The 41,208-nt window shown below is 60.2% G+C and carries 34 protein-coding genes; 18 read left to right on the top strand and 16 right to left on the bottom strand.

The window, feature by feature from the left end; genetic code table 11:
- The 10 genes from VL003_RS09220 to VL003_RS09265 form a co-directional block, all read left to right on the top strand.
- Positions 1 to 853 (top strand): xanthine dehydrogenase family protein molybdopterin-binding subunit (locus tag VL003_RS09220; protein WP_325441759.1); only part of this gene is annotated, 853 nt, incomplete at its 5' end.
- A 4-nt stretch (positions 854 to 857) separates the two neighbouring features.
- Positions 858 to 1,688 carry an FAD binding domain-containing protein gene (locus VL003_RS09225; RefSeq protein WP_325441761.1) on the top strand — a complete coding sequence of 277 codons (831 nt, stop codon included), beginning with the start codon at positions 858 to 860 and terminating at the stop codon, positions 1,686 to 1,688.
- A gap of 10 nt (positions 1,689 to 1,698) precedes the next feature.
- Positions 1,699 to 2,916, top strand: coding sequence for a xanthine dehydrogenase family Fe-S subunit (locus tag VL003_RS09230; RefSeq protein ID WP_325441763.1), 1,218 nt, complete (start codon positions 1,699 to 1,701; stop codon positions 2,914 to 2,916).
- A 46-nt stretch (positions 2,917 to 2,962) separates the two neighbouring features.
- The gene (locus VL003_RS09235) at positions 2,963 to 3,991 is read left to right on the top strand and encodes an ABC transporter substrate-binding protein (protein ID WP_325441765.1); all 1,029 of its coding nucleotides are present in this window, start codon (positions 2,963 to 2,965) and stop codon (positions 3,989 to 3,991) included.
- The gene (locus VL003_RS09240) at positions 3,988 to 4,767 is read left to right on the top strand and encodes an ABC transporter ATP-binding protein (protein ID WP_325441767.1); all 780 of its coding nucleotides are present in this window, start codon (positions 3,988 to 3,990) and stop codon (positions 4,765 to 4,767) included. Before VL003_RS09235 ends, VL003_RS09240 begins: the two co-directional genes overlap by 4 nt.
- Positions 4,764 to 5,534: an ABC transporter permease gene (locus tag VL003_RS09245; protein WP_325441769.1), complete on the top strand. Its 771-nt coding sequence runs from the start codon at positions 4,764 to 4,766 to the stop codon at positions 5,532 to 5,534. The genes VL003_RS09240 and VL003_RS09245 overlap by 4 nt, the downstream gene beginning before the upstream one ends.
- Positions 5,535 to 5,612: 78 nt before the next feature.
- The gene (locus VL003_RS09250; RefSeq protein ID WP_325441771.1) at positions 5,613 to 6,227 is read left to right on the top strand and encodes a TRAP transporter small permease subunit; all 615 of its coding nucleotides are present in this window, start codon (positions 5,613 to 5,615) and stop codon (positions 6,225 to 6,227) included.
- 3 nt (positions 6,228 to 6,230) lie between these two features.
- Positions 6,231 to 7,895, top strand: a complete 1,665-nt coding sequence (locus VL003_RS09255; RefSeq protein ID WP_325441773.1) for a TRAP transporter large permease — start codon at positions 6,231 to 6,233, stop codon at positions 7,893 to 7,895.
- A complete protein-coding gene (locus tag VL003_RS09260) occupies positions 7,895 to 8,776 on the top strand; it encodes an EamA family transporter (protein ID WP_325441821.1) in 882 nt (293 codons plus the stop codon). The genes VL003_RS09255 and VL003_RS09260 overlap by 1 nt, the downstream gene beginning before the upstream one ends.
- Before the next feature lie 57 nt (positions 8,777 to 8,833).
- The gene (locus VL003_RS09265; RefSeq protein ID WP_325441775.1) at positions 8,834 to 10,027 is read left to right on the top strand and encodes an acetylornithine transaminase; all 1,194 of its coding nucleotides are present in this window, start codon (positions 8,834 to 8,836) and stop codon (positions 10,025 to 10,027) included.
- 110 nt (positions 10,028 to 10,137) lie between these two features.
- On the opposite strand, the gene VL003_RS09270 is transcribed toward VL003_RS09265, so the two are convergent.
- On the bottom strand, positions 10,138 to 12,297 hold the full coding sequence (locus VL003_RS09270; RefSeq protein WP_325441777.1) for a malate synthase G: 2,160 nt from the start codon (positions 12,295 to 12,297) through the stop codon (positions 10,138 to 10,140).
- 188 nt (positions 12,298 to 12,485) lie between these two features.
- Between VL003_RS09270 and VL003_RS09275 the strand changes: the two genes are divergently transcribed.
- Together VL003_RS09275 and VL003_RS09280 are read left to right on the top strand one after the other, a co-directional pair.
- The gene (locus tag VL003_RS09275; RefSeq protein WP_325441779.1) at positions 12,486 to 12,770 is read left to right on the top strand and encodes a 4a-hydroxytetrahydrobiopterin dehydratase; all 285 of its coding nucleotides are present in this window, start codon (positions 12,486 to 12,488) and stop codon (positions 12,768 to 12,770) included.
- Between the two features lie 23 nt (positions 12,771 to 12,793).
- Complete coding sequence (locus VL003_RS09280) at positions 12,794 to 14,293, top strand: AMP nucleosidase (protein WP_325441781.1); 1,500 nt, start codon at positions 12,794 to 12,796, stop codon at positions 14,291 to 14,293.
- Positions 14,294 to 14,320: 27 nt separating this feature from the next.
- On the opposite strand, the gene VL003_RS09285 is transcribed toward VL003_RS09280, so the two are convergent.
- The 6 genes from VL003_RS09285 to aceK form a co-directional block, all read right to left on the bottom strand.
- Complete coding sequence (locus VL003_RS09285) at positions 14,321 to 14,914, bottom strand: SET domain-containing protein (protein ID WP_325441783.1); 594 nt, start codon at positions 14,912 to 14,914, stop codon at positions 14,321 to 14,323.
- A gap of 8 nt (positions 14,915 to 14,922) precedes the next feature.
- The gene (locus tag VL003_RS09290; protein WP_325441785.1) at positions 14,923 to 17,589 is read right to left on the bottom strand and encodes a DNA topoisomerase III; all 2,667 of its coding nucleotides are present in this window, start codon (positions 17,587 to 17,589) and stop codon (positions 14,923 to 14,925) included.
- A gap of 89 nt (positions 17,590 to 17,678) precedes the next feature.
- On the bottom strand, positions 17,679 to 18,536 hold the full coding sequence (gene gluQRS / locus VL003_RS09295) for a tRNA glutamyl-Q(34) synthetase GluQRS (RefSeq protein WP_325441787.1): 858 nt from the start codon (positions 18,534 to 18,536) through the stop codon (positions 17,679 to 17,681).
- Between the two features lie 20 nt (positions 18,537 to 18,556).
- Complete coding sequence (locus VL003_RS09300) at positions 18,557 to 19,018, bottom strand: Smg family protein (RefSeq protein ID WP_325441788.1); 462 nt, start codon at positions 19,016 to 19,018, stop codon at positions 18,557 to 18,559.
- Between the two features lie 215 nt (positions 19,019 to 19,233).
- Entirely contained in the window at positions 19,234 to 20,415 is a 1,182-nt protein-coding gene (locus tag VL003_RS09305) for an acetyl-CoA C-acyltransferase (protein WP_325441790.1), read from the bottom strand.
- Positions 20,416 to 20,440: 25 nt separating this feature from the next.
- Positions 20,441 to 22,288, bottom strand: coding sequence for a bifunctional isocitrate dehydrogenase kinase/phosphatase (aceK, locus tag VL003_RS09310; protein WP_325441792.1), 1,848 nt, complete (start codon positions 22,286 to 22,288; stop codon positions 20,441 to 20,443).
- A gap of 122 nt (positions 22,289 to 22,410) precedes the next feature.
- Between aceK and VL003_RS09315 the strand changes: the two genes are divergently transcribed.
- On the top strand, positions 22,411 to 23,490 hold the full coding sequence (locus VL003_RS09315; protein ID WP_325441793.1) for an MBL fold metallo-hydrolase: 1,080 nt from the start codon (positions 22,411 to 22,413) through the stop codon (positions 23,488 to 23,490).
- Positions 23,491 to 24,235: 745 nt separating this feature from the next.
- Here VL003_RS09315 and VL003_RS09320 read toward each other — a convergent pair.
- Positions 24,236 to 24,868: a LysE family translocator gene (locus tag VL003_RS09320; RefSeq protein WP_325441795.1), complete on the bottom strand. Its 633-nt coding sequence runs from the start codon at positions 24,866 to 24,868 to the stop codon at positions 24,236 to 24,238.
- Between the two features lie 117 nt (positions 24,869 to 24,985).
- Between VL003_RS09320 and metC the strand changes: the two genes are divergently transcribed.
- Positions 24,986 to 26,176 (top strand): cystathionine beta-lyase, encoded by a 1,191-nt coding sequence (metC, locus tag VL003_RS09325; protein WP_325441797.1) that lies wholly within the window; start codon positions 24,986 to 24,988, stop codon positions 26,174 to 26,176.
- Between the two features lie 59 nt (positions 26,177 to 26,235).
- Here metC and VL003_RS09330 read toward each other — a convergent pair whose 3' ends face one another.
- The 4 genes from VL003_RS09330 to VL003_RS09345 form a co-directional block, all read right to left on the bottom strand.
- Positions 26,236 to 26,859, bottom strand: coding sequence for a thiol:disulfide interchange protein DsbA/DsbL (locus VL003_RS09330; protein ID WP_325441799.1), 624 nt, complete (start codon positions 26,857 to 26,859; stop codon positions 26,236 to 26,238).
- Positions 26,860 to 26,924: 65 nt separating this feature from the next.
- Positions 26,925 to 27,596 carry an SPOR domain-containing protein gene (locus VL003_RS09335; RefSeq protein WP_325441801.1) on the bottom strand — a complete coding sequence of 224 codons (672 nt, stop codon included), beginning with the start codon at positions 27,594 to 27,596 and terminating at the stop codon, positions 26,925 to 26,927.
- Positions 27,597 to 27,604: 8 nt separating this feature from the next.
- Complete coding sequence (argS, locus tag VL003_RS09340) at positions 27,605 to 29,290, bottom strand: arginine--tRNA ligase (protein ID WP_325441803.1); 1,686 nt, start codon at positions 29,288 to 29,290, stop codon at positions 27,605 to 27,607.
- 86 nt (positions 29,291 to 29,376) lie between these two features.
- A complete protein-coding gene (locus VL003_RS09345; RefSeq protein ID WP_325441805.1) occupies positions 29,377 to 33,186 on the bottom strand; it encodes a phospholipase effector Tle1 domain-containing protein in 3,810 nt (1,269 codons plus the stop codon).
- Positions 33,187 to 33,280: 94 nt separating this feature from the next.
- Between VL003_RS09345 and VL003_RS09350 the strand changes: the two genes are divergently transcribed.
- A complete protein-coding gene (locus VL003_RS09350) occupies positions 33,281 to 33,625 on the top strand; it encodes a DUF1840 domain-containing protein (protein ID WP_325441807.1) in 345 nt (114 codons plus the stop codon).
- A gap of 33 nt (positions 33,626 to 33,658) precedes the next feature.
- On the opposite strand, the gene leuA is transcribed toward VL003_RS09350, so the two are convergent.
- Both leuA and VL003_RS09360 read right to left on the bottom strand, forming a co-directional pair.
- Positions 33,659 to 35,359 carry a 2-isopropylmalate synthase gene (gene leuA, locus VL003_RS09355; RefSeq protein WP_325441808.1) on the bottom strand — a complete coding sequence of 567 codons (1,701 nt, stop codon included), beginning with the start codon at positions 35,357 to 35,359 and terminating at the stop codon, positions 33,659 to 33,661.
- Positions 35,360 to 35,654: 295 nt separating this feature from the next.
- A complete protein-coding gene (locus VL003_RS09360) occupies positions 35,655 to 36,221 on the bottom strand; it encodes a hypothetical protein (RefSeq protein ID WP_325441810.1) in 567 nt (188 codons plus the stop codon).
- Between the two features lie 16 nt (positions 36,222 to 36,237).
- Here VL003_RS09360 and rpoN point away from each other — a divergent pair, with 16 nt between their 5' ends.
- The 3 genes from rpoN (at position 36,238) to bfr (ending at position 38,803) form a co-directional block, all read left to right on the top strand.
- On the top strand, positions 36,238 to 37,638 hold the full coding sequence (gene rpoN / locus VL003_RS09365) for an RNA polymerase factor sigma-54 (protein WP_325441812.1): 1,401 nt from the start codon (positions 36,238 to 36,240) through the stop codon (positions 37,636 to 37,638).
- Positions 37,639 to 37,724: 86 nt separating this feature from the next.
- The gene (locus VL003_RS09370) at positions 37,725 to 37,991 is read left to right on the top strand and encodes a (2Fe-2S)-binding protein (protein ID WP_325441813.1); all 267 of its coding nucleotides are present in this window, start codon (positions 37,725 to 37,727) and stop codon (positions 37,989 to 37,991) included.
- Between the two features lie 341 nt (positions 37,992 to 38,332).
- On the top strand, positions 38,333 to 38,803 hold the full coding sequence (bfr, locus tag VL003_RS09375) for a bacterioferritin (RefSeq protein WP_325441815.1): 471 nt from the start codon (positions 38,333 to 38,335) through the stop codon (positions 38,801 to 38,803).
- A gap of 295 nt (positions 38,804 to 39,098) precedes the next feature.
- Here the strand turns inward: bfr and VL003_RS09380 are convergent, their stop codons facing one another.
- Positions 39,099 to 39,761 (bottom strand): hypothetical protein, encoded by a 663-nt coding sequence (locus VL003_RS09380; protein WP_325441817.1) that lies wholly within the window; start codon positions 39,759 to 39,761, stop codon positions 39,099 to 39,101.
- A gap of 75 nt (positions 39,762 to 39,836) precedes the next feature.
- Positions 39,837 to 41,208 (bottom strand): peptide chain release factor 3 (locus VL003_RS09385; protein WP_325441819.1); only part of this gene is annotated, 1,372 nt, incomplete at its 5' end.

A 41,208-nucleotide genomic window follows, 5' to 3' on the forward strand; every position in this document is an offset into this window, starting at 1 on the left:
CGCCCACGATGTATTGGGCATCGAGTTTTCCCGTATCAAGCTGGTGCACGGCGACACCGACCGTACCCCGTATTCCAGCGGCACTTATGCCTCGCGCTCGCTTGTCATGTCGGGCGGGGCGGTGGCGTCCGGTTGCAAGCAGTTGCTCCCCCGCATGCGCATTATCGCCGCCCATCTGCTCAAGGCCGACGATGCCGCTTCGCTCGAGTTCCGCGAGGGGCGCTTCCACCATGGCCAGTCCAGTGTGTCCATTGCCGACATTGCAGAGGCCTGGTATTTGAAGCCGCACTTACTGCCTAAAGACGTTCACACGGGCGGGCTCGAGATCAGCGTCGGCTACAAGACCAAGGTCGACACCGGCGCGTTTACGTATTGCAGCCAGGCCGCCGTGGTGGCGGTCGACCCTCAAACCGGCCAGATCGAAATCCTCGACTACGTGGTGGTTGAAGACTGCGGCGTCATGGTCAACCCCCTGATCGTCGAAGGCCAGTGCATCGGCGGTATCGCCCAGGGCATTGGTACGGCTTTCTACGAAGAAACACCCTACGACGAGTTCGGGCAGCCTCTGGCGTCCACGCTGGCCGACTATGTCATGCCCGGCCCCACCGAAGTGCCCAACATCCGCTTCGATCACTTCGAGACACCCTCGCCCCATACCGAATTCGGCGCCAAGGGTGTGGGCGAGGGCGGTGGCATTGCCCCACCGGCAGTTCTGTTCGGCGCGGTCAACAATGCGTTGCGGGGCCTGGGCGTCGAAATGACCCAAACCCCGCTTACACCGCACCGTCTCCTTACAGCCATAGAAGCGGCACGGCATACGGGCGAGGGCTCGTCGACAGGTACGGCAGGATAAGCAGATGAAAGCAGCTAAATTCGATTACAAACGCGCAAGCAGCGTCACTGACGCACTGGGTCTTCTGGGCGACGACAGTGTCGTGGTCAAGGCCATGGGGGGCAGCCAGTCATTGGGGCCCATGTTGAACCTGCGTCTGGCGCGCCCGGCCAAGGTGGTCGACGTCTCGGGCCTCGAAGAACTACGCACTGTCACCGAAGCCGCCGGCCGCATCCGCGTCGGCGCGTCGGTGACGCACGCCGAAATTGAAGACGGGGTGTTCCCGCTGTTGGCCGGCCACATGATGCAAGGCGTCGCCGAGCGCATCGCCTATCGCGCCGTCCGCAATCGCGGTACGGTCGGCGGCAGTCTGGCCCATGCCGACCCGGCCGCCGACTGGGTCCTGGCAGCAGCCGCGCTGGGCGCGACCGTCGAAATCGTCGGCCCCAACGGCACCCGCATGGTCGACATGCCCGAGTTCATGATCGGCGCGTACACCACCGAACTGGGCGCAGACGAACTCATCGCCGCGCTGCACGTGCCTAAAAAGAACCCGGGCGCACGCTGGGGCTATTACAAGTTTTGCAAAAAAACCGGCGAGTTCGCTGAAGCCAGCTGTGCCGCCTTTTTCGATCCTTCGGCCCAGGTGGCCCGCATTGCGGTGGGCGCCCTCGACGGCGCGCCCCAGTTGCTCGACGAACTTGGCGCCCGCGTCGCCGAACAGGGCGCGGCGGCCATCGATCGCGACGCCATCTACGCCGCAGTCAAAACCATTACGCCTGAAAAGTCCGAAGTGGATCGTGGTTTGTGTGTCACCGTAGTCGAGCGCTGCTTGCGTCAGGCGCTAGGTGCATAAAGGGTTTCATATGTCTGAATTATCAATGGAAGTAAACGGGCGCAAGGTCAAGGGCGACGTTCCCCCTCGTACCCATCTGGGCGATTTCCTGCGCGAAGAAGTGCGTCTTACCGGCACCAACCTTAGTTGCGAGCACGGTGTGTGCGGTGCTTGTACCGTACTGGTCGACGGCAAGCCGGTCCGTTCCTGCATTACCTTTGCGGTCGCATGTGAAGGCAAGCAGGTCACCACCATCGAAGGGTACGACAACGATCCCATCATGAAACGTCTGCGCGAGGCCTTTCATGCCAAGCACGCCTTGCAGTGCGGCTTCTGTACGCCGGGCATGCTGGCCACTTCGCGCGACATCGTCCTGCGTCTGCCTGAAGCCGACGAACAACGCGTTCGAATCGAGCTTTCCGGAAACATCTGCCGTTGCACGGGCTATCAGGGCATTACTGCGGCGGTTCTGTCAGTATTGACCGACCTGCGCGAACATCCCGATGACGAGGTCGAGGCGCTGCGCAGCGCGGCGGCCCAAGGCAAGGCAGCGTTGCCCGAGCAGCCCCAGGCTCAAGACTTCGCCGGCTTCAAGGCAGTTCAGCGGCCTGCCGCCAAACCTGCCGCTTCAGCTACGGCTTCGGCCGACGCAGCACCGGCGGCCCCGGCTGCGGCTGCCGCCGACAAAACCGGCAAGGGCTCCAGCATCCAGGGTGGTTTCGACGTCCCGTTCCCGGCCGCCCGGGTCTGGGAGTTCATGTCCGACCTGCCTGCAGTGGCCGGCTGCCTGCCGGGCGCCGTCATCGAAGAGCAAGTCGGTGACGAGGTCAAGGGCAAAATAGCCATCAAGTTCGGCCCCATGGCCGCAGCCTTCAAGGGCGCGGCCAATCTCGAGCGCGATGAAGCCGCCATGTCGGCCGTGCTGCGTGGCGCCGGACAAGACACCCTCAGCCAGTCGCGCGCCAAAGGCGACGTCAGCTATCGTGTCGTGGCGGTTTCCGACCAGGCGTCGCGTGTCGAAGTCGACCTGCTTTACTCCTTGCAAGGGCCGTTGGCGCAGTTTTCGCGTTCGGGCCTGGTGCAAGACTTTGTCCGCCGCATGATCGCAGAGTTTGGTCGCAATGTCTCCAAACGGCTTGATCTTCCCGAAGGCGCCGAGCCTATGGGGCAAGCCGAGTTCAGTCCGTTCAAGATGTTCATGAGTGTTCTTTGGGACCGCATTCGGCGCCTGTTCGGTGCCAAGGTCTGAAGTTGGTCAATATCACGTAACGCCTTATAAAAAACACGGAGCAAAGATGAAGAAATTTTTCGGCAAAACCCTTCTGAAGGGCGGCCTGGGCCTCATTGCACTCACCATGGCTGCTTCGGCCGTGGCCCAGCAAAAACTGGAGCCGCTTGCTGTTCGCCTTGACTGGACACCATGGGGCGTGCACGCCGGGTTCCACCTGGCCAAGAATAAAGGCTGGTACGAACAGGCAGGCCTGGATGTCCGCCTTGAAGACGGCAACGGCTCTGTTACGACGGTGCAGATTGTCGGGTCGGGCGACAGTTTCGACGTGGGTCACGCAGGCCTCGCGTCGATGATGATCGCACGCGACAAAGGCTTGCCCGTGAAGGCTGTTGCGCCGTTCGCACGCAAGAGCGACATTGGCGTTCTGGTGCCTACCGAATCCGACATCAAGGGCCCTGCCGACCTTAAAGGCAAGAAGCTTGTTTACACCGCCGGCTCGCTTGAAGCTCCTTTCATCGATTCCTTCCTGGCCGAGGGCGGCATTACACGTCGCGATCTTGAGCTGCTGAACGTTGAGGCCGCCGGCAAGGTCACCACCTATGCCGTGAATCGCGCCGATGCCGTCGTGTCGACGATTCCGTTTGTGATTGCGTTTGTCTCCGATCGTCGGCCTTCTCGCGCCATTCCCTTTGCCGACTATGGCCTGAACATGCCCAGCTTCGGCATTTTTGCCAGCGAAGAAAAGCTCAAGGCCAAGGGTGACCAGATCTCGCGCTTTGCCAGCGTAACGGCGCGTGCCTGGCAATACATTTACGACGGCCACCAAGACGAAGCAGTGCAGGCCATTATGGCCGAGCGTCCGCAAGCGCGTCTGGATGCCAAGATTTTGCGCAGCCAGATCGACGCCTTGTACGAATACTTTGGCAAACCTGCCAAAGGTGATCGCATCGGTATACCCGTAGCCGCCGATTGGGAAGAAGCGGTTAAAACCATGCGTTCCGTCGATGTCATCAGCGACAAACTCTCGGCCACCGATTTTTACGTCACCGACCTGGTTCACCCCGAGCGGTACGACAACGTGGTGGCCAAATGAGCGTAGCGGCAGTTCATGCGTCCAATGTCTCCAAACAGTATCCGGGCGCTCGCGGCGTCCAGGCACTGTCCGGAGTCAGCGCCGACATACCGGCGGGGCGCTTTGTAAGCATTTTGGGGCCCAGTGGCTGTGGCAAAAGCACATTTTTGCGTTGCGTGGCCGGGCTCGAGAACATCACGGGCGGCGAGCTTCTGGTCAATGGGGCCGCAGTTAACGGCCCACCCGATGGCATCGGCATGGTGTTTCAGCGCGATGCCTTGCTCGAGTGGCGCAATATTCGCAAGAATATTCTGTTGCCGGTCGAGTTCGCCAAGAAGCGTGCGGCTGACTACACTAAAAAAGTCGACCATCTGCTTGATCTGGTCGGGCTTGGCGATTTCAGCCAAAGCTACCCGCGCGAGCTTTCAGGCGGCATGCGCCAGCGCGCGGCTATTTGCCGTGCGCTGGTCGACGACCCCAGCCTGTTGCTCATGGACGAACCCTTTGGCGCGCTTGATGCCTTTACCCGCGACCAGATGAACGTCGAGCTGCAGCGCATCTGGATGGAAACCAAGAACACGGTGCTGTTCGTTACGCATGGTATTTCTGAAGCCGTTTACTTGGGCGACGTTGTCATGGTGTTTTCGCCGCGTCCGGGTCGCCTGATCGAGACCATCAACATCGACCTGCCACGGCCCCGACCGCTGTCGGTGCGTGAAACCCCCGAGTTTGGCCGTTACACCGCCCACATTCGCGGCTTGTTCGAAGACATGGGCATGATCAAGGAGGGCGCATGAAAGCGGCTCTCAATAATATGGGCATGGGCACCGCGGGAAGCTTGTCGCTGATCGTGGTGTTCATCATCTGGGAAATACTTTGCCGGCTGCTGAACGTGCGCGACATCATGTTGCCGCTGCCGTCACAAATTTTTGTCGAGCTCTGGAACGACCTTCCGTGGTACCTGAGCCATTCGGCGTACACCTTGTGGACTACGGTTGCAGGATTTGTTCTGTCGGTCATCGGCGGCGTGCTCATTGCCGTTTGTCTGGTCAGTTCGCGAATATTCGAACGCTTCGTCTACCCGTTGATCATCGGGTTCAACAGTGTGCCCAAGGTCGCCCTGGCCCCGTTGTTCGTCGTCTGGCTGGGCACGGGCGCCGAACCCAAAATTGCCATCGCGTTTTTAATTGCCGTGTTTGCCATTATTGTCGACACCGTGCACGGCTTGCGTTCGGTGCCTACCGACATCACTGACCTGGGCAAGGTGCTGCGTGGTTCCGCCTGGGATTTCTTCTTCAAGGTCAAGCTGCCTTGTGCCCTGCCCTCTATTGTGGCCGGCATGAAGGTCGCCATGTCCCTGGCCTTGGTGGGTGCCATTGTGGGCGAATTCGTTTCTTCGCAGCGAGGTCTGGGCTATATCATCATGAGCGCTCAGGGTACGTTCGATACGGTTCGGGTGTTTGCTGCGCTGTTCATTCTGGCAGTAATGGGTTTGGCCTTGTATGGCCTGCTTGCCTGGTTCGAGCGCAAGGCCACGCCCTGGAGACTGATCCACAGCGATTGACGTTTGATTCAACCGGAAAGGCACGGGCCTCAAGAGGGCCCGTCGCCTGATGTTTTTGTGCGCTATTAAGGGGAACTCATGCGCAGCTTGCTTGCTTTATCGTGCGCGATCGACGCGCTTAGCCGCGTGGTCGGCAGAACGGTGTCGTGGCTGATACTGGTGGTGGTCGTCATTAGCGCGACCAACGCCGTCAGCCGCAAGGCCTTCCACATAAGCTCGAACGCCTGGCTCGAGGTTCAGTGGTATTTGTTCGGCGCCATTTTCTTGTTGGCGGCCGGCTACACACTGCTGCATAACGAGCACGTGCGCGTCGACGTCCTGGCCACCAAGTTTACAGAACGCACGCAGGTCAAGATCGAGATCTTTGGCGTCTTGTTATTTTTGCTTCCCATTTGCGCATTCATATTCTGGATGGCGATTCCCATGTTCGTTGACTCGTACGTAACGGGCGAGATGTCATCCAATTCGGGTGGGCTCATACGCTGGCCGGTCAAGCTCATGGTGCCAGTGGGCTTTGGCTTACTGTTGCTGGCGGGCGTTTCGCATTTGATCAAATGCATCGGGTTCCTGAAGGGCCTGTGCCCCAACCCCCTGCAGAAACTCCAGACCAAGTCGTCCGAAGAGCTGCTGGCCGAGGAGATCGCGAGACAAGCAGCCATCCAAGCTGAAGCAAATACCAAGAAGGGCAGTTAAATCATGGAATTTCTCATCGCGAATATGGCGCCAATAATGTTCGCCACGCTGATCATTTTTCTGCTGCTGGGGTTTCCGGTTGCATTTACACTGGCGGCGCACGGCCTGCTCTTCGGCCTGATCGGTATTGAACTGGGCTTTTTCACTCCGGCGCTTTTCCAGGCCTTGCCGTTGCGCATCGTCGGCATCATCTCCAACGACACCTTGCTCGCTATTCCGTTCTTCACCTTCATGGGGTTGATACTTGAACGTTCGGGCATGGCCGAAGAGCTGCTTGAAACCATCGGCCAGCTGTTTGGCCCGATGCGCGGCGGTCTGGCCATTGCCGTTGTGGTGGTGGGCACCATGCTTGCCGCCACCACCGGCGTGGTGTCGGCCTCGGTAATTTCCATGGGCCTGATCTCGTTGCCCATCATGCTGCGCTACGGATACGACAGGCGGCTGGCGTCGGGCGTCATTGCGGCCTCGGGTACCTTGTCCCAGATCATTCCCCCCTCGCTGGTACTCATCGTGCTGGCCGACCAGCTGGGCCGTTCCATCGGCGACATGTATCGGGGCGCCATTGTTCCGGGCTTCATTCTTGTGGGCTTGTACATTACCTACATCATCGTTCTGTCGCTGGTAAAGCCCAAGGCTGCGCCGGCCATTCCCGCCAGCGCGCGTGTTTTCATCGAGCCCAACGGCAGCCATGGGACCCGGTCGTTGCTGGTGTTGATGCTGCTTGCAGTCGTGGGTGCGTACCTGCTTGACGAATGGATCATTGAAGAAGGCGCCCCCATCGACGAGGCCATTGTCATTGGTGTGCTGCTTTGGGGCGTGATCGCCTTTGTGCTGGCTGTGATTAATAAAGTGCTGCGCCTGGGCTTGCTGTCGCAGATTGCGGAACGCGTCACCTTTGCCATGATCCCCCCGCTGGTGCTGATTTTCCTGGTGCTGGGCACGATCTTCCTGGGCATTGCCACCCCCACCGAAGGCGGGGCCATGGGCGCGGTTGGCGCAATCATCATGGCGTTGGTTCGTCGCCGGCTGTCGCTGGGCCTGCTCAAACAGGCCATGGACACCACCATCAAGCTTACGTCCTTCGTCATCTTCATTCTGGTGGGCTCCACCATCTTTACCCTGACCTTCCGCGGCGTGGACGGCGACCTTTGGGTCGAGCATCTGCTCGTCGGGTTGCCCGGTGGCGAGCTGGGCTTCTTGCTGATCGTCAGTGTGTTCGTGTTTGTCATGGCCTTCTTCCTCGATTTCTTCGAGCTGGCCTTTATTATTGTTCCGCTGCTGGGGCCGGTGGCCGAGACCATGGGCATTGACCTGATCTGGTTCGGGGTCTTGCTGGCGGTCAACATGCAAACCTCGTTCATGCACCCGCCTTTCGGTTTTGCGCTGTTCTACCTGCGCTCGGTCGCACCGAAAGAAGACTACAAAGACAAAGTCACCGGTCAGATGATCGGCAAGGTAAAAACCGTCGACATCTATTGGGGGTCGGTGCCGTTCATCTGCATCCAGTTGTTGATGGTGGCCCTTGTGCTGACGTTCCCCGGCATGGTCATGCACTACAAGGCGGGCGCAAGCACGGTTGATCCGGCCAGTGTCGAGATCAACATGCAAAGCGACTACGGCTCGGGTGGTATGTACGGTAGCGACAACGCCATGCCGACATTCAAGTGATGCCGATTCGCGACTGGGTTGCCGCCCTGACCATCATCTTGGCGTGGGGCGTCAACTTTGTCGTGATCAAATGGGGGCTGGACGAGCTCCCCCCCTTTCTCCTGGGCGGTCTGCGCTTCCTTTTGGTTGCACCGGCCGTTTTTTTTGTGCCTCGCCCGGCTGTGTCGTGGCGCGTGCTGATCATGTTTGGCATGACGCTCAGCTTCGGGCAGTTTGCCCTGCTGTTCACCGCCATGACAGTAGGCATGTCGGCCGGCCTGGCTTCGTTGGTGCTGCAGTCTCAGGCGTTTTTCACGGTACTGATCGCGGCCTTGTTCCTGGGCGAGAAAGTAAGGGCTCATCATGTGCTGGGCATGCTGGTGGCGGCGGTAGGCCTGGGCCTGATCGAACAGGGGGCCTACGCCGGAAACGTGACTCTGCTGGGATTCGCCCTGACGCTGGGCGCGGCGTTGAACTGGGCCTGCGGAAACATCATCGTCAAGACCGTGGGCAAGGTCGACATGCTGAGCCTGGTGGTTTGGGGGGCCCTGGTTCCTCCGATTCCTTTCTTCATTATGTCGTGGGTGTTCGAAGGCCCCGAGCTTATTTGGCACAGCCTGGCAAACATCAGCCTGGCGGGCATCGGTGCGCTGTTGTACCTGGCCCTGGCGGCAACGACTCTGGGCTATGTGTTATGGGGCCGCCTGCTCAGCAGGCACCCGGTCAGCAAGGTGGCTCCGCTCAGCTTGCTCGTGCCGATCGTGGGGCTGCTTTCCGCCGCTGTGTTGCTGGGCGAACGCATGCATCTGCTGCAATGGTTCGGGGGGCTTATTGTGATGACGGGGCTGGCGATCAACCTGATGGGTTCGCGTGTGCTGAACCTGCTGCGCACCTTACGCTAAAATCGTGGCTTTATCTTGTCGCCCTTCCGTAATTAGGTAAGGGCCTTCGGAGCAATCATGAAATTCGATCAGTCGGGCGTTGACGCGCTTATGGAAATTACGGCTCGGCCGGAGCTCGTGTTTGTACGAGGCGAGGGCTCGTGGCTTGAAGACCATAACGGCAAGCGCTATCTGGATATGATGCAAGGCTGGGCGGTAACCTGCCTGGGGCACTGCCCCGCGCCTCTGGTCGATGCCATTACCGCGCAGGCCAAACTGCTTATCAACCCGTCGGCGGCGTTTTATAACCAGCCCTCCATGGATCTGGCCAAGCGCCTTGTGGCCGCCTCGTGCTTTGACCGCATATTTTTCGCCAACAGCGGTGCCGAGGCCAACGAAGGCGCCATCAAGCTGGCGCGCAAATGGGGCCGGCTCAAGCGCAACGGCGCTTACAAAATCATTACCTTTCAAAACGCCTTTCATGGGCGTACCCTGGCCACCATGTCGGCGTCCGGCAAGCCTGGCTGGGACACCCTGTATGCGCCACAGGTCGAAGGCTTTCCCAAGGCGGTTCTCAATGACCTTGACTCGGTCAAGGCGCTTATCGATGACCAGACCGTAGCGGTCATGCTTGAGCCTGTGCAGGGCGAGGCAGGGGTCTTGCCGGCCACCACCGAATTTATGCAGGGGCTGCGCGAGCTGACCAAGCAGCACGGGCTGCTGTTGATTGTCGACGAGGTTCAGACCGGTATCGGTCGTACCGGCAAAATGTTCGCCTATCAACATTCGGAGATCGAGCCCGACATCATGACTCTGGCCAAGGGCATTGGTGGCGGGGTGCCGCTGGCGGCCCTTTGCGCGCGCGAAGAGGTCAGCGTGTTCCAGCATGGCGACCAGGGTGGCACATACAACGGCAACCCCCTTATGACGGCCGCCGGCATTGCGGTGTTTGACGTCATCAATGCGCCGGGCTTTCTTGATTCCGTCAACGAGCGCTCGCTGCAACTGTCGACCGGCCTGCTGGCCTTGTCGTCGAAGTGGGGCATGAAAGGCGAGCGCGGCGTGGGCATGTTGCGCGCCTTGCTTATGGACCGTGACGACGGCGCAGCCATTGTCGACGCCGCACGTAACCGCAACCCACAGGGCCTGCTGTTGAACTCGCCCCGTCCCGACGTGCTGCGCTTCATGCCGGCGCTGAACACCACCGCCGATGAAATCGACCTGATGTTGTTGTGGCTGGACGAAGTGATTGGGCAGGTGCGTTCGGCCTGATCCGCAAGCGGGGCGCAAAGCGCCCCATTTTATTGAGGCCGGATTAAAACCGAGCAGGCCGCCGTATGCGTGAACGTTAACGGCGGCCTGGCGGTTTTGTGGTCTGTGGGTTAACGTGCTTTGGCCACTTGACGCCAATGATGCAGCAACGGCTCGGTGTAGCCGTTGGGTTGATCGATGCCTTTAAAGACCAGGTCGCAGGCCGCCTTGAACGCCACCGAGGCTTCGAAGTTCTGGGCCATGGGCTGGTACAACGGGTCGCCCTGGTTTTGCTTGTCGACCACGGCCGCCATGCGTTCAAGGGTTTGCTGAACCTGTTCGCGCGTGACAATGCCGTGGTAGAGCCAGTTGGCCATATGCTGGCTGGAAATGCGCAAGGTGGCGCGGTCTTCCATAAGCCCGATGTCGTGAATGTCGGGAACCTTGGAGCACCCCACGCCTTGGTCGACCCAGCGCACGACATAGCCCAGTATGCCCTGCGCGTTGTTGTCGAGCTCTTGTTGAATTTCGCGGGCCGACCAGTTGGTGTCGCCGGCAACAGGTATGGTCAGAATCTTTTCAAGCAACGGCTCGTTCTTGCCTTCCATGCCGCGCTGAATCTCTTGTACGTCTACCTGATGGTAGTGCAGGGCGTGCAAGGTGGCCGCAGTGGGCGAAGGTACCCACGCGGTGTTGCCTCCGGCCTTGAGGTGACCAATTTTTTGCTCGAGCATGTCGGCCATGAGGTCGGGCATGGCCCACATGCCCTTGCCGATCTGGGCGCGACCCCGCAAGCCGCACTCAAGCCCGGTCTGGACGTTATTGCGCTCGTAGGCGTCTATCCAGACACTGCGCTTCATGTCGCCCTTGCGTACCATGGGGCCGGCTTGCATTGAGGTGTGGATCTCGTCGCCGGTGCGGTCGAGAAAACCGGTATTGATGAACGCCACCCGCTCGATGGCCTGGGCGATGCAGGCCTTGAGATTGACGCTGGTGCGGCGCTCTTCGTCCATGATGCCCATTTTGAGCGTGTTGGGGGCTAGGCCCAGCAGCTTTTCAACGCGCGCAAATAGCTCGGTGGCAAAGGCCACCTCGGCCGGGCCGTGCATTTTCGGCTTGACGATATAGATGGAGCCCGTGCGCGAGTTGCCTTTACGTTTAAGGTCGTGCATGGCCGCCAGTGAGGTGACCACGGCGTCGACAATACCTTCGGGGGTTTCATCGCCGTGCTCGTCGAGCACCGCGGGGTTGGTCATCAGGTGGCCGACGTTACGAATAAGCATGAGCGAGCGCGACGGCAGGGTTTGCTTTTGGCCGTTCAGGTCGGTGTAGGGCCGATCGGGGTTAAGCGAACGAGTAAAGCTTTTTCCATCCTTGCTGATCTCTTCGGAAAGCGTGCCTTGCATCAGGCCCAGCCAGTTGCGGTACGCCAGCACCTTGTCCTGGGCATCGACCGTGGCGACCGAGTCTTCGCAGTCCATGATGGTGGTTAATGCCGCTTCAAGGACAATATCTTTGATGCCTGCGTTGTCCTGGTTGCCGATGGGGTGGTTCTTGTCGATCTGGATCTCGAAGTGCAGACCGTGATGGCGAAACACCAGCGCCTCGGGCGCTTCGGGCCGGCCACGGTAGCCCAGCAGCAGGCTTGGGTCGGTCAGGCCGGTCGAGTCGCCGCCCGAGAGCTGTACCTGCAGCTTTCCGTCTATGACCTGATAGCTGTTTGCCTCGCTGTGCGAACCTTGTGCCAACGGGATGGTTTGATCGAGAAAGCGGCGAGCGTATTCAATGACTTTGGCGCCTCGCGCCGGGTTGTACCCGCCCGCGCGTGTGGCGCCGTCCGCTTCGGAGATGGCGTCGGTACCATACAGCGCGTCGTACAAGCTGCCCCAACGGGCGTTGGCTGCGTTCAACGCATATCGTGCGTTGGTAATGGGCACGACAAGCTGTGGCCCCGCCTGCTGGGTAAACTCGACGTCGAGGTGTTCGGCGCGAACCGTGACGCTGGCCGGCGCGTCTTGCAAATACCCGATTTTGCGCAGAAACGCCTGATAGCCTGCCGCATCTTTGACGGGCCCCGGATTCTTGCGGTGCCAATCGTCGATTTCGGTTTGGAGGCGATCGCGTTCGGCCAGCAAGGCGCGGTTTCTGGGCGCGAGCTCGTGCATGAGCTCGTCAAAGCCCGACCAGAACGCGGTGGAATCAAGACCGGTGCCGGGCAGGGCCTCGTTCTGGATGAAGTCGTAGAGTTCGGTGGCTACCTGTAGTCGCTCGCAACGCGTTCGGTGGGTCATGTGTGGCTCCGGAAAAGAGGGGGTTCATGTGACGGCAACAGTGTTCCGTTACGATGTTTAGCGGTAGTATGAACTGCCGGCTTGGCGGGCTCAACTGCCACCCGGTTAAAGGACTTTATACTTTTTTTGATGTAATTATTCCTCTTTACTGCACTTAACTGCCAAGATCATTCGAAGGAGCAGGCGTCATGAAACGTGTACAACGTGTCGGCGCAGCATCGGCATTACTGTTGCTGGAGGGGTGGACGGCTGCCAAAGGCCGAGACGCCCTGCAAAAAACCTATGTGTTCAAGAACTTCAACGAGGCCTTCGGGTTCATGACCTGCGTGGCGTTGCAGGCCGAGAAACTCGACCATCACCCTGAATGGTCGAACGTCTACAATCGGGTAGAGGTCACCCTGACGACTCACGATGTCAACGGCGTGACTGAACGCGACGTCGCCCTGGCTTCGTTTATGGATCAACTCGCCTGAGTGGCAGGCATGTCGGAGCAAGCATGTCCGAATCCGTCGGATTTTTAGGCCCTACGTTAACCCCCCTCTTCAAGCCGTTCAGGGGCTTTCGCGACGCCGACCAGGCGGTTGAGTGCCTGGTCGAAATATACGAGCGAAACACCGCGTTTATCAGACAGGCGTTCGACGACTACGCGCACGGGCGGGTGGTTCCGGGCCAGCGTGTCAGGGCGTGCTACCCGGCGGTGCGCATCAAGGTAAGCACCTACCAAGAGGTCGACAGTCGCTTGTCATACGGGCACGTGGTTGAGCCCGGCACCTACATCACAACCGTTACCCAACCGCGTCTGTTTGCCAGTTATTTAAAAGAGCAGATCGGCCTGCTGCTCGAGAACCATGGTGTGCCCGTGGAAATCGGCGAGTCTGATACGCCCATACCCCTGCATTTTGCCTTCAACGAAGGCGAGTACGTGGATGCGGATCATACGACTGATCTGGGCAATGTCTTGCGCGATCATTTCGATGTGCCCAACCTTAAAATAACCGACGACGCCATTGTTAACGGCACCTGGCAGGGGCGTCACGGCGAACCCGAGCCGCTGGCGCCGTTTACCGCGCCGCGCGTCGATTATTCCTTGCATCGCCTGCAGCACTACACCGCGACCGCGCCCCGGTATTTTCAAAATTTCGTCCTGTTCACCAATTACCAGTTTTACATCGATGAATTTTGTCAGTGGGCGCGCGATCAGCTTGCCCGGGGCGAAGGCGGGTATACCGCGCTGGTGGAGCCGGGCAATGTCATCACCGAAAAAGGCGCGGCAGGCAAACCGGGCGGGCCGGCGTTAAGTCGCATGCCGCAAATGCCTTCGTATCACCTGATGCGCGAGAATCACACCGGCATCACCTTGATCAATATAGGCGTTGGGCCTTCCAACGCCAAAACCATCACCGACCACGTGGCCGTGCTGCGTCCCTCGGCCTGGCTGATGCTGGGCCATTGCGCAGGCCTGCGCACCACGCAAAGGTTGGGTGATTATGTTCTGGCCCATGGCTATGTGCGTCAGGATCACGTGCTCGACGAAGACTTGCCGGTGTGGGTGCCCGTGCCACCTCTGGCCGAGATACAAGTGGCGCTTGAACAGGCCGTGGCCGAGGTCTCGGGGCTTTCGGGCTGGGAGCTCAAGCGCATCATGCGTACCGGTACGGTCGCCAGCATCGACAACCGCAACTGGGAGCTTCGCGACCATGACGGGCCGGTCAAAAGCCTGTCGCAATCGCGCGCGATCGCACTTGATATGGAGTCGGCCACTATCGCAGCTAACGGTTTTCGCTTCCGGGTGCCGTATGGAACCTTGCTGTGCGTCTCTGACAAGCCCCTGCATGGCGAGCTGAAACTGCCCGGCATGGCCAGCGATTTTTATCGCCGCCAGGTGTCGCAGCATTTACACATTGGTATTCGAGCGCTTGAAAGCCTGCGTGAAATGCCATCGGCCCGGCTGCATTCACGCAAGTTGCGCAGCTTTCTGGAAACGGCCTTTCAGTAGCGCCGCCGGCACCGGGTGCCGGCGCGCTTAGAGCTCGAGCAGCCGGCTTACTTTTTCTTCCAGCTTGCACACCCGTTTTTTGAGTTTCTTGTGCTTTTTGCGCAGCTTTGCCAGTTGCCGGCTTGTTGTGTCGGTATCGGCGGGGGCTTGGGCGTCAGGCTCGGGCAGCGCCAGCATGGTTCCCCGGCAATTATCGCTGCCGCAAAGGCAGCCATATTGAGCCTGCAGTTTTTTGGTGATTTTACCGTCCATGACCAGGCCGTAGTCGTAGAACAGCTCTTCGCCCTGGGCGATGTCGCGAAGCGCCATGACATAGACCCGGGTACCGGCGGCGTTTTCTTCGGTTTCGCAGTTGGGGTCGCACGAGTGATTGATCCAGCGCGCGTCGTTGCCCCCCTTGCCGCCGTCTATCACCTTACCGCTGCTTAACGAAAAATAAAACGTATGAAAGGGGTCGTCGGGGTTGACCGGATGCCGCTCGTCGGCTTGTTCAGGCGTGATCCGCGCACCGATATACTCGATGATGCGGGTGCCGGCGGGTATGTCACGCGCGGCAAACACACCGTTGCCGTGCAGCGGTGAGCGTTGCACGATATGCCAGGGCTGATTCTTTGTGCTCATGCTTAGGGTCAGAACGGGGGGTCGGAATCAAGGTCGTCGGGCGGTGCTTGTACTGGCTCGGCAGCCGCTTTTTTGGCTGCCGATTTACTTGCCGCCTTCTTTGCAGCGCTTTTCTTGGCCGCGGTTTTGGTCGCTTTTTTGGCGGCCTTGGCGGCCGTTTTGCTTACGGTCTTTTTGGCAGCGGCTTTAGAAGTTGCTTTCTTGGCCGTTTTCTTGCCGGCTTTCTCGGGCCGGGGTTCGAACTCGAAACTGACCTTTCCGTCGGCGCCCTTGACCAAAAAGGCTTTGAACTTGCGGTTGGTACGGCTGGAGATAAAGCCATCGAGCAGATCGGTCTTGCCATCGGTCAGCAGCTTGCTGACCTGCTCGGGCGAGATCTCTTGGCGCAGAATGATCTTGCCTGTGCGGAAATCACAGGATTTTTCAGGCCCGACCGATTTTTCGCAGACGTAGTTCATGCCGTGCTCAAAGACGCGGCTGCCGCATTTGGGGCAATTGCCCAACGACGTCTGTGCCGAGAAGTCGACTGGTTCGGCATTGTCGTCGTCGTTTTGGCCAAAGTCGAACTCGAGCTTATATTCGTCGGTAATCCGAAGCAGCGCCGAAAACGGCCGCCCCATTTTGCTGATGAAGCCGGTAAGCGGCCCCAGTGTGCGCTCTTGAAGCAGCGACTCGACTTCGGGGATCTCGAATGTGCGCCCGCCGGGGTGCTTGCCAATGGAAAAATCACACTGCGTGCAGGCGTAGCGGCGGTAGTTTTCCTTGACCACGCCCCCGCATTTGGGGCAAGGGGTTTGCAGTGTGGCGTAGTCGCCCGGAACGGTGTCGCGCTCGTATTCTTTAGCGCGCTTTACGATGATCTGTGTCATTTGCGCAATGTCGCGCATGAAGGTCTCGCGGTCGAGCTCGCGTTGCTCGATCTGCTTGAGCTGATGCTCCCATTCGCCGGTCAGTTCGGGCGAGGTCAGTTCATTGACGCCCAGGCCCGAAAGCAAAGTCATGAGCTGACGCGCCTTGGCGCTGGGTATCAGCTCGCGTCCTTCGCGACGCAGGTAACCTTCGTTGAGCAGACCCTCGATAATGGCTGCGCGTGTGGCCGGTGTGCCCAGGCCACGCTCGGACATGGCTTCGCGCAAGGCTTCGTCGTCGACGAGCTTGCCGGCGCCTTCCATGGCCGACAGCAGTGTGGCTTCGGTGTATCGCGCCGGCGGCTTGGTGGTCAGGCCTTTGGCCTCGATGTCTTCGGTGTGCACGGTTTCGCCGTCGGCCACGGCGACGAGCGTGGTGTCGTCGCCTTGTGACTCGCGGCCGTAGATGGCCAGCCAGCCGGGCGAGACCAGCACCTTGCCTTCGGTTTTGAAGTGATGGCCCGAAACCTCGGTAATGCGGGTGGTGACGCGAAACTCGGCCGCCGGAAAGAACACCGCCAGAAAGCGCCGGGCAATAAGCTCGTAGATTTTTCCTTCGGCATCGCTGAGTTCGCGCGGTACCTGCAAGGTGGGAATAATGGCGAAGTGATCGGACACCTTCTTGTCATCGAAGATGCGCTTGTTGGGCTTGATGCGGTCTGCCTTGAGCAGTTGCCCGGCGAACGGCCGAACACTGGCGGCCGCCGCCGAGCCCGCTTCAGCCAACGCCTGTACCGTGTTTTGAACGGTAGAAATGTAGTCTTCGGGCAGATAGCGTGAATCGGTACGCGGGTAGGTCAGTGCCTTGTGTCGTTCGTACAGTGTCTGGGCCAATGCCAGGGTGGTCTTGGCCGAGAACCCAAAGCGCGAGTTGGCTTCGCGTTGTAGCGATGTCAGGTCGAATAGCGCCGGCGACATCTGCGTTGAGGGCTTTGATTCTTCGGTAACCGTGCCGGGTTTGTCCCGGCATGCGGCCACAATGCTTTGGGCAGCCGCTTGCGACCACAAGCGCGAATCTCGCTGCTCGGCGTCTTCCGTTTTCTTGAACTTTGGGTCGAACCAACGACCGGTGTAAAACCCGGCTGCGGCAACGAAGTTGCCGTGTACTTCCCAGTAGTCGCGCGGGACGAAACTGCGGATGCGCTCTTCGCGCTCGGCCACGATGGCCAGGGTGGGCGTTTGCACGCGGCCTACCGGCGTTTTAAAGAAGCCGCCGTCTTTACTGTTAAAGGCTGTCATGGCGCGTGTGCCATTGATGCCCACCAGCCAGTCGGCTTCGGCGCGAGAGCGCGCGGCCGCTTCAAGCGGCTTAAGGTCGTCGTCGTCGCGCAGCGAGGCGAAGGCTTCGCGTATGGCCGTTTGCGTCATGGAACGCAGCCACAGGCGCTGAATGGGCTTTTTTACGCCTGAATACTGAACGATGTAGCGAAAGATAAGCTCGCCCTCGCGGCCCGCGTCGCAAGCGTTGATGACGCTGTCAACATCTTTGCGCTTAAGCAGTTTGACCAGCAGTTTCAGGCGCTCGGCTGATTTTTTGTCGGTAGGCCCCAGCTCGAACTGCGGTGGAATAACGGGCAGGTGGTTGAAGCTCCATTTGCCGCGCACCGGGTCGTTGGGTGCGACCAGCGTAAGCAGGTGCCCCACGCTGGAAGCAAGCACGTACTGATCGCTTTCAAAATAGTCGCCCTCGCGCGTAAACCCCCCAAGGGCGCGGGAAATATCTAGGGCGACCGAGGGTTTCTCGGCAATGATCAACGATTTAGTCATGGTGTTCCAGGCCGCAGCTTTAGCGCGGATGATACGGGGGGATAAAGGCCTAGCGCAAGCTTGCCAATATAAAACAGTGGCTCAATATATCAAATGTTGAAGCGCGCGGCCCAACGCGGTATGGCTTCGGACCAGAATTGCTTGACGGTACGGGCGGCCGGCAATGGGTCAAAGCCCAGGTGCCGCCACGATTTCTTCAGGCTGGACACCGCATCGGCGCTGTCCAGTGGTGGTGCATGATTTTGTTTCGACAGCTTGTGACCGGTTTCATCCACCACCAGAGGCACATGCATGACACGCGGTGTGCGTACGCCAAGAATGCCGGCCAGCACTTGCTGGCGTGCGGTCGAGTCCAGCAGATCGGCACCGCGAACAATGTCGGTCACCGCCTGGTCGGCGTCGTCGATCACCACCACAAACTGGTAGGCCCACAGGCCGTCGGCGCGCCTGATGATGAAATCGCCCACTTCGGCCGTCACATCTTGCTGCTGGGGGCCAAACCAGCGGTCGTGGAACTGTGTGATACCGTCGGGTACCAGCAGGCGCCAGGCCCGCAGCGGCCGGCCGTGGCCGATTCCGGAGCGGCAGGTGCCCTTGTATGGGCCCTGACCAAGTTCGCGACGCGTACATGCGCAGCCGTAAACCAGGTTTCGCCCCTGCAGCTGCTTGAAAACGGCCTGGTAGCGCGCCAGGCGCCGGGATTGCCAGATGGGTGGAGCATCCCAGTGCATGTCCAGCGCTTGCAATTGTTGCATGATGATACGGTCGGCGCCGGCTTGCGTGCGGGGTGCGTCGATGTCTTCGATACGCAACAGCCATTGCCCGCCATGTGCGCGTGCATCCAGGTAGCCGGCCATTGCAGTCGCCAGCGAGCCTTCGTGCAAGGGGCCGCTGGGGCTGGGCGCGAAGCGCCCGATATAGCCCGCCAGTGTCTTGGCCTGTGCCATTGCACGCTAGCCAGACAGGCTTAATGGAACAGGCGCTTGCGGTCGTCGGTAAGCAGCTCTTCGAGGACCAGGTGGTCGACCTCGGCTTCCTGGCTCCAGAGCACCATGAGGGCGATGATCTTGATTTTTTCCAGGGGTACGGGTGATTCGTCGGCGGCAAGCGCACGATCGATGAGGATCTCGCGCAGTGCAGCGGGCAGGGCGCCCGAGGCTTCGAGGAAGCTGATGAAACCGATGGCTTCGGTACCCAGCGATTGGTATTCGATGTCGGTGTAGATGCGCGCACTGCCGCCCTGGGGGGCGTGCGCCAGTTGCACGCATTGCTCGGTGGTTTGGGCCAGGCCGTACAGCCAGCCCAACGCTTCGTCGATGTCTTCGTGCTCGAAGCCGACGGCGGCCAACTTATGGGCCAGGGTGTCTGCATCGGGGCACGATTGAGGGGTGTAATAGTTTTCGAAAAGGTAGACGAGAATATCGAACATAAGCGTTTCGTATTGCCCTTTACAGTATCCGTGAACGGATGGATTAGCCGGTAAAGTCTATATTGACTGTACGCTGAATTTTTGGGGCAGGCAACTTGTGTTTGTCTGAATTACAACGGGCCTGCCGCAACGCGGCAGGCCCGTTCGATACCCTATTTTACCGGCATTTGACGCCCGGGGTTTTGGCCCGGGTGAGCGGGCCGGTGCCGCTGGGGTCAGACCATTTCAATGGCCATGGCCACTGCTTCGCCGCCGCCGATACATAGCGAGGCCACACCTTTTTTACCGCCGGTTTTGCGCAGCCCGCCCACTAGGGTGGCCAGCAGACGCGCGCCCGAGGCACCGATGGGGTGGCCCAGAGCCGTGGCCCCGCCGTGGATGTTGACCTTGGCATGATCGAGCTTGAGGTCATGCATGGCCGCCATGGTTACCACGGCAAAGGCCTCGTTGATTTCGTACAGGTCGACGTCGCTGGTTTTCCAGCCGGCCTTGGCCAGCAGTTTTTGCATGGCGCCTACCGGTGCGGTGGTGAACCACTCGGGCTCTTGCGAATGTTGGGCCTGGGCGACGATGCGTGCCAGGGGGGTGACACCCAATCGCTTGGCGGTGGATTCGCGCATCAGCACCATGGCGGCTGCACCGTCTGAAATGGACGATGAGTTGGCTGCGGTAACCGTGCCGTCTTTCTTGAAGGCGGGCTTCAGGGTAGGGATTTTTTCGGGCATGGCCTTGGTGGGGCTTTCGTCGGTATCGATGACCGTGTCGCCCTTGCGGCCCGCCACGGTTACGGGGGCGATTTCCCATTTGAAGCTGCCGTCTTCGGTGGCGGCGCGAGCACGGCGCAGCGACTCAAGCGAGAAGGCGTCTTGTTGCTCGCGGGTAAAGCTGTACTTGCCGGCGCAGCTTTCGGCGAACACGCCCATGGCGGTACCGCGCTGATAGGCGTCTTCCAGGCCGTCCAGCGCCATGTGGTCGTACACGGTGGAATGGCCGTAGCGGTATCCCTGGCGGCCGCGCAGCAGCAGATATGGGGCGTTACTCATGCTTTCCTGGCCGCCTGCAACAATGACTTCGGCGCTCTCAGCCTTGAGCAGGTCGTGGGCGAACATGGCGGCTTTCATGCCCGAGCCGCACACTTTGTGAATGGTGGTGCAGCCCACGCCTTGCGGCAAACCGGCGCCCAGTGCCGCCTGACGCGCGGGCGCCTGGCCTTGGCCGGCCTGCAGCACGTTGCCCATAATGACTTCGTCAATGGCATCGGCGGCAACGCCGGCGCGCTCGACAGCCGCCTTGATGGCAATTGAGCCCAGCTCGTGAGCGGCAAGGCTGGACAGGCTGCCCATCATTCCGCCCATAGGGGTGCGTGCGATGGAAACAAGTACGATGGGATCCGACATGATTTTGCTCCTGATGGATTAATGGTTATGGCTGGTTGGCTGGCTGCGTGCCTGGGCTGCCCAGGCGGCGTGTTTCGTCGTAAGGGAAGATGTCTTCGATGCGCCCTTGCATGACCCTTTCGCGGCAGGCCTGCCACCACTCGGCGTCGAGCAGGCAGGCATGGTGTCGCAGAAATGCGTCTCGCACCCGGGGGGCGCCCAATAGAAATCGCGAAAACTCTTCTGGGAAGACGTCGTTGGGTCCGACCGGATACCAGGGCTCGGCGGCCAGCTCGGCCTCTTCGTAAGGGGCCGGCGGAATACGGCGGAAATTCATTTCGTTCATGCGTTGGATTTCGTCGTAATCATAGAATACAACACGTCCAAGCCGGGTGACTCCAAAGTTCTTGAACAGCATGTCGCCTGGAAAGATATTGGCTGCGGCGAGTTCGCGTATGGCGTCGCCGTACTGGCGCACGGCGTGCTCCAGGGCGGCGTCCGAGGCCTGCATCAAATAGATGTTCAGTGGGGTCATGCGGCGTTCTATATACACATGCCGCAAAATAATGGTGTCGGCGGTTTCTTCGATCAGGCTGGGTACTTCGTTGCGCAGCTCGGCAAGCAACGGTTCAGAAAAACGCCGGCGGGGCAGCGCTACCTGCGAGTACTCCCAGGTATCGGCCATGCGGCCCACACGGTCGTGTTTCTTGACCACCAGGTACTTGCGCTTGACGGTGGCTGCGTTCATGTCGGGCTTGGCGATACGGTCGCGAATCAGCTTGAATACGTAGGGGTACGAGGGCAAGGTAAAAACCGCCATGACCAGCCCCTTGATACCCGGCGCCAGATCGAACGCGTCGTGCGAGTGCGACAGGTGGTGCAGGAAGTCGCGGTAAAAAAGGGTTTTGCCCTGTTTCTGCAAACCGATGGTGGTGTAAATTTCGGCCTTGGGCTTGCGGGGAAGCAGCGAAGTCAAAAAATTTACATAGGCGGAAGGCGCTTCCATGTCGACCAGAAAGTACGCGCGTGTGAAACTGAACAGGGTGCTCAGGTCGTCGGACGTATAAAGCAGGGCATCCAATACCACGTGCCCCGAGGGCTGTCGCAGCAGCGCAATGGCGAAAGGGTAGGTCGCCCCCTGGTTCACCAGGCGGCCCACGGCATAGGCGCCCTTGTTGCGAAAGAACAGCGAGTTCAGCACGTGTATCTGGCAATCGGGGGCGATGCGTCGACCGCCTTCGCGGTCCAGGGCGGCTCGCAACTGGCCTACAGCCTTGCGGGCCAGCGCCCGGACGTCGCGCGGCAGGTCGGTAAAGGGTGCTGCCAGACCAAAGTCGGCCATCATGCGTATCAACGATGCTTCCAGCCCTTCGGTCGCAGGGTAGTACACGCGGTACGAGGGCAGCCGGCTATCGATGTACTCGGTGGCCACAGCGGGCCGCACGAACATGAAGTCGTTGTTGAAGTATTCGCGGTGCAATATGCGGCACGAGACCGAGTTGAAGAAGGTCTCGGCGCATTCGGGTTGCCGGTGCCCGGCCAGCAGGCCTATGTAGGCGGTCTTGGCGGCCTGCCAGAACTTAAGCTGCGGCTCGGTAAGTTCGGTTTCGGCGCCGGATCCTTCGGGGCTGGCTTCACTGCCCTTCAGGGCGGCATTAAGGGTGACCGAGCATTCGCGTACCCGGGTGTCGTAGTATTCGATGCGCTCGCGCGACAATTGCTGCATGGCTCGCCAGTCGCCTGATTCGAACAGCGATTTTGCCCGCTGGGCGCCGTAACGAAACAAGGCATAGTGGCGATCAAACCCCGACAGTATCATCTGCGCCACGGTCTCGGGCGACAAATGCTGCCGCGTGGCCGGTTCAATATGCTGGTGGTCTGCGGTGCGTATCATGCCCGCCCTTGGTATGTTGCATGGAATAGTTGAAGCTTCAAGATAAAGACCGTTTATAGTACGGTAGCGGCCGCCGTTACGTAAACATCAACAACCTGCGGCCCGGAGTACGGAGATATTGGATGAACCCTAATGAACAGAAGTTGACCTACCCCTGGGGCGATACGCTGCCCGAACCCGGCCAAGCGGTGGCCATCGGAGACGGCGTGCGCTGGATCCGCATGCCGCTGCCTTTCATGCTTGATCATATCAACCTTTGGCTGCTGCGCGATGAGATCGACGGTCGTTCGGGCTGGACGGTGGTCGACTGCGGCGTGGCCCGCGATGAGGTCAAGGTTCTGTGGGAACAGATTTTTGAGAACGCGCTCGAGGGCCTGCCTGTTCTGCGTGTGCTGGTGACTCATATGCACCCGGATCATCTGGGTCTGGCCGACTGGATCTGCAAGAAGTGGGACGCTCCGTTGTGGATCAGCATGACTGAATACATGACGGGCCGGCTGTGGTCGCGTCCGCCGGTGGGCAATGTGGCGGCGGGTGGCATCAGCGGCCAGGCGGCGGTAGACCACTTTGTTCGTCACGGTCTGGTCGATGCTGATGCGAAGCAAAAGATTCTTGAGCGCGGCAAGTACTACCCCAGCCATGTTCCTGATGTGCCGGCGCGCTTTCGACGCTTGATGGACGGCGACCGTGTCTCGATCGGGGGCCGTGACTGGCGGGTTATTGTGGGTTACGGGCATTCGCCGGAACACGTGTCTTTGTATAGCGATACGCTGCAGATGCTGATCTCGGGCGATATGGTGCTGCCGCGCATTTCTACAAACGTCAGTGTGTTTGATTTCGAGCCCGAGTCGAATCCTTTGCCGCTGTATTTGAAGTCGCTGCGCGGCTACGACGGGCTACCGGTCGAAACGGTGGTGCTGCCTTCGCATGGGCGTCCCTTCCGGGGGCTGCACGAGCGCATTGCCCAGCAGCATGCGCATCATGCTGAGCGTCTTGAAGAAGTGCTTACGGCATGTGGAGCTTCGGACTGCTCGGCGGCTGACATCGTGCCGCTGATGTTCAAACGGGCGCTTGATGCGCACCAGCTGGCGTTTGCCATGGGCGAGGCGTTGGCGCACTTGCATGCGTTGTACTACGAGGGGCGCTTGAGTCGCTTGGTTGGCGACGACGGGGTGATACGTTTCAGGGCTGTGGATCGCTAGCTTTTTGTGGTGTTTTTGTGGGTTCTTAAGTGGCGTGGGGCGGGGTGGGGTATTTGGGCGCCGGCCGCTGCGGCCGGCTGCGCCGGCTTCCCTCGCCGTCTATCATTTTTGGGGCGCACGCAGAACTCGCGGCGGCGAACCAGTGGTTCGCCAAGCGTGCCGCTCAAACATGCTGCGTGCTTGCATCCCCAAAAACGACAGCCGACTCGGCTTGCAAACGTCGCCCAAATACCCCACCCCGCCCCACGCCTCGTGATTTTGATGATTGGGGCGTTATAAGGGTTTCGAGAATTGGGTCGTTAGCGTTGTTGCGTGTGATGCCTCTAATGCCAAGGTCACTGATATCACTGGTGCACTGACGTGACGATGCCATGAGATCACCACATCCCAGACGACGTCACGCCACCAAGTCCCCAGGTCATCAACGCCGGCTCGTCCCTAGCACGAAGAAGCGGCTCTTATTCCACCTGCAGTTCCTGTGATGTGGGGCAGGTCTTTTTCGGGCGTTGGCGCGAGAGCCGGGCGCCCGGAGAAGGAAGGGCGAAGGCCCGGACGATCCGGGCAGGCGGGCCGAAGGCCGAGTGCCTCCGCCCGAAAAAGACCTGCCCCACAGCGCAGGAACGTCTTAAGAACCAACAGCGCAGCGACTCACAGCGCAGGAACGTCTTAAGAACCAACAGCGCAACGACTCACAGCCCAGACCAACATCAAGAACCACCATCGCAACGACTCATAACTGACACCATCACCGCTGCGAAAACACAAGTCGCAGTGCCAGGCCGACAAACACAACACCAGCAAGCCAGTTCAGCCATTTTTGCACTCGGGGCGAGCGACGCAAAACCTCGCCGAACGCCCCGGAGAAGAACGCGATGGCGCCAAACACAAGCAGCGTGGCCAGCATGAACAAAGCGCCCAGGCTAATTGTTTGCAGCGCCACCGAGCCTCGGCCCGGTGAGGTGAATTGCGGCAGAAAAGCCAGGAAGAACAACGAGACCTTTGGGTTCGTCAGGTTCATGATGATGCCCCTGCGGTACAAAGTAGCGTAAGGCAACCGAGGCGTGGTGCCGGCTTCACTTTGCGCGCCAACCGCCGGCGCACGAAACGCCCCCCATGCCAGATACAGCAAGTACACGGCGCCCGCCAGCTTCAACATCGTAAACGCGGTTTCTGAGGTGGCAAATATTGCCGCCAGCCCCACGGCCACCGCAACGGTGTGGCCGATCAGCCCTGTGCACAAACCAAGCACCACTACCATGCCCGCCGTCTTGCCCCATAACGCCGACTGCATCAGCACGAACAGATTGTCGGGGCCGGGCGCCAGGGCCAGCAAGACGGCGATGCCGAAGAAGGAAAGGGCGATTTGGAAGGTAAGCATAAGGAGACTGGGGTGGGCTGGCGGCAAAGTGCGGTGAACGTGTGGGCGGCAAGCAGCGGTTACGAGCCGGATTATGTGTTAGTTTTAGGCGTTCAGCGCAATCACTTCGACCCAATCATGGCCACGTCGCACATAGACACCAAATTGATGCATTCGGGCATCGCCGAGTTTAATCCCAAAACGCAGTCCGCCCCCGTCGCGCTTCCGCCCATGCGGACCAGCACGGTGCGGTTCGCCAGCATGCAGGCGCTTGATCGTGCCATTGCAGATAAGTCGAGCGGCGAGCGTGCGGCCACCTATGGGCGTCCGGGCATGGACACCCACGCAGCGCTTGAACAGGTGTTCTGTGAGCTCGAGGGGGCGCAGCGGGCGTTTCTGGCGCCGTCGGGGCTGTCGGCCATTACGCTGGCCATGTTGGCCTTGCTAAGCGCCGGCGACCACGCCCTGGTGGCCGACTGTGTGTATGGTCCGGTGCGTCAGCTGCATAAGTCGGTGCTGGGGCGTATGGGTATACAGGTCAGTTACAGCCGGGCAACGCCCGAGGCGTTACAGGCACAGTTGCGCCCGAATACACGCCTGCTGTTTATCGAGTCGCCGGGCTCCTTGCTGTTCGAGATGCTCGATATCCCCGCCTTGTCGGCGTTTGCGCGCAAGCATGGGCTGATTCTGGTTACCGACAATACCTGGGGCGCGGGCTATGTGTATAGGCCATTGCAATTGGGGGTTGATGTGTCGGTAGTAGCGGGCACCAAGTACATTGGCGGGCATTCCGACCTGATGTTGGGCGCAGTCATGGTCAATTCCCCCGAGCTGATCAGTCGCATCAATGAAGCCCATTACGCCATGGGTTACGTGATCAGTGCCGATGATGCGTGGCTGGCCTTGCGAGGCGTGCGCACCCTGCCGTTGCGAATGCGCCAGCACGCGGCCAATGCGCTTGAGGTTTGCAAGTACCTTGCGCAGAGGCCCGAAACCCAGCGCGTGTTTCATCCTGCTTATCCCGATGACCCCGGCCACGCGCTATGGCAGCGTGACTGTCTGGGTTCGAACGGTATGCTGTCTGTTGAGCTGGCCTTGAACGAGGCGCAGGCGCGCCGGTTCATGGACAGCTTGCAGCTGTTCAGCATTGGGTATTCGTGGGGTGGGTTTGAGAGCCTGGCCCAACTGGTCGAGCCGTCGGCGCTGGCGCTGCATGGGTACTGGCAAGACGGTGGCCCAGACCGGCGGGTGGTGCGCTTGCATGTGGGCCTGGAAACAGCGGAAGATCTAATCGCCGATCTGGAGCAGGCGTTTCAGGCAGCACGCTAATATTTTTTATTGTAGGGCTGCGGCCGTCCCAAAGGGGCGGCCGCTTTCGTGTGCTAGATTTACTTGAGGCTGTCGAGCAGGCGTTGCGCCTCGGTGATGGTGGCTTCGTAGCTGCCGGTCATCGAGGGAGAAACGACGTACTTGCCTGCTACTGCCAGGCTGGGCGTGCTCTGCACGTTGTATGTGTCGGCCAGTTCGTTGGCGCGGTTGATCTTGGTTTGAACGCCGAATGAATTGAACACTGCTTCGAATTTGGCTTTGTCGACACCCTGCCCGACCATCCAGTCGGTGATGGCGTCTTGGGAATAGATGCGGTTGCGCTCTTGATGGATGGTCTTGAAGACCGCCGGATGCAGATCAAGGCGCCCCATGCTTTCAAGCGAGTAATACAACTTTTGCAGGTCGACCATGCTGGCGTTGAAGGCAACGGGTACACGCTTGACGATGGTGTCCTCGGGCAGTGTTTGAGACCATTTTTCGATCAGGGGCTCCATGCTGGCGCAATGGGGGCAGCTGTACGAGAAAAACTCCAGAACCTCGGTTTTTCCGGCGGTGTCAGAGGGCTGCGCGGGGTCGACCACAGTATGCGAGTTCGATTGTGCCATGGCGGTCGGCGCCATGAATGCGGCGGCGCCGATGGCGGCTGCGGCCAGAACACGAAGGAAAGAATTTTTAAATGCCATGGGTTATATCCTGAACGAAATTGAACATTAAGACCCGTGAAACGGGTTCAAGTTCAAGACGGGTTTTATGGGCGCACGACCGACGATTCGATTTTCGCTTCGCTTAACCGGACGCGAGAACGGTTCATTTCGTCTATGCCCTTGAATGGGCCGACCCGTACGCGGTGAATCGGCGAGCCGTTGAGTTGTGCCTGTTGTACCTGAACGGGTAGGCCCAGCAACAGAATCTGGGCCTTGACGGCCTCGGCGTCCTTGTTGGAACGGAATGCGCCGGCCTGCAGGTAGTACGTGGTTTGTGTGGTCGCTGCAATGTCGGCCGGCGAGGGCGTGCGAGGGCTTTCGGCCTGAGCCGCCGGAGCGGGCTTGTTGGCCGTGCCCGGCGCAGGGGCGCCAAGGGTTTCAAGCAGGGTGCCGATTTCATCTGCCATGGAACCGGGGGCCTGGCCGGGAGTGGCGCCCGGCAGAGGAGAGGGGGGCGTGGCGGTGGGCCCGTTGGCCGCGCTGCCAGCCGCGCCGCTTTTCCCGTACAGACCCAGGTTGGGGTCGGGGGCGTCGCGTACGTCGGGCAGCAAGATATTGGCTGGATCGCGGCTGGCCTTGTCGACAAAAGGCATGGGCACCTGAGTGACAAAGTAGGCGACGGCCGCCGCTGCGGCCAGGCCGATGATCAGGCCCGCCAGCAGACCGAACAGAGTGCTGCCGCCGGATTTCGAGCTGGTGGATTTGCGACGTGCCATATCAGCGATTACATCCTTTCAGGAGCCGAAACCCCAAGTAAATTAAGCCCGCTTGCCAGCACCTGACGAGTAGCCTTGGCCAGACGCAATCGGGCCAGTTTAAGCGCCTCGTCGTCGACCAGCACCCGCTCGCTGTTATACCAGGTGTGGAAGTCGGAGGCGCAATCGCGCAACCAGAAAGCCACGTGATGCGGGGCAAGCTCTTGGGCCGCCTGGGTGATTATTGCGGGAAACTCTGCCAGGCGTTGCAGAAGGGCGATTTCGCTGCTTGCGGTAAGCGCAGCGGGGTCGGCCTGGTCGATGCCGCCCTGCAGGTCGGACGATTGCGCCAGCATGGAGCAGATGCGGGCATGGGCGTATTGAATATAGTAAACCGGGTTTTCTTCGCTTTTGGACAGGGCCAGGTCAATGTCGAATACGAACTCAGAATCGGCCCGCCGTTGCGCCAGGAAGAACCGAACCGCATCTTGCCCCACCCAGTCGATCAGGTCGCGCATGGTCACGTAGCTGCCGGCCCGCTTCGAGATCTTGACCTCGGCGCCGTCGCGCACGACCTTGACCATTTTGTGCAGAATATACGCCGGATACTCTTTGGGTATGCCCAGGTTCAGGCCTTGCAGGCCGGCGCGTACGCGGGCAATGGTGCCGTGATGGTCGCTGCCCTGGATATTGACGGCATGATGAAAGCCGCGCTGCCATTTGGCCACGTGATAGGCCACGTCAGGCACAAAGTAGGTGTAACCCCCTTCTGATTTGCGCATGACGCGGTCTTTGTCGTCGCCGGTACCCAGTTCGGTGGTGCGCAGCCAAAGTGCGCCTTCGTGTTCGTAGGTGTGGCCCGCGTCCGTAAGCGCCTGAACGGTTTGCTCGACGCGACCGCTGGAGTAAAGCGAGCTTTCAAGATAGAAGTTGTCGAACTTCAGGCCGAAGGCCTGCAGGTCAAGGTCTTGTTCGCGGCGCAGATAGGCCACCGCAAAGCGGCGGATGTCGTCGAGACTGTCGATATTGCCGGTCGCGGTAACCGAATCGCCGTCGGCGGCCTGTACGGTGGCCTTGGCGGTAAAGTCGTGGGCAATATCAAGAATGTAGTCGCCTTTGTAGCCGTCGGCCGGAAACTCGGGCGCCTCGGGGGGGATGCCTTTGGCGCGGGCCTGCACACTGACGGCCAGGTTGTCGATCTGGTTGCCTGCGTCGTTGTAGTAGAACTCGCGGGTAACGTCGTAGCCCTGTGCGTCCAGCAAACGGCAAAGCGAATCGCCCAGGGCGGCCTGGCGTGCGTGGCCCACATGCAGGGGGCCGGTGGGGTTTGCCGAAACAAACTCGACCAGAATTTTTTCGTCGCGCGCAGTTTGCCGGCCGAAGCGTTCGCCCTCTTGCTGGATGGCGATCAGTACTGCCTGATGCGCCCCTGCGGTCAGGCGCAGGTTGATGAAGCCTGGGCCGGCCACTTCGGCCGAGGCGACCAGCAGGGCGGCATCGGGCTGAGCGAGCAAGCCCTGTACGATCTGCTCTGCCAGTTCGCGCGGGTTCTTGCGCGCGGGCTTTGCCAACTGCATGGCCACGTTAGTGGCGATGTCGCCATGGCTGGCGACCTTGGGCCGCTCGAGCAAAATATTGGGGGCGGCATCGGGAACAAGGGGTTCGATCGCGGCGCGAATGAAGGAGATAAGTTGCTGTTGTTGCCCTGAAAGCATAGGAAGTTCGGTGTAGGCGGCAGTGAACGTGCCGCAGAAGGGGGCCCGGCGCTGTTGAAGGGCGCCTGCATAATGGATGTAAAGACTTAAATGATAGCTTGATTTTCCGACGGTGTGGCCTGCATGGGCGCCTGGTGCCACCCCAATTCATCGTAAAGCCAGCGTGCATAAGCGTCCAGATCCACAGTTCCCACGGCGTCAGAACTGCTTCGGCGCCAGTTGTCGTAGCGCTGGATCAGCGCCTCGGTGGCATCGCGCTGCCGGCGGCCCAGTCGCTCGTGCTGGTCCTGGTAGTCCAGTGCCTTGCTTGCGTCGGGCCCGTCAACGCGTCTGTCGCTGTCTTGTACGCTTCGAGCCGTCGTTGAACGCTGGTCGTGCAAAATCGGGCTGCTGACTACAGTTTGATCATCGTCCAGCGCCTTGAGCGGCACGGCAGCGGCCTGGGCCTGCCACAGCATCCAGTTCAGGGCCACGTCAGACAGATCGCCGTGCGCAGTGCCGGGGGTGTTGGGGGGCGAGCCGCCGCCGATATCGCCGTGGGCGCCTATGAAAGGGGCTTCAATGATGTTGTCTGTCATGCCTTGGGCTGCTGCCAGCAGCGGGAACAGCCAGCGCCGCTCATGCAGCGCCACCGCGTGAGCCACCCAGCCCCAGGCCGCCGAAATACGGAAGTCGTACAGCTCGTTCAGTTGCCCGCCAACGCCAAACTGTGCCACGGTGTCGAACAGGCCCATGAAGCGCAAGTCGACGCATGTGCTGATCTGGCCGCGTAGCGGATCGGCGTACGAAAACAGGCCGCGGTCAACGTGCTGCTCGACCAGATTACCGAAGTGTCGAGCCAGCGCCGCCCCGCGCGAATAGCCAATGATGTCGATGGGCACGGGTTGTTCGCCCTGCGGCAACGTGCCGTGCAGGGCGTTGAGCAGATGCTGCCATTGAGTTTCGATGATCTGGGGCGCCGTGTGTGCCGCCACCGTGTCAAGATCCAGGTAGTAGGGGTTGCCCGGTCCCGAGTGGTAGTACACCGAGCCGTCCTGGTAGCGCCGGCTCAGCAACCAGACATTGCTGCGCGTATGGGCGTTTTGGCGTGTGCCGTCAAAGGCGAACAACAGCAACCCCAAAGGGTCTACATAACGTCGCGGCTGCTGGGCGGCATAGCCCATTGCCTGCGTGCCCGGCAACGGGCCTAGCGGGTCGGGTTCAAGGTAATGGCCAAATTCCGGGTCATAGGTGCGCAGCAGGTTATCGTGCCAGCCGGTGGTGGCGTCAAAGGTCTGGCCAGGCAGGCGCAGGTCAAAGTCCAGGTCGCCGGCAATGCGCCGTGCAGATCCGAAAGGTGTGTATTCGGCCAGCCAGCGTATCTGCCGTTGCTGGTCGGTAATGACGTGGGGTGCGCCCATTAAATCGGCGTGTACGGCGTACAGGGTCCCCGCCGGAGCCTGGGCCGAATAGTCGATCATGCCGACGATGGCGTGGCCGGCATGGATGTACCGGCGGGTAATGGGTCGGCTCTGGGGGCGGGAGCCGGGCAGCCTGGCGTGCCGGGCTTCGGCTATCAGCCGGTTGCCCAGATAGAAGTATTGCGTGTGTTCGCGCGGGGTGCGAGCGTAAATGCGCTGCCCGAAGGCATTGTGGCGGTACTGGTCCAGCAGCTTTCCTTTGTGGCGAACTTGCTCCAGGCGCCGTTGGGGGCCGTAACGCAATTCAAACTGCTCTACTTCGCGCGGCAGGCCGCCGGCCTGGCGCACCAGGACGGGTTGCGCAGTATGGTTGTCGAGCTTTAAGGCGGCCGCCGAGCCGTCGGGGTGCCAGGCGCGCCAGTGTGTGGTGCCCGTTGCCTGGGCCGTGCCGGGGGTGGCAAGGGGCTCGTGCGACGCCCGGGCTATGATCAGCCGCGATTCCCGGTCATAGCCATAGCGCCAGCTTTGCGTCCAGCCTGTCGCGCCCACGCGATTCGCTTCTTGTACGGGCCGACCTTGCAGGTCTTGAATCCGAAATTGCTCCCAGATTGGGGTGTTTTCATCCTCAAGCGCCATGGCACGTACGCTGCCTTGTTGAAAATGCAATGCCATGTGCAAACCGTTGCCGTATCGGTAACCGGCCTGTGTCGGCCAGGCTCGAATCACCTCGTGCTCGCCTCCCAGGGTGTCGCGCCAGCGAATTTGCATTAACCGCCCTTGTGCGGTCCAGTCATAAACCAGGGCACCGCCTTCGGGCAGATGGTGTACCGCCAGACGGTGGGCCAGGTCGTACTCGAAACGGTCCAGGTACATGTGCCGGCCGCTTGGCGCCGGCGGCAGCGGTCGGTGGATGCGTCTGCTGGTCAGGCGCCCCAAATGGTCGTAGCCAAGATGTTCGTTTTCATGGGGATGCCGTATGGCGGTCAGGCGCGGGCCGCTCCAGGCCAGGCGGGTGATCAGCGACGCTTTGCCATTGCTTGCTTTGATAAACCGTGGTCGGCCCTGGTCGTCGTAGTCGTACAGCCACTCATCGCCGTTGGCGAACAGGCGACGAATGGGCCGGCCGTGGTCGTCAAACCGGGTATGTTCGGTAGCTGTGGCAGCGGCTTGCCAGGCAGTGCGCAGGCCCTTGGCATTGAAATGAAATTGCAACCCGGGCCAGCCCGGGACATTGGGCGTCAAGTGTTCCAGCCACCCTGAGGCATGGTGTTTGAGCCGGGTGCCATTGAGCTTCATAAGATGGCCGAAGGCATCGTACTCGGCCTGGGTGCCGGGTGCTGCGCACCCCGGACACGGCGCGCCGTGCACCTTACGCAACTTATACCGCCCTGTTTGCAAAGCGAATTCGAATCGGGTGCGGCGGCCGTCGGCGCTGTCGACCAGGGTCAGGCCGTTCTGGCTCGATGAGGCGGGCTGCCGGTATTGGATGCGAAGCGCGTAAGCCTCGTGCTGGGGGAAATGTTTTGCCGACTGTATGGCGCGCCCGTATTGATCGTAAGCCCAGCTATTGAGCACCACGGCGGCGCTATTCGGGGCTGCCAGTGCAATGCCTGTGACCAGTTGCGGCTGATTCGACTGCCTGGCTGCATCGTACAGATAGCGTCGTTCGTGGCCATCGGGGCGGATCACGGCCGTCAGGCGCAGCGCCGGTGAGTTTGGGCCGGCTGGCTCGTACGCATAGTTGAACCGCCCCAGCGGTGTGTCGATGGCGCTGATGTAGCGGCGGCTGCCGCTAATGCGGTAATGGAGGCCCAGTACGGCGGGCGGTTCGCCCACTCGGCTCGCCGAAATCTGCGCAATGGCGCCGTTCAGCACACCCGGCCGAGCATGCCGAATGATATCGACGATGTCGAAGTGGTTCGTTCGGGCTGCGGCATGCCCGGCGTAGCGGATGGTTGCAGGCCCGACCTGCATACGCTGTGCTGTCGCAATGCGCAGCAGGCGGCCCTGCGCGTCGAAACGCAGGCTGCGACCGTCGGGCCAGATCCAGACCCAGTGTTCGCCGTCGGCGTGCAAGACGCCGTGGCGATTGCTTATGGGCAACCGGCCGGCGTGCCCGAAGTAAACGCGGCTTCCGTCGGCCTGCACGATCTGGATGTGTCCCGCCACGTGATACAGGCGGGTGTCGTACGACAGTTGCCAGCCCTGGCCGAAGGCGCCGTGCCGGGGGTCGCGCGAGTTGTAATGGCGAATCACCTGCAATAACGGAAAGGCTTTACTGGCCGGGAGGTCAAGTTCTTCTTGGTGTTTGTTGCCGGTCGCCAGGTGTACGGGGTTTCCGATAGCCAGATTAAGCCCGGGCTCATCGGGGCCTTGCGTGGCGATTCCGCCCCCAGAGCAAGGGTGGCCCAGAGCCGGTGGCGAGCAAGTGTCTTGCGCCCCGACGGCCGCGATGGGGTAGAACAGCAAAGCAAGACACCATAGACGAGCTGCCATGAGTGTTTCCCTTTACGGAAAACCACAATTTTGTCGCTTGGCAGTGCCTGGATGTTAGGGTAGTGTAGAAGTTCGTCTATTGAGGAAAACCGAGATGCTAGTTGTCTTTTATTCCAAGCCCGCCGCCGAAGTGCTTATGTTCGCGCAACATGCGCTGCCTATCCTCAAGGCAGCCGGCAAACCGTACACTGATACGCTTCCCGAGCGTGGCGTCATTACTCATGACCAATTGGCCGGCGCCATTGCAGGCATTGAAAAAGCCATCGCCGAAGGCCCGCCGCCGCAAGATATTGAAAGCGACGACGAGAACGACGACCGCGAGCACCCCATTTCGTTGCCCGTCAGCTTTCGTCAGCGATCATTTCCATTGCTGGCCATGCTGCGTCTGGCCCAGAAGCATCAGGCCGACGTCACATGGGAGCCGGCCCCTTCGTGGTAGCGTAAGGGGCCGGTTGGTTGGGTGGCTGTTTGCTTAAACAGCCATGGCCGAGGCTTTTTGGGTCGGGTGGGCCGCAGCGTGGCGGTTCACCGCGCTTAATATCGCCAGGAACGAGGCCGTGACAATATCCGCATTGATGCCTACCCCGAAACCGGTGCTTGAGTCGCCGATTCGGGCTTCGACATAGCAGGCGGCCTTGGTTTCTGTGCCCGTGCCAATGGCGTGTTCGTGGTAATCCATAATACGAATATCCAGATCAAGCGCATTGACAAAGGCCGAAATCGCGCCGTCGCCGTGGCCGGTTAACTGACGGGTCTCGCCTTCGTGTTGAAGTTCGACCTCGATCGAGAATTGCTCTCCGGTTTTGGCCTCGGGTGTGCCGGTAATGCGGTGGCGCACCAGTTTCCAGGGGGTGTTCAGGCCAAGATATTCGCTGCTGAACAGGTTGTAGACCGCGTCCGAGGTTACTTCGGCGCCGGTTTCGTCTGAAACACGCTGAATGGCGCGGCTGAATTCAATTTGCAGGCGGCGCGGCAACACAAGGCCGTGCTCTTGCTCGAGCAGGTACGATACCCCGCCTTTGCCCGACTGGCTGTTGACGCGTATGACGGCGTCGTAGCTGCGGCCAAGGTCGGCCGGGTCGATGGGCAAGTACGGAACTTCCCAGAGCGCGTTGGGTTGCTGCTGGGCAAAGCCTTTTTTAATCGCGTCTTGGTGCGAACCCGAGAACGCGGTAAAGACCAGGTCGCCTGCGTAGGGGTGACGGGGGTGCACCGGCAACTGGTTGCAGTATTCAACACAGCGCCGAACTTCATCGATGTCGGAAAAATCGAGCCCCGGGTTGATGCCTTGGGTATACAAGTTGAGCGCAAGCGTGACCAGGTCGACGTTGCCGGTGCGCTCGCCGTTGCCGAACAAACAGCCTTCGACGCGGTCGGCGCCCGCCATGACGGCGAATTCGGCGGCCGCCACGGCGGTTCCCCGGTCGTTATGCGGGTGCACGCTAAGCACGATGCAGTCGCGCTGCTTAAGGTTGTTGTGCATCCATTCGATCTGGTCGGCGTAAAGATTGGGCGTAGTCGCCTCGATCGTGGCGGGCAGATTGAAGATAATCTTGGATTCCGGCGTGGGCTGCCATGCTTCGCACACTGCGTTACACACTTCAAGGGCAAACTCGGGCTCGGTGGTGCTGAAGACTTCAGGCGAGTATTCGTAGCGCCACGAGGTTTCGGGGTGCTGCGAGGTATATTGCTTGACCAGCTTGGTGCCCGTGACGGCAAGCTCGCGCACTTCGTCTTTGCTCATGTTGAAGACGATTTTGCGAAATGCGGGGGCACATGCGTTGTACAGGTGAATAATGGCTTTCTTGGCGCCCGCGGCGGCCTCGACCGTGCGCTGTATCAGGTCTTCGCGCGATTGGGTCAGGGCAATAATGGTGACGTCGTCAGGAATACGCTTTTCGTCCACCAGTTTGCGTACGAAATCGTAATCGGTTTGCGAGGCCGAGGGGAAGCCCACTTCGATCTCTTTAAAGCCGATCTTCAGCAACTGCTCAAAAAACCGCAGCTTGCGGTCAACGCTCATGGGTTCGATCAGCGACTGGTTACCGTCGCGCAGGTCGGTACTCATCCAGATGGGCGGATGTGTAATACGCTTGCTGGGCCACGTGCGTTCAGAGTAGTCTTGATCGAACGCAACAAACGGACGATATTTATCGGATGGGTTTGAAAGCATAAAGCACCTATTTACTAATTTTGTGTGTGGGTATCAGTTGTGGCGCTGGTGGAAGGCGAAGCCGGCTTGTGCAGCCGAGTAAGACAAACTGATAGGTATCGGCGTGGCGAAAAGGCTGCCGAACTGCCACACGACGCTAGGCTCGGCAACCGATCGGTAGCAGCAGCGATAGGGCCGAAGCAAAGGAAGGAGCGCGGCGAGCGCCGGCTTGAGCAAGGCACGCAACCCCACCGGCAAATGTATTGCCGTTGCTGAAAGCGGTAGGGGTGACGTACTGAGGGTTCATATTTATAGTCTAAACATTGTTACGCTCGGGTGCAAGGGTGTCGGGTGTCGTTGCGCCCAGTATTTGAGCCTGTTGGCGCGCCAGTACGATTTTTGCGGCTCTGCCCGAGCGCAGTTCGGCGGCAGCGTGTTGTAAAACGCCAACGGTTACTGGGCGGCTGCGATCTTGCCAGGCCCAGCGCAAGACTTCGCGGGCAGGTTCAGACAGTTGGCCGGCCAAGGCCTGGAAAGTGTCGGCGGAAACAATCTTGCCCCGCACGTGCTGTCGGCGAGACTGCACGAAACCCACCAGAAAATACGCGATGATAAGCGTGCACAGCGCAACAAGTGCCCACCAGAAAAATGCGTTGTAGCGCTGCAGGAAAGCAGTGGCCTCGGCGCCAAGCACCTGCAAGCCCGAGTAATCCATTCTGGCGCCGAACGCCACGAGCCGGTTCAGCAGCACATACCAGACCAGGGCCACCACCGCTACCACCACGGTGCACAGGATTTTTTGCGTTGCTGTAAGCTTGAGCAGCGTACTGCGCAAGATCGCATGGTCTTGTGGGGTCGCCAGGGTGCTTGAATTTTGTTTCATGCCAATAATTTTACCTATGCAATCGCGCCAGTCGATCGAATTACGCCAGCATCAGCGTCTTGCGCTGACTCCGCAGCTGCAGCAAGCCATACGGCTGTTGCAGTATTCGTCACAGGATCTCGAGCAAGAAGTGGCGCAGGCCTTGCAGGACAATCCGTTGCTCGAACAAGTAGAAGAGTATGACACCGAAGGCGCCGAGGCGGAACAGGGCGATACACAAAGCGATGCAAGTTTTGGCGAGGCGCGTCTTTCGTCGCCCTTGCGGCGCGACGTTGACGACGACTATGTGCGTCCCGAAGCTGCACCCGCTGCCGATTTGCGACAGCATCTTCTGGAGCAGTTGCGCCTGACGCGTGCCACCGCGCGCGATCGGGTTCTGGTCGAGCTCTTGATCGACGAGCTGGATGATAACGGCTACCTGGTCACCCCGCTATCTGAACTGGTTGCCTTGTTGCCCGAAGAGCTGGGTGTTGAGCGTGAAGAATGGCAGACCGCGCTGCGTCTGCTGCAATCGTTTGACCCCGCCGGCGTCGGTGCCGTGTCGGTCCCCGATTGCCTGTTGTTGCAGCTGGATCGGCGCGAGACCCAGGTTGGCGCAGAAGTTTTGGCCTGCGCGCGCGAGCTGGCGCGCGATCATCTGAGCCTGCTCGCAACGGGTGACCTTGTGCCGTTGCGTCGTCAATTAAGGTGCGAGCTTGAGGTGCTGCGCGAGGCGCGCCGCTTATTGCTGCAATTAGACCCAAAGCCGGGGCGGGACTGGGCGCAGAACGTGGCCGACTATGTTCGACCTGAAGTGGTGGTGCGCAAGTCTTCGGGCCGCTGGAAGGCGTCGATCAATCCTGCGGCTGTTCCGGCCTTGCGCGTCAACGCAGACTACGAACGCATTATTCGGCAGACGCGGCAAACGGGTGATGCCGCCCTGCAACAACAAGTGCAGCAGGCGCACGGCCTGATCAAGGGCATACATCAACGTTACGAAACGATCTTGCGTGTGGCTGAAGCTGTCGTCGAGCGTCAGCAAGCGTTTTTTGAACAGGGTTCGCAGGCCATGGCCCCCCTTGTGCTGCGCGATATTGCGCAGGTGCTTGGCATGCATGAGTCGACCGTGTCGCGTGCAACGCGAGGCAAGTATGCGCAGACCCCTTGGGGGGTGTTCGAGTTGAAGTTCTTTTTTACAACAGCAGTAGGGCTGGACGACGGCGACGCGACCTCGGCCGCGGCGGTGCGCTCGTTGATTCAAGAACTGGTCGAGCGCGAGCCTGAAGGCAAGCCGCTTTCGGACAATCGTCTCGCGGCGTTGCTGGCCGAGCGGGGCGTCGTGATCGCCCGGCGCACGGTGGCCAAGTATCGCGAGGCGGCGGGTATACCGGCGGCATCGTCAAGACGCGCAAGGGCTCGCCTTCAAGGGGCCCAATGAGCCCTACAGGTTTTTTTACAATTTTCTGAAGTGGGCTCGGCCCCAAAGCGTTGCTTTTTGTCCGAGCCTAGATAATAATGGTTCTCATGTATATTTGCATATGCCGCGCAGTTACCGAGCGCCAAGTCATCAACGCCGTTGCCGACGGCGCCGAAACCCTGGTCGACCTTCAAATTGACCTGGGGGTTGCCATGTGTTGTGGCCGTTGCGCCGACACTGCCAGCGAATACCTGCCCGGCGGGCGCGAGGCCGAGTACCTCTCTGCCACCGAAATTGACGCCGTGGCTGAAGTGGCCGCCAACGACGCGTCGGTAGGCGGTATGGTGGTTCATGCCGTTGCTCGCCGCGCCTAGTGTTGGGTTGCAACAGGTAACAAAATTATCGGTGCGCGCCCAGAAACCGGGCACCGCGGCAAATTGCCCCGATCTGCCCCGGTAGTCATATGTGGTTACCACGGTTTCACGCTTTGGGGGGCCTCAAACGGCAAGCCAGAGCGTAGTTGCCCGCCAACTGATAGCAACAAAGAAACGTATTCCCATTTCGCAAAATTCGTGTGTTTATGCGGGTTTCCTGGTGCCTGAACGGAACTCGATGCGGCTGATTATTTAACCTTGTCGTGGTAGGCTACTACCCATAAGACAAGAAGTAATCATGATGCCGCGCGAGCGGCTCCAGGGCTTATCAGGAGAACCCCATGAAAGGCGACGCTACTGTTATTCAGCATCTGAACAAGCAGCTTACCAACGAGCTTACGGCCATCAACCAGTATTTTCTGCATGCGCGCATGCTTAATCATTGGGGCCTGAACAAGCTGGGCAAGCACGAGTACGACGAATCAATCGGCGAAATGAAGCACGCCGACCGCCTGATCGAACGCATCTTCATGCTCGATGGCCTTCCCAATCTGCAAGACCTTCATAAGCTGCGCATCGGCGAAAACGTTCCAGAAATTCTGGCGTGCGATCTAAAGCTGGAAACCGCCGCCCACACCACGGTAACCGAGGCTATCGCCTATTGCGAGTCGGTACGCGACTACGTGTCACGCGATCTGCTCGCCGAAATCCTTGACGACACCGAAGAGCATATCGATTGGTTGGAAACCCAGATTGAACTGGTCGAGAAAGTAGGGCTGCAAAATTACTTGCAGTCGCAAATGGACGAGTAATCTGATCTTTGCTGTGTATGGCGAAACGGCCGGCTCCTTTTGGGGTCGGCCGTTTGAGTTTGCGCCCCATGAGCCTCAAACGTGAGCCGTCGGTGGTGGGGCTGTCTGGGACGGGCGTTGGAGGGCGCTGCCTCAAACCGCCCGGCCCAGACAGCCCCGCCGCCGACGGCGTTTAAAAACTCAAAAAACGCGCACGAGTCACGTCGGCCTAAGCTCGGGCAGGGCCTGCCTGCCGGAGCGGCGGCGATTTTCGCCTAAAAAACCAGAATCGTCTGCAAACGCACAGCTAAAAACCTTAAAAGTTCCGAGCCGGACAATCGGCCACGCGCCCCCAGGCGTTGTTGGGTGTGCAGTACTTGTTGCGCGCCGCCCAGGCACAGCTGGGCCGATCAAAGAAGCTTTCTGCATCGCAAGCTTGCAGGTCCTGGCGCAATCGGGCTTGCCAAGCGTTGTTGTTGGCGCCGCCCACAGGCGCTGACGCCACTTGCGGAACAGGCATTTGCGGCGCTTCGATGGGCTGCAGGGGTCCGCCGCCCGAGTTGCCCTGGCCGCCTTGATTCAAGGTGCCCATCAGGTCGCCCACGTCGGCGATGCCTGTTAGCTTGTTTGAGCCGCCGGCGGCTATTTGTTGTGCCTCGACCAGGGTAATGGACGTGGTCGAGACGGCGATGACCTGATTCGACTTGGTTTCGTCCAGCGACGACTCAGGTATTTGCCAGGCGATCTGGGGTGGGTCCTCGGGTATGGCCAGGCGGCCGTCAAGCAAGGGCTGCGGCGGCTCGGCCGTGTAGGGCCTGCCGTCGGCATCGAGTACGGGCACGGCCACTAGCGGCGCGTGGTGCGCGGTGGTGGTGGCAACCGGCCCATGCGCAACCAGCCACTCACCCAGCCGCAACCCGCCCCAAACGGAGGCGCCTGCGGCCAGTATCAGGATTGCAAAAATTAAACGCCAAGACATTACGGTCCTTCCGTGGTGCTTTACTGGTCAAGTATAGAACGATAGCGGGACGTCCCCACGAGGGATGTAAGCGAGTTATGCGAAGACCTGGCCGCTATGTTCGCGCATGTCATGGAACTTGATCGCGGGGTACAGCTCTTGGGCGACACGCAGTTGGGCGGGCGAGCCGGCCAAAAAAGCCACGGCATCGACCACGTCGTAGGCGATGTTGGCCGAGTTGGCTTGCATGAACTTGCGCAGCTCTTTGGGGTCGTCCGCGGTGATCCAGCGTGCCATGTTGTAGCGCGTGGGCATCATTCGGGCCTCAACACCGTATTCCGTCTTAAGGCGATGGGCCACCACTTCAAACTGAAGTTGGCCGACGGCACCCAATAAAAGTGCGCCGCCCGCAGCTTCCGGGCGAAACACCTGAATGGCCCCCTCTTCGCCCAACTGGGTCAGGCCGGTACGCAACTGCTTGATTCGCAGGGGGTCTTTGACTTCCACCGCCTGGAAAAGCTCGGGTGCGAAAAACGGCAGACCGGTAAATTGCAGGCTTTCACCTTCCGTCAGCGCATCGCCCAGATGTAATACGCCGTGGTTGGGTATGCCGATGACATCGCCGGCGTAGGCTTCGTCGACCAGTTCGCGGCGTTGCGACAAGAACGACACGACGTTGTTGGGCCGAATTTCCTTTCCGGTACGAACCACCTTAAGTCGCATGCCCCGCTGGAACTTGCCCGAGCTGACACGCACGAAAGCGACCCGGTCGCGATGGGCGGGATCCATATTGGCCTGCACCTTGAAGACGACGCCGCTGAACTTGCTTTCTTCGGGGCGCACCTCGCGTTGCAGCGCCTGGCGCGCACCGGGAGGCGGCGCGAAATCGACCAGGGCGTCCAGCACCTCTTGGACGCCGAAGTTATTGATGGCGGATCCGAAAAAGACCGGCGTTTGTTTGCCTTCGAGAAAGGCCTGATGGTCGAACTGCGGCGAGGCCTCCTGGATGAGCTCAATCTCTTCGGCGGCCTTGGTAAAGGCGTCGCCAAAGCGGCGGGCAATTTCCGGATTGTCGATACCGTCGATGATTTCGTCATCGCCGGCCCGGCGCTCTTGGCCCGCCTTGAAAACACGCATGCGGTTGAGGCGCAAGTCGAACACGCCACCGAACGATCGGCCCATGCCCACCGGCCACGACAGCGGGACGGTGTCCATGCCAAGGTGCGATTCGATCTCGGAAAGCAGGTTCAGCGGCTCTTGAACTTCGCGGTCCAGCTTGTTGACGAAGGTGATGATGGGGGTGTTGCGGGCCCGGCATACTTGAAGCAGGCGTATCGTCTGCGGCTCGACACCGTTGGCGGCGTCCAGCACCATCAATGCGGCGTCCACGGCTGTCAGCACCCGGTAGGTGTCTTCCGAAAAGTCCTGGTGGCCGGGGGTGTCAAGCAGGTTGATCACACAATCGCGG

The sequence above is a fragment of the Pusillimonas sp. genome (genome assembly GCF_035515275.1).
Lineage (GTDB): Bacteria > Pseudomonadota > Gammaproteobacteria > Burkholderiales > Burkholderiaceae_B > Pusillimonas.

What these genes read in the sequence shown, in the direction of transcription:
- VL003_RS09270 (WP_325441777.1), bottom strand. Translation starts at nt 12,297, where the DNA reads ATGACCCACCGAACGCGTTGCGAGCGACTACAGGTAGCCACCGAACTC.
- metC (WP_325441797.1), top strand. Translation starts at nt 24,986, where the DNA reads ATGGCCACGTCGCACATAGACACCAAATTGATGCATTCGGGCATCGCC.
- VL003_RS09230 (WP_325441763.1), top strand. Translation starts at nt 1,699, where the DNA reads ATGTCTGAATTATCAATGGAAGTAAACGGGCGCAAGGTCAAGGGCGAC.
- VL003_RS09300 (WP_325441788.1), bottom strand. Translation starts at nt 19,018, where the DNA reads ATGTTCGATATTCTCGTCTACCTTTTCGAAAACTATTACACCCCTCAA.
- VL003_RS09275 (WP_325441779.1), top strand. Translation starts at nt 12,486, where the DNA reads ATGAAACGTGTACAACGTGTCGGCGCAGCATCGGCATTACTGTTGCTG.
- VL003_RS09345 (WP_325441805.1), bottom strand. Translation starts at nt 33,186, where the DNA reads ATGGCAGCTCGTCTATGGTGTCTTGCTTTGCTGTTCTACCCCATCGCG.
- VL003_RS09290 (WP_325441785.1), bottom strand. Translation starts at nt 17,589, where the DNA reads ATGACTAAATCGTTGATCATTGCCGAGAAACCCTCGGTCGCCCTAGAT.
- rpoN (WP_325441812.1), top strand. Translation starts at nt 36,238, where the DNA reads ATGCAATCGCGCCAGTCGATCGAATTACGCCAGCATCAGCGTCTTGCG.
- VL003_RS09235 (WP_325441765.1), top strand. Translation starts at nt 2,963, where the DNA reads ATGAAGAAATTTTTCGGCAAAACCCTTCTGAAGGGCGGCCTGGGCCTC.
- VL003_RS09240 (WP_325441767.1), top strand. Translation starts at nt 3,988, where the DNA reads ATGAGCGTAGCGGCAGTTCATGCGTCCAATGTCTCCAAACAGTATCCG.
- VL003_RS09380 (WP_325441817.1), bottom strand. Translation starts at nt 39,761, where the DNA reads ATGTCTTGGCGTTTAATTTTTGCAATCCTGATACTGGCCGCAGGCGCC.
- VL003_RS09260 (WP_325441821.1), top strand. Translation starts at nt 7,895, where the DNA reads ATGCCGATTCGCGACTGGGTTGCCGCCCTGACCATCATCTTGGCGTGG.
- VL003_RS09360 (WP_325441810.1), bottom strand. Translation starts at nt 36,221, where the DNA reads ATGAAACAAAATTCAAGCACCCTGGCGACCCCACAAGACCATGCGATC.
- VL003_RS09370 (WP_325441813.1), top strand. Translation starts at nt 37,725, where the DNA reads ATGTATATTTGCATATGCCGCGCAGTTACCGAGCGCCAAGTCATCAAC.
- VL003_RS09250 (WP_325441771.1), top strand. Translation starts at nt 5,613, where the DNA reads ATGCGCAGCTTGCTTGCTTTATCGTGCGCGATCGACGCGCTTAGCCGC.
- VL003_RS09255 (WP_325441773.1), top strand. Translation starts at nt 6,231, where the DNA reads ATGGAATTTCTCATCGCGAATATGGCGCCAATAATGTTCGCCACGCTG.
- argS (WP_325441803.1), bottom strand. Translation starts at nt 29,290, where the DNA reads ATGCTTTCAGGGCAACAACAGCAACTTATCTCCTTCATTCGCGCCGCG.
- gluQRS (WP_325441787.1), bottom strand. Translation starts at nt 18,536, where the DNA reads ATGGCACAGGCCAAGACACTGGCGGGCTATATCGGGCGCTTCGCGCCC.
- VL003_RS09330 (WP_325441799.1), bottom strand. Translation starts at nt 26,859, where the DNA reads ATGGCATTTAAAAATTCTTTCCTTCGTGTTCTGGCCGCAGCCGCCATC.
- VL003_RS09225 (WP_325441761.1), top strand. Translation starts at nt 858, where the DNA reads ATGAAAGCAGCTAAATTCGATTACAAACGCGCAAGCAGCGTCACTGAC.
- VL003_RS09315 (WP_325441793.1), top strand. Translation starts at nt 22,411, where the DNA reads ATGAACCCTAATGAACAGAAGTTGACCTACCCCTGGGGCGATACGCTG.
- aceK (WP_325441792.1), bottom strand. Translation starts at nt 22,288, where the DNA reads ATGATACGCACCGCAGACCACCAGCATATTGAACCGGCCACGCGGCAG.
- VL003_RS09350 (WP_325441807.1), top strand. Translation starts at nt 33,281, where the DNA reads ATGCTAGTTGTCTTTTATTCCAAGCCCGCCGCCGAAGTGCTTATGTTC.
- VL003_RS09285 (WP_325441783.1), bottom strand. Translation starts at nt 14,914, where the DNA reads ATGAGCACAAAGAATCAGCCCTGGCATATCGTGCAACGCTCACCGCTG.
- VL003_RS09320 (WP_325441795.1), bottom strand. Translation starts at nt 24,868, where the DNA reads ATGCTTACCTTCCAAATCGCCCTTTCCTTCTTCGGCATCGCCGTCTTG.
- VL003_RS09335 (WP_325441801.1), bottom strand. Translation starts at nt 27,596, where the DNA reads ATGGCACGTCGCAAATCCACCAGCTCGAAATCCGGCGGCAGCACTCTG.
- VL003_RS09265 (WP_325441775.1), top strand. Translation starts at nt 8,834, where the DNA reads ATGAAATTCGATCAGTCGGGCGTTGACGCGCTTATGGAAATTACGGCT.
- VL003_RS09280 (WP_325441781.1), top strand. Translation starts at nt 12,794, where the DNA reads ATGTCCGAATCCGTCGGATTTTTAGGCCCTACGTTAACCCCCCTCTTC.
- bfr (WP_325441815.1), top strand. Translation starts at nt 38,333, where the DNA reads ATGAAAGGCGACGCTACTGTTATTCAGCATCTGAACAAGCAGCTTACC.
- VL003_RS09245 (WP_325441769.1), top strand. Translation starts at nt 4,764, where the DNA reads ATGAAAGCGGCTCTCAATAATATGGGCATGGGCACCGCGGGAAGCTTG.
- leuA (WP_325441808.1), bottom strand. Translation starts at nt 35,359, where the DNA reads ATGCTTTCAAACCCATCCGATAAATATCGTCCGTTTGTTGCGTTCGAT.
- VL003_RS09305 (WP_325441790.1), bottom strand. Translation starts at nt 20,415, where the DNA reads ATGTCGGATCCCATCGTACTTGTTTCCATCGCACGCACCCCTATGGGC.